The organism is Candidatus Pelagibacter sp. PS_06 (assembly GCF_059418045.1).
Map to the genome: position 1 here is coordinate 689728 of NZ_CM182078.1, position 56229 is coordinate 745956.

Annotated in this window: 66 protein-coding genes and 5 tRNA genes (2 of these 71 cut by a window edge); 15 read left to right on the forward strand and 56 right to left on the reverse strand. The window is 31.1% G+C overall.

What is annotated here, in order from left to right; all coding sequences use genetic code 11:
• The 34 genes from rpsE to AC5SLZ_RS03580 all read right to left on the reverse strand — a co-directional run.
• A protein-coding gene (rpsE, locus tag AC5SLZ_RS03415) for a 30S ribosomal protein S5 (protein ID WP_028036902.1) crosses the window boundary here: on the reverse strand, positions 1-243 show its 5' end (the start). The gene continues 273 nt to the left of window position 1, outside the view; the window shows 243 of its 516 coding nt (coding positions 1-243); the start codon lies at positions 241-243; its stop codon lies beyond the left edge, outside the window.
• A 2-nt stretch (positions 244-245) separates the two neighbouring features.
• On the reverse strand, positions 246-602 hold the full coding sequence (gene rplR, locus AC5SLZ_RS03420; RefSeq protein ID WP_028036901.1) for a 50S ribosomal protein L18: 357 nt from the start codon (positions 600-602) through the stop codon (positions 246-248).
• Positions 602-1141: a 50S ribosomal protein L6 gene (gene rplF / locus AC5SLZ_RS03425; RefSeq protein ID WP_028036900.1), complete on the reverse strand. Its 540-nt coding sequence runs from the start codon at positions 1139-1141 to the stop codon at positions 602-604. Before rplF ends, rplR begins: the two co-directional genes overlap by 1 nt.
• Positions 1141-1536 (reverse strand): 30S ribosomal protein S8, encoded by a 396-nt coding sequence (gene rpsH / locus AC5SLZ_RS03430; protein ID WP_028036899.1) that lies wholly within the window; start codon positions 1534-1536, stop codon positions 1141-1143. The genes rplF and rpsH overlap by 1 nt, the downstream gene beginning before the upstream one ends.
• 11 nt (positions 1537-1547) lie before the next feature.
• Positions 1548-1853 (reverse strand): 30S ribosomal protein S14, encoded by a 306-nt coding sequence (gene rpsN, locus AC5SLZ_RS03435; RefSeq protein WP_023648438.1) that lies wholly within the window; start codon positions 1851-1853, stop codon positions 1548-1550.
• Positions 1854-1855: 2 nt separating this feature from the next.
• On the reverse strand, positions 1856-2410 hold the full coding sequence (gene rplE, locus AC5SLZ_RS03440) for a 50S ribosomal protein L5 (RefSeq protein WP_028036898.1): 555 nt from the start codon (positions 2408-2410) through the stop codon (positions 1856-1858).
• Positions 2410-2655, reverse strand: coding sequence for a 50S ribosomal protein L24 (rplX, locus tag AC5SLZ_RS03445; protein ID WP_028036897.1), 246 nt, complete (start codon positions 2653-2655; stop codon positions 2410-2412). Before rplX ends, rplE begins: the two co-directional genes overlap by 1 nt.
• Position 2656: 1 nt before the next feature.
• Positions 2657-3025 (reverse strand): 50S ribosomal protein L14, encoded by a 369-nt coding sequence (rplN, locus tag AC5SLZ_RS03450; protein WP_008544079.1) that lies wholly within the window; start codon positions 3023-3025, stop codon positions 2657-2659.
• Positions 3025-3261, reverse strand: a complete 237-nt coding sequence (gene rpsQ / locus AC5SLZ_RS03455; protein WP_023648435.1) for a 30S ribosomal protein S17 — start codon at positions 3259-3261, stop codon at positions 3025-3027. Before rpsQ ends, rplN begins: the two co-directional genes overlap by 1 nt.
• Entirely contained in the window at positions 3254-3445 is a 192-nt protein-coding gene (gene rpmC / locus AC5SLZ_RS03460) for a 50S ribosomal protein L29 (protein WP_028036896.1), read from the reverse strand. Before rpmC ends, rpsQ begins: the two co-directional genes overlap by 8 nt.
• Position 3446: 1 nt before the next feature.
• The gene (gene rplP, locus AC5SLZ_RS03465; protein WP_023648433.1) at positions 3447-3857 is read right to left on the reverse strand and encodes a 50S ribosomal protein L16; all 411 of its coding nucleotides are present in this window, start codon (positions 3855-3857) and stop codon (positions 3447-3449) included.
• Entirely contained in the window at positions 3857-4537 is a 681-nt protein-coding gene (rpsC, locus tag AC5SLZ_RS03470) for a 30S ribosomal protein S3 (RefSeq protein ID WP_028036895.1), read from the reverse strand. Before rpsC ends, rplP begins: the two co-directional genes overlap by 1 nt.
• Positions 4521-4919: a 50S ribosomal protein L22 gene (gene rplV / locus AC5SLZ_RS03475; protein ID WP_028036894.1), complete on the reverse strand. Its 399-nt coding sequence runs from the start codon at positions 4917-4919 to the stop codon at positions 4521-4523. Before rplV ends, rpsC begins: the two co-directional genes overlap by 17 nt.
• Before the next feature lie 2 nt (positions 4920-4921).
• Positions 4922-5218 (reverse strand): 30S ribosomal protein S19, encoded by a 297-nt coding sequence (rpsS, locus tag AC5SLZ_RS03480; RefSeq protein ID WP_023648430.1) that lies wholly within the window; start codon positions 5216-5218, stop codon positions 4922-4924.
• Complete coding sequence (gene rplB / locus AC5SLZ_RS03485; protein WP_028036893.1) at positions 5218-6060, reverse strand: 50S ribosomal protein L2; 843 nt, start codon at positions 6058-6060, stop codon at positions 5218-5220. Before rplB ends, rpsS begins: the two co-directional genes overlap by 1 nt.
• 3 nt (positions 6061-6063) lie before the next feature.
• Entirely contained in the window at positions 6064-6357 is a 294-nt protein-coding gene (gene rplW, locus AC5SLZ_RS03490) for a 50S ribosomal protein L23 (protein WP_028036892.1), read from the reverse strand.
• Between the two features lies 1 nt (position 6358).
• Positions 6359-6982: a 50S ribosomal protein L4 gene (gene rplD / locus AC5SLZ_RS03495; RefSeq protein WP_028036891.1), complete on the reverse strand. Its 624-nt coding sequence runs from the start codon at positions 6980-6982 to the stop codon at positions 6359-6361.
• Complete coding sequence (rplC, locus tag AC5SLZ_RS03500; protein ID WP_494614949.1) at positions 6982-7692, reverse strand: 50S ribosomal protein L3; 711 nt, start codon at positions 7690-7692, stop codon at positions 6982-6984. Before rplC ends, rplD begins: the two co-directional genes overlap by 1 nt.
• Before the next feature lie 2 nt (positions 7693-7694).
• On the reverse strand, positions 7695-8003 hold the full coding sequence (rpsJ, locus tag AC5SLZ_RS03505) for a 30S ribosomal protein S10 (RefSeq protein WP_023648425.1): 309 nt from the start codon (positions 8001-8003) through the stop codon (positions 7695-7697).
• 2 nt (positions 8004-8005) lie between these two features.
• On the reverse strand, positions 8006-10084 hold the full coding sequence (gene fusA / locus AC5SLZ_RS03510) for an elongation factor G (RefSeq protein ID WP_494614950.1): 2079 nt from the start codon (positions 10082-10084) through the stop codon (positions 8006-8008).
• 6 nt (positions 10085-10090) lie between these two features.
• A complete protein-coding gene (gene rpsG / locus AC5SLZ_RS03515) occupies positions 10091-10561 on the reverse strand; it encodes a 30S ribosomal protein S7 (RefSeq protein WP_028036888.1) in 471 nt (156 codons plus the stop codon).
• Positions 10561-10932, reverse strand: coding sequence for a 30S ribosomal protein S12 (gene rpsL, locus AC5SLZ_RS03520; protein WP_023648422.1), 372 nt, complete (start codon positions 10930-10932; stop codon positions 10561-10563). Before rpsL ends, rpsG begins: the two co-directional genes overlap by 1 nt.
• Positions 10933-11103: 171 nt before the next feature.
• On the reverse strand, positions 11104-15273 hold the full coding sequence (rpoC, locus tag AC5SLZ_RS03525; RefSeq protein WP_494614952.1) for a DNA-directed RNA polymerase subunit beta': 4170 nt from the start codon (positions 15271-15273) through the stop codon (positions 11104-11106).
• A 2-nt stretch (positions 15274-15275) separates the two neighbouring features.
• Complete coding sequence (gene rpoB, locus AC5SLZ_RS03530) at positions 15276-19361, reverse strand: DNA-directed RNA polymerase subunit beta (RefSeq protein WP_494614953.1); 4086 nt, start codon at positions 19359-19361, stop codon at positions 15276-15278.
• A 55-nt stretch (positions 19362-19416) separates the two neighbouring features.
• On the reverse strand, positions 19417-19782 hold the full coding sequence (rplL, locus tag AC5SLZ_RS03535) for a 50S ribosomal protein L7/L12 (RefSeq protein ID WP_028036885.1): 366 nt from the start codon (positions 19780-19782) through the stop codon (positions 19417-19419).
• Between the two features lie 3 nt (positions 19783-19785).
• A complete protein-coding gene (gene rplJ, locus AC5SLZ_RS03540) occupies positions 19786-20307 on the reverse strand; it encodes a 50S ribosomal protein L10 (RefSeq protein ID WP_494614955.1) in 522 nt (173 codons plus the stop codon).
• 2 nt (positions 20308-20309) lie between these two features.
• Complete coding sequence (gene rplA, locus AC5SLZ_RS03545) at positions 20310-20999, reverse strand: 50S ribosomal protein L1 (RefSeq protein ID WP_028036883.1); 690 nt, start codon at positions 20997-20999, stop codon at positions 20310-20312.
• Complete coding sequence (gene rplK, locus AC5SLZ_RS03550) at positions 20999-21424, reverse strand: 50S ribosomal protein L11 (protein ID WP_028036882.1); 426 nt, start codon at positions 21422-21424, stop codon at positions 20999-21001. The genes rplA and rplK overlap by 1 nt, the downstream gene beginning before the upstream one ends.
• Positions 21424-21954 (reverse strand): transcription termination/antitermination protein NusG, encoded by a 531-nt coding sequence (nusG, locus tag AC5SLZ_RS03555; protein WP_028036881.1) that lies wholly within the window; start codon positions 21952-21954, stop codon positions 21424-21426. Before nusG ends, rplK begins: the two co-directional genes overlap by 1 nt.
• The gene (gene secE / locus AC5SLZ_RS03560; protein ID WP_028036880.1) at positions 21954-22145 is read right to left on the reverse strand and encodes a preprotein translocase subunit SecE; all 192 of its coding nucleotides are present in this window, start codon (positions 22143-22145) and stop codon (positions 21954-21956) included. The genes nusG and secE overlap by 1 nt, the downstream gene beginning before the upstream one ends.
• 17 nt (positions 22146-22162) lie before the next feature.
• Positions 22163-22238 (reverse strand) — tRNA-Trp (locus AC5SLZ_RS03565).
• A 10-nt stretch (positions 22239-22248) separates the two neighbouring features.
• On the reverse strand, positions 22249-23439 hold the full coding sequence (tuf, locus tag AC5SLZ_RS03570; RefSeq protein ID WP_028036879.1) for an elongation factor Tu: 1191 nt from the start codon (positions 23437-23439) through the stop codon (positions 22249-22251).
• A 45-nt stretch (positions 23440-23484) separates the two neighbouring features.
• Positions 23485-23558, reverse strand: a tRNA-Gly gene (locus AC5SLZ_RS03575).
• Positions 23559-23603: 45 nt separating this feature from the next.
• A tRNA-Tyr gene (locus AC5SLZ_RS03580) sits at positions 23604-23689 on the reverse strand.
• Positions 23690-23817: 128 nt separating this feature from the next.
• Between AC5SLZ_RS03580 and rlmB the strand changes: the two genes are divergently transcribed.
• Positions 23818-24561, forward strand: coding sequence for a 23S rRNA (guanosine(2251)-2'-O)-methyltransferase RlmB (gene rlmB / locus AC5SLZ_RS03585; RefSeq protein WP_494614957.1), 744 nt, complete (start codon positions 23818-23820; stop codon positions 24559-24561).
• Between the two features lie 411 nt (positions 24562-24972).
• On the opposite strand, the gene AC5SLZ_RS03590 is transcribed toward rlmB, so the two are convergent.
• The 4 genes from AC5SLZ_RS03590 to AC5SLZ_RS03605 all read right to left on the reverse strand — a co-directional run bounded on the left by AC5SLZ_RS03590 (position 24973) and on the right by AC5SLZ_RS03605 (position 27676).
• Positions 24973-25383 carry a GFA family protein gene (locus AC5SLZ_RS03590; protein WP_494614958.1) on the reverse strand — a complete coding sequence of 137 codons (411 nt, stop codon included), beginning with the start codon at positions 25381-25383 and terminating at the stop codon, positions 24973-24975.
• 30 nt (positions 25384-25413) lie between these two features.
• Positions 25414-26814, reverse strand: a complete 1401-nt coding sequence (locus AC5SLZ_RS03595) for a Glu/Leu/Phe/Val family dehydrogenase (RefSeq protein WP_494614960.1) — start codon at positions 26812-26814, stop codon at positions 25414-25416.
• Positions 26815-26939: 125 nt separating this feature from the next.
• The gene (locus AC5SLZ_RS03600; protein WP_494614962.1) at positions 26940-27368 is read right to left on the reverse strand and encodes a c-type cytochrome; all 429 of its coding nucleotides are present in this window, start codon (positions 27366-27368) and stop codon (positions 26940-26942) included.
• Between the two features lie 8 nt (positions 27369-27376).
• The gene (locus tag AC5SLZ_RS03605) at positions 27377-27676 is read right to left on the reverse strand and encodes a hypothetical protein (RefSeq protein ID WP_494614963.1); all 300 of its coding nucleotides are present in this window, start codon (positions 27674-27676) and stop codon (positions 27377-27379) included.
• Positions 27677-27809: 133 nt separating this feature from the next.
• On the opposite strand from AC5SLZ_RS03605, the gene AC5SLZ_RS03610 reads away from it, so the two are divergent.
• On the forward strand, positions 27810-28733 hold the full coding sequence (locus tag AC5SLZ_RS03610; RefSeq protein ID WP_494614964.1) for an NADP-dependent oxidoreductase: 924 nt from the start codon (positions 27810-27812) through the stop codon (positions 28731-28733).
• A 115-nt stretch (positions 28734-28848) separates the two neighbouring features.
• Here the strand turns inward: AC5SLZ_RS03610 and AC5SLZ_RS03615 are convergent, their stop codons facing one another.
• Positions 28849-29952: a serine hydrolase gene (locus tag AC5SLZ_RS03615; protein WP_494614965.1), complete on the reverse strand. Its 1104-nt coding sequence runs from the start codon at positions 29950-29952 to the stop codon at positions 28849-28851.
• Between the two features lie 348 nt (positions 29953-30300).
• On the opposite strand from AC5SLZ_RS03615, the gene AC5SLZ_RS03620 reads away from it, so the two are divergent.
• A complete protein-coding gene (locus AC5SLZ_RS03620) occupies positions 30301-30738 on the forward strand; it encodes a GNAT family N-acetyltransferase (protein ID WP_494614966.1) in 438 nt (145 codons plus the stop codon).
• Positions 30739-31159: 421 nt separating this feature from the next.
• Here the strand turns inward: AC5SLZ_RS03620 and AC5SLZ_RS03625 are convergent, their stop codons facing one another.
• Positions 31160-33589 carry an FAD-dependent oxidoreductase gene (locus AC5SLZ_RS03625; RefSeq protein WP_494614968.1) on the reverse strand — a complete coding sequence of 810 codons (2430 nt, stop codon included), beginning with the start codon at positions 33587-33589 and terminating at the stop codon, positions 31160-31162.
• A gap of 230 nt (positions 33590-33819) precedes the next feature.
• Positions 33820-34380 (reverse strand): hypothetical protein, encoded by a 561-nt coding sequence (locus tag AC5SLZ_RS03630; protein ID WP_494614970.1) that lies wholly within the window; start codon positions 34378-34380, stop codon positions 33820-33822.
• Between the two features lie 225 nt (positions 34381-34605).
• Here AC5SLZ_RS03630 and AC5SLZ_RS03635 point away from each other — a divergent pair.
• A tRNA-Thr gene (locus AC5SLZ_RS03635) sits at positions 34606-34681 on the forward strand.
• 101 nt (positions 34682-34782) lie between these two features.
• Here AC5SLZ_RS03635 and AC5SLZ_RS03640 read toward each other — a convergent pair.
• The 7 genes from AC5SLZ_RS03640 to AC5SLZ_RS03670 form a co-directional block, all read right to left on the reverse strand.
• Entirely contained in the window at positions 34783-35187 is a 405-nt protein-coding gene (locus AC5SLZ_RS03640; RefSeq protein WP_494614971.1) for a hypothetical protein, read from the reverse strand.
• Between the two features lie 253 nt (positions 35188-35440).
• The gene (locus tag AC5SLZ_RS03645; protein WP_494614972.1) at positions 35441-36211 is read right to left on the reverse strand and encodes an NAD kinase; all 771 of its coding nucleotides are present in this window, start codon (positions 36209-36211) and stop codon (positions 35441-35443) included.
• A gap of 4 nt (positions 36212-36215) precedes the next feature.
• Positions 36216-36301: transfer RNA gene (locus AC5SLZ_RS03650), tRNA-Leu, on the reverse strand.
• An 85-nt stretch (positions 36302-36386) separates the two neighbouring features.
• On the reverse strand, positions 36387-37025 hold the full coding sequence (locus AC5SLZ_RS03655) for a transglycosylase SLT domain-containing protein (protein ID WP_494614973.1): 639 nt from the start codon (positions 37023-37025) through the stop codon (positions 36387-36389).
• Between the two features lie 100 nt (positions 37026-37125).
• Positions 37126-37398: a hypothetical protein gene (locus AC5SLZ_RS03660; protein WP_028036876.1), complete on the reverse strand. Its 273-nt coding sequence runs from the start codon at positions 37396-37398 to the stop codon at positions 37126-37128.
• Positions 37399-37471: 73 nt separating this feature from the next.
• Positions 37472-37873, reverse strand: a complete 402-nt coding sequence (locus AC5SLZ_RS03665; RefSeq protein ID WP_494614975.1) for a gamma-glutamylcyclotransferase family protein — start codon at positions 37871-37873, stop codon at positions 37472-37474.
• The gene (locus AC5SLZ_RS03670) at positions 37874-38623 is read right to left on the reverse strand and encodes a competence/damage-inducible protein A (protein WP_494614976.1); all 750 of its coding nucleotides are present in this window, start codon (positions 38621-38623) and stop codon (positions 37874-37876) included.
• Between the two features lie 20 nt (positions 38624-38643).
• On the opposite strand from AC5SLZ_RS03670, the gene sfsA reads away from it, so the two are divergent.
• From sfsA to grxD, 9 genes are read left to right on the forward strand one after another with little or no spacing between them, the layout of a single operon-like run.
• Complete coding sequence (gene sfsA / locus AC5SLZ_RS03675) at positions 38644-39342, forward strand: DNA/RNA nuclease SfsA (RefSeq protein WP_494614978.1); 699 nt, start codon at positions 38644-38646, stop codon at positions 39340-39342.
• Positions 39335-40105, forward strand: a complete 771-nt coding sequence (gene map / locus AC5SLZ_RS03680; protein WP_494614979.1) for a type I methionyl aminopeptidase — start codon at positions 39335-39337, stop codon at positions 40103-40105. The genes sfsA and map overlap by 8 nt, the downstream gene beginning before the upstream one ends.
• Before the next feature lie 3 nt (positions 40106-40108).
• Complete coding sequence (gene purB / locus AC5SLZ_RS03685) at positions 40109-41401, forward strand: adenylosuccinate lyase (RefSeq protein WP_494614981.1); 1293 nt, start codon at positions 40109-40111, stop codon at positions 41399-41401.
• Positions 41401-42186, forward strand: coding sequence for a phosphoribosylaminoimidazolesuccinocarboxamide synthase (purC, locus tag AC5SLZ_RS03690; protein ID WP_028036871.1), 786 nt, complete (start codon positions 41401-41403; stop codon positions 42184-42186). The genes purB and purC overlap by 1 nt, the downstream gene beginning before the upstream one ends.
• Positions 42183-42425: a phosphoribosylformylglycinamidine synthase subunit PurS gene (purS, locus tag AC5SLZ_RS03695; protein WP_494614983.1), complete on the forward strand. Its 243-nt coding sequence runs from the start codon at positions 42183-42185 to the stop codon at positions 42423-42425. Before purC ends, purS begins: the two co-directional genes overlap by 4 nt.
• Positions 42426-42428: 3 nt before the next feature.
• On the forward strand, positions 42429-43112 hold the full coding sequence (purQ, locus tag AC5SLZ_RS03700) for a phosphoribosylformylglycinamidine synthase I (protein ID WP_028036869.1): 684 nt from the start codon (positions 42429-42431) through the stop codon (positions 43110-43112).
• Complete coding sequence (purL, locus tag AC5SLZ_RS03705; protein WP_494614984.1) at positions 43109-45301, forward strand: phosphoribosylformylglycinamidine synthase subunit PurL; 2193 nt, start codon at positions 43109-43111, stop codon at positions 45299-45301. Before purQ ends, purL begins: the two co-directional genes overlap by 4 nt.
• On the forward strand, positions 45301-45531 hold the full coding sequence (locus AC5SLZ_RS03710) for a BolA/IbaG family iron-sulfur metabolism protein (protein WP_494614986.1): 231 nt from the start codon (positions 45301-45303) through the stop codon (positions 45529-45531). Before purL ends, AC5SLZ_RS03710 begins: the two co-directional genes overlap by 1 nt.
• Positions 45531-45869: a Grx4 family monothiol glutaredoxin gene (gene grxD / locus AC5SLZ_RS03715; protein WP_494614988.1), complete on the forward strand. Its 339-nt coding sequence runs from the start codon at positions 45531-45533 to the stop codon at positions 45867-45869. The genes AC5SLZ_RS03710 and grxD overlap by 1 nt, the downstream gene beginning before the upstream one ends.
• A gap of 6 nt (positions 45870-45875) precedes the next feature.
• Here grxD and rpsD read toward each other — a convergent pair whose 3' ends face one another.
• Genes rpsD through AC5SLZ_RS03755 form a run of 8 tightly spaced genes read right to left on the reverse strand, consistent with a single transcriptional unit; the run spans position 45876 to position 54894 of the window.
• On the reverse strand, positions 45876-46493 hold the full coding sequence (rpsD, locus tag AC5SLZ_RS03720) for a 30S ribosomal protein S4 (RefSeq protein ID WP_028036865.1): 618 nt from the start codon (positions 46491-46493) through the stop codon (positions 45876-45878).
• 40 nt (positions 46494-46533) lie between these two features.
• On the reverse strand, positions 46534-47247 hold the full coding sequence (locus AC5SLZ_RS03725; RefSeq protein ID WP_494614990.1) for an RNA methyltransferase: 714 nt from the start codon (positions 47245-47247) through the stop codon (positions 46534-46536).
• A gap of 20 nt (positions 47248-47267) precedes the next feature.
• The gene (cimA, locus tag AC5SLZ_RS03730) at positions 47268-48869 is read right to left on the reverse strand and encodes a citramalate synthase (RefSeq protein WP_494614992.1); all 1602 of its coding nucleotides are present in this window, start codon (positions 48867-48869) and stop codon (positions 47268-47270) included.
• On the reverse strand, positions 48866-50215 hold the full coding sequence (gene cysS, locus AC5SLZ_RS03735) for a cysteine--tRNA ligase (protein ID WP_494614994.1): 1350 nt from the start codon (positions 50213-50215) through the stop codon (positions 48866-48868). Before cysS ends, cimA begins: the two co-directional genes overlap by 4 nt.
• 45 nt (positions 50216-50260) lie before the next feature.
• Positions 50261-50998 carry an NAD(+) synthase gene (nadE, locus tag AC5SLZ_RS03740; protein WP_494614996.1) on the reverse strand — a complete coding sequence of 246 codons (738 nt, stop codon included), beginning with the start codon at positions 50996-50998 and terminating at the stop codon, positions 50261-50263.
• Between the two features lie 39 nt (positions 50999-51037).
• On the reverse strand, positions 51038-52417 hold the full coding sequence (locus AC5SLZ_RS03745) for a class II 3-deoxy-7-phosphoheptulonate synthase (RefSeq protein WP_028036860.1): 1380 nt from the start codon (positions 52415-52417) through the stop codon (positions 51038-51040).
• A 35-nt stretch (positions 52418-52452) separates the two neighbouring features.
• Positions 52453-54273 (reverse strand): glutamine--fructose-6-phosphate transaminase (isomerizing), encoded by a 1821-nt coding sequence (glmS, locus tag AC5SLZ_RS03750; protein WP_494614998.1) that lies wholly within the window; start codon positions 54271-54273, stop codon positions 52453-52455.
• A gap of 3 nt (positions 54274-54276) precedes the next feature.
• Positions 54277-54894: a DapH/DapD/GlmU-related protein gene (locus AC5SLZ_RS03755; protein ID WP_494614999.1), complete on the reverse strand. Its 618-nt coding sequence runs from the start codon at positions 54892-54894 to the stop codon at positions 54277-54279.
• A gap of 69 nt (positions 54895-54963) precedes the next feature.
• Between AC5SLZ_RS03755 and AC5SLZ_RS03760 the strand changes: the two genes are divergently transcribed.
• Both AC5SLZ_RS03760 and AC5SLZ_RS03765 read left to right on the forward strand, forming a co-directional pair.
• Positions 54964-55647, forward strand: coding sequence for an HAD-IA family hydrolase (locus tag AC5SLZ_RS03760; RefSeq protein ID WP_494615000.1), 684 nt, complete (start codon positions 54964-54966; stop codon positions 55645-55647).
• A 53-nt stretch (positions 55648-55700) separates the two neighbouring features.
• Positions 55701-56229: the 5' portion of an MmgE/PrpD family protein gene (locus AC5SLZ_RS03765; protein ID WP_494615002.1), read on the forward strand. The gene runs 974 nt beyond the window's last position; only the first 529 of its 1503 coding nucleotides appear in the window; the start codon lies at positions 55701-55703; the stop codon falls past the right edge of the window.

Below are 56229 nucleotides of genomic sequence, written 5' to 3' on the forward strand. Positions count from 1 at the left end.
TCTACCCTCTCTTAAAGGTATATGAATTAATTTCCTTCTAGCGACTTCATTGGCTTTTTTAATTGCATCAGGAACTTGTTTTGCTTTCGCATGAGCAATACCGATTTTACCTGCTTGGTTACCAACTACTACTAATGCTGAAAAACCAAACCTACGACCACCTTTTACTACTTTAGTAATACGGTTAATATGAACCAGTTTTTCTAAAATATCGTCAGCTTTTTTATCTTTAAAATTATCCATGATTAAAATTCCATTCCATTTTCACGTAGGGTTTCAGCAAATACTTTAACTCTACCATGATATCTGTAAATACCTCTGTCAAAGTAGATCTTTGTAATTTTTTTCTCTTGAGCTTTTTTTGCAAGCTTCATTGCGACTATTTTAGAAAGCTCAGTTTTATTAACTTTATCTCCTGATTTGATATCTTTTTCAACTGATGAAGCGGATAATAATGTAACTTTTTTAATATCATCAATTATTTGTGCAGAAATATTTTTTGATGATCTAGAAATACATAGTCTGAATCTATCTTTAGATGCAACTTTTTTAACTTTATTGCTAACTCTAAATCTTTTTCTAATGTTTGTATTTAGTTTCATTATTTTTTCTTTCCTTCTTTTTTAAGAACATATTGTCCTTTTTCACGTATTCCTTTGCCTTTATAAGGTTCAATCTTTCTATAAGTTTTAATTTTAGAAGCAACTGACCCAACTTGTTGCTTATCTGATCCTGAGATCTTTAAAGTTGTTTGTTTTTCGACTTCAATTTTAACACCTTCAGGAATATCGTAATTAATGTCATGACTGTAACCAAGTTGAAGATTTAGCTGTTTTCCTTTTAAGGCAGCTCTATAACCAACCCCAACTAACTCTAGCGTTTTTTCATAACCAGTGCTCGAGCCAATTACTGCATTATTAATCAAACTTCTATTCATTCCCCAAAGTCTTTTTGAATTCTGATCTATCTTTTTAGGTTTAATAGATATTTCTTTTCCCTCTTTAATATCTAAATTGAACATCTCTAAATCAATACCTATAGATTTTTTTCCTAAAGGTCCCTCAATATTTATAATGTTTCCAGCTAAAACTACTTTAACTTTTTCAGGTATTGAAATACTTATTTTACCAATTTTAGACATTAAAATACCTTACAAATTATTTCGCCACCAACACGTTGTTTTCTTGCATCTATATCAGTCATCACACCTTTGGGTGTTGAGATAATAGCTATTCCAAGCCCATTGTTTACTTTAGGTAAACTTTCAGCGCTAGAAAAAATTCTTCTTCCAGGTTTTGACACACGTTCAAAGGCACTTATAACGGGATTTCCTGAATGATACTTTAACTCTAAAGATAATGTTGGCTTATTATCTTCAGCAGCAATTTTAAAGTCTTTAATAAATCCTTCATTCTTAAGAATATCAGCAATTTTTGTTTTAAAATTTGATGAAGGTAAAGCTACTTTTTTATGATTTCTTGCTTGAGCATTTTTTACCCTTGCTATCATATCTCCAATTGGATCACTTAAACTCATAATATTCCTTTCTACCAGCTTGACTTAGTCATTCCTGGAATTAATCCAGCCAAACCTAAGTCCCTTAAAGCTATTCTTGATATTTTTAATTTTCTATAAACCCCATGAGGTCTTCCAGTAATTTTACATCTATTCATCACTCTTGTTTTTGCTGAATTTCTTGGCATTTGAGATAATTTTTGCTGAGCTTTAAATCTTTCTTCTAAAGGTAATTTTTTATCCATAATTATCTTTTTTAAACTTTGTCTTTTTTTATAAAGTCTGTCAGAAAGTTTAATTCTTTTATCGTTTTTGTTTACAGCGCTTACTTTAGCCATATCTAATTGTCTCCTTTTTTAATAAATGGGAAATTCATTTTTTCCAATAAAGCAAATGCATGATCTTTATTTATCGCTTTAATTACAACGACTATATCAAGACCACGTACCTTATCTGCTCTATCAAAACTAACCTCAGGAAAAATAATGTGCTCTTTTACACCAAATGTATAATTACCAAATTTATCAAATCCTTTTGGGGATAGTCCTCTAAAATCCTTAATTCTAGGTAAAGCTATATTTACTAATCTATCAATAAATTCATACATTTTATTTTTTCTAAGTGTTACTTTTAATCCAGCATTTGAACCTTTTCTGGTTTTAAAATTTGCAACTGATTTTTTAAATTTAGTAATTACAGGTTTTTGTCCAGTAATCTTTCCCATATCTTCTTCTGCAGCTTTAAGAATTTTTGCATCAGCTCCATCAAGTCCTAGACCCATATTTAAAACAATTTTTTCAATCTTAGGTGCCATAAAAATGTTTTTTAAACCTAAACTATCTTTTAAAGCTGGCTTAATTTCTTTACTGTAAATTTCTTTTAATCTTGGTGTCATTATTTTTTAGCCTCAGTTTTTTTTACAGCTTTTTCATCAATTAGCTTAAGGTTTGATATATGAATAAAACTTTCTTTTGATACGATTCCACCCTTTTTCTCTTTGGTCGTTTTTACGTGTTTTTTAACCATATTAATTTCTTTAACTTTCGCTCTATTATTAGGTCTATCAATTTCAATGACTTCACCTTCTTTTTTTTTATCTTTACCTGTTAAAACTCTAACTTTTAAACCTTTTTTAATCATATTATAAAACCTCTGGTGCTAATGAAATTATTTTCATTTGCCCTCTACTTCTTAATTCCCTAGTTACAGGTCCAAAAATTCTTGTTCCGACTGGTTCACCTTTATCATCAACTAAAACAGCAGCATTATTATCAAATTTAACTTTTGAACCGTCATTTCTATGGATTCCTTTTTTAACTCTTACCACGACTGCTTTATGGACTGTACCTTTTTTTACTTTACCTTTAGGTATTGCCTCCTTTACAGCAATCACAATAGTGTCACCTATGCTAGCATATCTTCTTTTAGACCCACCAAGCACTTTTATACATTCTATTCGTTTAGCGCCTGTATTGTCTGCTACCTGCAACTCTGTTTGTACACCAATCATTATTTTGTATTCTCCATTACTTGGAATTTTTTATTTTTTGAAAACGGCTTACTTTCTATTATTGAAACCTTATCACCTGTTTTAAATGTATTATTTTCATCATGAGCATTGTAATTTTTTCTTACTTTAATTACTTTTTTTAGCACAGGGTGAGAATATTTTCTTTCAACCATAACAGTTATAGTTTTATTTGGTTTGTCACTTATAACAACTCCAGTTAATATTTTTTTAGGCATTAATTTTTCCTTTTAATATAGTTTTTAATCTTGCAATTGTTTTTCTTGTTTCACCAATTTTTGCAGGGTTTGTTACTTGTGAATTCATTTTTTGAAATCTAAAATTAAAAAGGTCTTTTTTTAATTTATCAATATTTTTAATCATTTCGTCTTTAGATAATTTTTTGATTTCTTGTTTTTTCATATTAAGCAAACCTCTTAATAGTTTTAGTTTTAATTGGTAATTTAGCTGATGCTTTATAAAGAGCTTCTTTAGCTATTTGTTCTGACACACCATCAACTTCAAATAAGATTCTTCCTGGTTTAACTCTACAAGCGAAAAATTCTGGATTTCCTTTACCTTTACCCATTCTAACTTCAATAGGTTTTTTTGAGACAGGTATGTTTGGAAACACTCTGGTCCATACTCTTCCTTGTCTTTTCATATGTCTAGTTAATGCTACTCGAGCAGCTTCAATTTGTTTACCAGTAATTCTTTCTGGTTGTAAAGCTTTTAAAGCAAAGGCACCATAATTAATAGAACTTGCTCTTGTGGCAGTTCCATGGATTCTTCCCTTGTGAGCCTTTCTCCATCTAGTTCTGACTGGTTGAAGCATTATTCTTTACCGTCTTTCGCTATTACTTTGTTAGTTTCTTGACTAAATTCTCTTGCAAATACTTCGCCTTTATAGATCCAAACTTTGATACCAATAATTCCATATGTAGTTAAGGCTTCAGCTTCAGCATAGTCAATGTCTGCTCTTAAAGTATGAGATGGTATACTTCCTTCTCTTAACCATTCAGTTCTTGCTATTTCGTTTCCACCGAGTCTTCCACTAATAGAAACTTTAATTCCCCTTGCACCTAATCTAATACATGATTGCATAGATCTCTTCATGGCTCTTCTGTATGAAATTCTTTTTACTAACTGTTGGGCAATATTTTCTGCAACTAAATATGCATTGGTTTCTGGCTTTTTTACTTCTTTTATATTTAAAGCAACTTCATTAGTTGTAAACTTTGATAAATTATTCTTAATTTTATCAATATCACTTCCTTTTTTTCCAATAACAAATCCTGGTCTAGAAGTGTAGATAGTTACATAGCATTTATTAGATGTTCTCTCTATCATCACTTTTGATACACCAGAATTGACTACATTTTTTTTGATATAATCTCGTATTTTAAAATCCTCAATTAAATAATTTCCAAAATCTTTTTTCTTAGCATACCAAACAGAGTCCCAGCCTCTATTGATACCTAGTCTAAAACCTACAGGATTAACTTTTTGTCCCATGACTCTCCATTTGTTTAACTTCTGATAAAATTATAGTTACTGTTGACCAAGGTTTTAAAATTGGTGCAGCTCTACCTTTCGCTCTTGGTCTAAATCTTTTCATTACAATTTTTTTTCCACAATAAGCTTCTTTAACAACTAAATTATCAATATCATATTGAAAGTTATTTTCAGCATTTGCAACTGCAGAACTTATTGTTTTTCTTATATCTTTACTTATTCTTTTAGCTGAGAATTGTAAGTCTCTAATTGCTACATCAACCTTTTTGCCAACAATACTTTTTAAAATAGGATTAAGTTTTCTAACACTAGTTCTTATACTATTGTTAACAGATTTGACTGTATCTACTTTTTTTCTATTTTTTTTCTTTGTCTTATTCATATTTATTTTTTAGCTGCTGTTGCAGGTTTAGCTTTTTTATCTGCAGGTGTATGACCATAAAAGGTTCTTGTAGGTGAAAATTCACCCAATTTATGTCCAACCATGTCTTCAGAAATAGTAATTGGTATAAATTTTTTACCATTATAAATCTGAAAACTAACACCAACAAAGTCAGGTAATATTGTTGATTTTCTTGACCATGTTTTAATAGGAATTTTTTTAGGATCTTCTTTGTATTTATCAACTTTTTTCATTAAGCTTTCTTCAACAAAAGGTCCTTTCCATACTGATCTAGCCATTATTTTTTAGTATCCTTCCTTTTGTTTCTTCTTTTAACAATAAATTTATCTGTTCTCTTATTGTCTCTTGTTTTTAAACCTTTTGCAGATTGACCTGTTGGTGAAACTGGATGTCTTCCTCCAGCTGATTTACCTTCACCTCCGCCATGTGGGTGATCTACAGGATTTTTCACAACTCCTCTTGTATGTGGTTTTCTTCCAAGCCATCTTGATCTTCCTGCTTTTCCAATTTTAATATTTTTTTGATCTGGGTTTGTTAATGTCCCAATAGTAGCTAACGATCTTGAATCTATTTTTCTTACTTCGCCTGATGCCAGTTTGATTAAACTGTAATTTCCGTCTAATCCACTAATAGTCACTGAAGAACCTGCAGATCTAGCAATTTTACCTCCGGCGCCTGGTTGAATTTCAACGTTATGAATATTTATACCGACCGGAATATCCTGAAGTGGCATGCAATTTCCTACTTTAATCTCTTTTTTAGATCCATTTTCAATTTTATCACCAGCTTTTATTTTTTGTGGTGCTAAATAGTAAGCATGAGAACCATCATCAAATTTTACTAGCATGATGTAACATGATCTATTAGGATCATATTCAATTCTTTCAACAGTAGCTTCCATGTCAAATTTTTTACGATAAAAATCAACATGTCTGTACATCTTTTTATGTCCACCAGATCTATTAATATTAGTTATATGTCCATTGTTATTTCTTCCTTTCATTGCATTCTTCGGAGATACAAGTGCCTTGAAAGGTTTACCTTTCCATAGACCAGTTCTATCAACTAAGATAGTTCCTCTAGTAGATTTTGTATAAGGTTTGAAAGTTTTAAGTGCCATTTATTAAATACCTGTTGTTAGATCAATACTTTGACCTTTTTTAAGTGTTATTATTGCCTTTTTAAATCCAGAAACTCTCACTTTTTTGCCTCTAGTTATTTTAACTCTGTTCTGCTTGTTAATAATATTAATTTTAGTCACGTTTACTTTAAAAATTTTTTCAATATTTTTTTTCAAGTTAATTTTGTTTGCACCTGCAGGAACTTTAAAAACAATTTTGTTTTGTTCTGATAAATTTGTTGATTTTTCAGTAACCATTGGAGAGACAATTTTGTCGTATAAATGTATTTTATCCATTTTAAGAGTATCTCTTTTCTAGTTCTTTTACTGAACTTTCAGTAAAAACAACTTTTTTAAATTTAATAATATCATAAGAGCTAAAATGATTAACGTCAGTTACTTTAACATTCGGAATATTTCTAGCTGATTTCTCAACTTTTTCTTTAGAAGCTTTATCTAGAATAATTAAAGAATGAGTTATTTCAAGTTTCTGAATAATTGCGCTCATTTCTTTTGTTTTTTTAATCTCTGTATCAAAGTCATTTAAAATTAATAAATTTTTATTATTATTTTTTTCAGTAATTAACGAAGCTACACTTAATTTTTTTTCGTTTTTATTTAGTTTTCTTTTTTTATAAGCAAGTTCACCTTTAGGGCCATGTGCTATACCACCACCAACAAATATAGGCGCTTTTCTACTTGCGTGTCTAGCTCCTCCAGTTCCCTTTTGCGCATATATTTTTGAAGTAGGACCACTTACTTCATTTTGCTGTTTTGTTTTAGCGTGTCTACCTTTGTAGTTAGCATTCGTTTTATATAAAACGCTGCTTACTAATTTACTATTAATTTTTGCTGAAAAAATTTTGTCTAACACTTCAATAGTGTCTTTTTTTCCATCAAGGCTAATTTTTTCTATTTTCATTATTTTTTCTTTTTGTCAGGTGTTTTTTTAGCTTCTTCTGCTGCTGCAATTTTTTCTGAAATTGTCATTTTGTTAATATTTTTAACTGATTTTCTTACTACAACTTCTGTATTTTTTGATCCTGGAATTGATCCTTTTAAATATAAAAGCTCATTTTCTAAATCTGTTTTAATTATTTCAATGTTAAGCATTGTTCTCAATCGATCACCCATATGACCAGCCATTTTTTTTCCTTTAAATACTTTACCGGGATCTTGACTATGTCCTGTTGAGCCATGGGCTCTATGTGAAACTGAAACACCATGACTTGCTCTTAAACCACCAAAATTCCATCTCTTCATAGCACCAGCAAAACCTTTTCCAATAGTTTTTGATCTTGTGTCTACAAATTTAATATCTTTAAATATCTCTAAACCAAACTCATTACCCTCTTTATAAGTCTCAGTGTCTTTAACTCTATATTCTTTAAGTGTTTTTTTGGCTTCTGTGTTCTTTTTTGCAAAAAAACCTTTCATTGCTTTTGTAAGTTTTGAATTCTTTATCTTTCCATACCCAAGCTGAACCGCTTTATAACCTCTTTTTTCTTCATCAATTACTTGAATAACTCTAGCTTTTTCAACTTTAAGTACAGTCACAGGAACTAGCTGACCAGTTTTATAAAATTCTCTAGTCATTCCTATTTTTTTTCCAATTAAAGCTATCTCAGACATAATTAAATTTTTATCTCCACATCTACACCTGAGGCAAGATCAAGCTTCATTAAAGCTTCAACAGTCTGTGGTGTTGGCTCAATAATATCAATTAATCTTTTATGAGTTCTTGACTCAAATTGTTCTCTACTTTTTTTGTCGATATGCGGGCCTTTTAAAACTGTATATCTTTCTATTCTAGTTGGTAATGGAATAGGTCCTTTTATAGTAGCACCTGTTCTTTTTACAGTGTTCACTATTTCTTCAGTAGATGCATCTAAAATCTTATTGTCGTATGCTCTGAGTTTAATTCTAATATTTTGTTTTTCCATAATTACCCTGCAATCTTTTTGGTTACTTCATCTTGTACATTCTGTGGTACTTTAGAGTAATGATCAAAGAACATAGAATATTGGGCTCTTCCTTGAGACATTGATCTTAAATTGTTTATGTATCCAAACATATTTGCTAAAGGAACCATTGCTGTAATTACAGTTGCATTACCTCTTTGCTCTTGGGTGCTAATTTGGCCTCTTCTACTATTTAGATCGCCTATTACATCACCCATATAATCTTCTGGAGTGACGACTTCAACTCTCATTACTGGTTCTAGTAGTTTTAATGTTCCTTTAGTGCAAGCTTCTTTGAAGCAAGCTCTGCCAGCAAGTTCAAAAGCAAGGACGCTTGAGTCAACATCGTGGTGTAAACCATCTAAAATTGTCACTTTATAATCTATCATTGGAAATCCACAAAGAATTCCGTTGTCTGAAACAGTCTCTATTCCTTTTTCTACACCTGGAATAAATTCTTTTGGTATAGCTCCACCTTTAATTTTACTTTCAACGGATCTTCCAGCACCTGGTTCTTGAGGTTCAACAAGAAGTTTGACTTTTGCAAATTGACCAGCACCACCACTTTGTTTTTTGTGTGTGTATTCCACTTCTGATGCATTTTCTAACGTTTCTCTATAAGCTACTTGTGGAGCTCCAACATTAGCCTCAACTTTAAATTCTCTTTTCATTCTATCTACAATTATATCTAAGTGTAATTCCCCCATACCTTTAATAATTGTTTGACCAGATTCCTCGTCTGAAGTCACCCTGAATGACGGATCTTCTTTAGCAAGTCTTCCCAAAGCTTCACCCATTTTCTCTTGGTCAGCTTTAGTTTTTGGTTCAACAGCAATTTCAATTACAGGATCTGGAAACTCCATAGGTTCGAGTAAAACTGGACTTTCTTCATCGCATAAAGTGTGACCTGTGATAGTATATTTAAGTCCAGCTAATGCTACTATGTCACCAGCATTTGCTTCTTTTATATCTTCTCTAGAGTTAGCGTGCATCAACAACATTCTACCAACTCTTTCTTCTTTTTCTTTTGATGAATTAAAAATTCCTGTACCAGTTTTAATCGTTCCTGAATAAATTCTTATAAATGTCAGTGAACCAACAAAAGGGTCATTTGCAACTTTAAAAGCTAAAGCAGAAAATGGTTGGCTATCTTCAAATTTCATTTCCATCTCATCCTCAGAACCAGGTTTAGTTCCTTTAATTGAACCAATGTCAATTGGGCTAGGTAAGTAATTAATTGTTGCGTCCAGTAATGGTTGAACACCTTTATTTTTAAAGGCAGATCCCGTAGTAATTGGAACAAAACTAAAATTTAGAGTTCCTTTTCTTATACATCTAACTAAGTCTTCTTCTTTAATCTCATCACCATTTAAATAAGCTTCCATTAATTTTTCGTCTTGCTCAACAGCTGTTTCAACTAATTCAGTTCTATATTTTTGAGATATTTCTTTTAAATCATCTGGTATATCTTTGTATTCCCATTCAGCTCCTAGAGCTTCGTTTTTCCAAACTTGTGCTTTCATTTTAACAAGATCAACCACGCCTGAAAGAGATGCTTCAATTCCAATTGGTATTTGAATTGGTAATGGTTTACATCCTAGTCTGTCTCTAATCATATCTACGCATCTAAAAAAATCTGCACCAGTTCTATCTAATTTATTGACGAAGCATATTCTTGGAACTTTGTATTTATCAGCTTGTCTCCAAACAGTTTCAGATTGAGGCTCAACACCTGCAACACCATCAAAAACACACACCGCACCATCTAAAACCTTAAGAGATCTTTCAACTTCAATTGTAAAATCAACGTGACCTGGTGTATCAATAATATTAATTCTATGATCATTCCAAAAACATGTAGTTGCGGCAGAAGTAATTGTAATTCCTCTTTCCTGTTCCTGTTCCATCCAATCCATAGTTGCAGCACCGTCATGTACTTCACCTATTTTATGGCTTTTACCTGTGTAGTATAAAATTCTTTCTGTAGTAGTAGTCTTTCCTGCATCAATGTGGGCCATGATCCCAATATTTCTGTATTTATCTAATGTATGAGTTCTAGCCATATTTTATTACCATCTAAAATGTGCAAAGGCTTTATTTGACTCAGCCATTTTATGCACATCCTCTCTCTTTTTAACTGCAGCACCTTTTTTTTCATAAGCATCAAACAATTCATTAAAAATTTTATCAGACATATGTTTGTCTTTTCTTTTTCTTGCAGAATCTACTAACCATCTAATTGCTAAAGCCTGAGCTCTTTTGCTTTTTACTTCAACAGGAACTTGGTAAGTGGCGCCACCAACTCTTCTTGATCTTACTTCAACAGTTGGCTTAATATTGTTAATTGCTTCATTAAAAATATTTATTGGCTCATCTTTTGATTTAGTTTTAATTTTATCTATTGCGTCATAAACAATCTTGGCCGCAACACCTCTTTTACCATCATACATTATATTGTTAATTAATTTTGGAATGATAGTTGAATTAAACTTTGGATCTGGAACTACATTCTTTTTTGGTTGGGTTTTTTTTCTAGACATTATTTACCTTTTTTAGTTCCATATAAAGATCTTCTTTTTTTTCTATTAGCAACACCTTGAGTATCAAGATTACCTCTCAAAATATGATAACGTACACCTGGCAAATCTTTAACCCTACCACCTCTAATTAATACCACTGAGTGTTCTTGAAGATTGTGTCCTTCACCTGGAATGTAAGCAGTAACTTCAAAGCCATTTGATAATCTTACTCTTGCAACTTTTCTTAAAGCAGAGTTTGGTTTTTTAGGAGTTGTTGTATAAACTTTAACGCACACACCTCTTTTTAGTGGTTGCTTTTGCAAAGCAGGAACCTTGTTCCTTGTTAATTGTTTAACTCTTTTTTTTCTTAACAACTGATTAATAGTTGGCATAAATTTTTTTAAAATAATTAATTTATTTTTAGAAGAAAATAACTGACAGGTTATTTTGTGGCAGCGTTTAGTACTATTAGTAGGTACTACATTCCAACCAAAAACACCGCCAAAATACTTATTAATCCAACTTTGTCAAACTAAAACTTCAAGTATTAAGTGATATTTTTGCTAATTTGCAGGAGTTTCTGAAGCTTCTGATGTTTCTATTTTATCTTGTTCTGCAATAAAATTATTATCATCTTCAAGGGCTTTTTTGTTCCATTTATTTTTGATATGACCTGTTCCAGCAGGAACTAATCTACCAACAATAACGTTCTCTTTTAGACCATTTAGTGGGTCTACTTTACCTTTAATAGCAGCATCAGTTAAAACTCTTGTAGTTTCTTGGAATGAAGCTGCAGAGATAAACGACTCTGTTTGTAAAGAAGCTTTTGTAATACCCATCAGTACACGTTCACCTACAGCAGGTGTTTTGCCTTCTGCTACAAGTTTTTCATTAGAATTGTCAAATTTTATTCTATCTATAACTTCACCTGGTAAATAACTAGAATCACCAGTAACTTTTACTTCAACTTTTTTAAGCATTTGTCTTAAAATTGTTTCAATGTGTTTGTCATTAATAATTACACCTTGCAATCTGTAAACTTCTTGAACTTGATTTACAAAATACTCTGTTAATTCTTTTATTCCCAATACTCTTAAAATATCATGTGGTAATGGCTGACCATCGAGTAAATACTCACCTTTTTGTATTCTCTCACCTGGATTAAAGTTTATGTGTTTCCCTTTTGGTATTAGGTAGTTTGAAGGTTCGGCGCCATCTTCGGGAACAATTGATACTTTTTGTTTTCCTCTAACTTCTTTGCCAAATACAACTTGACCATCATTTTCTGCAATAATTGCACTATCTTTTGCTTTTCTTGCTTCAAATAATTCAGCTACTCTTGGTAGACCACCCGTAATATCTTTTGTCTTAGTTGTTTCTTTAGGAAGTCTTGCTATTACATCGCCTGCAAAAACTTTTTGACCATCTTTAATTGAAAGAATTGAGTCAGGCACAAGATAGTATCTTGCCTCATTATCATCAGCTTTTTTAATAACATTTCCTTTTTCATCTCTAAGAGTTATTCTTGGTTTTAAATCAGTACTTTTTGATTGAGCTCTCCAATCAATTACGGACTTAGAAGATATACCAGTTGCGTCATCTGTAGTTTCTTGAATTGAAACACCATCAATTAAATCAACAAAACTTGCCGTACCACTTTTTTCTGCAATTACAGGGGTTGTGTATGGGTCCCATTCACAAATTTTTGTATTAGCTTTAATTTTGTCACCATTGTTAAAAAATAATTTTGATCCATAAGCAACTTTATAAACTGCAACTTGAACTCCATTATCATCTTCTATAGATAATTGAGTATTTCTACCCATAACAATTAGATTTTTCTTAGAGTCTTCTAATATGTTAGAATTTAAAATTTTAAGCGTTCCTTCATTTTTACTTACAATTTGAGAATCTTGTTTAACAGAAGCTGTTCCACCAACGTGGAATGTTCTCATAGTTAACTGAGTTCCAGGTTCACCAATTGACTGAGCTGAAATCATACCAATTGCTTCTCCAACGTGTACCATTTTTCCTCTAGACAAATCTCTACCATAACAAGTAGCACAAACGCCTTCTTTTGAACTGCATGTCATTACCGAATAAACTTTGATTGATTTCACACCAGCTGCATCTATTAGATCACACCCAGCTTCATCAATCATTTTAGATTTTTTGATTACAACATCACCTGTAAGTGGGTTTTTTACATCAGCTGCAGCAACTCTTCCTAGTGCTCTCTCTGATAAACTAACTACAACATTTCCACCTTCTAAAATTTCTGAAAGTTCAATAAATCCGGGATCATCACACTGAACTTTTGTAATTGTTAAATCCTGAGCTACATCACAAAGTCTTCTAGTTAAATAACCCGAACTTGCTGTTTTAAGAGCTGTATCAGCTAGACCTTTTCTTGCACCGTGAGTTGAATTGAAATACTCTAGTGCAGTTAAACCTTCCTTAAAGTTTGAGATAATTGGGCTCTCAATAATTTCACCCGAAGGTTTTGCTATTAGACCCCTCATACCTGCAAGCTGCTTCATTTGGGCCGCAGATCCTCTAGCTCCACTATCCGCCATCATATAAACTGAATTAATTTTTAATCCTTCTGGTGTTTTTTCTGTAGCTGAAATTCCTTTCATCATTTCACCAGCAACTTTATCAGTACATTTAGACCAAGCATCTACAACTTTGTTGTATTTTTCACCTCTTGTAATTAATCCTTCAGAATATTGAGTTTCGTAATCAGCTATTAAAGTTTTTGTATCTTCAATTAATTGAGTTTTGCTTTCTGGGATTACAAGGTCATCTTTACCAAATGAAATACCTGCTTTAAACGCATGTTTAAAACCTAAATCTTTTAATTTATCACAAAATATAACAGTTGTTTTTTGCCCACAAAATCTAAAAACTATATCGATAATTTCAGATACTGTTTTCTTAGGTAGTAATCTGTCTACTAAAGAGAATTTAATATTACTATTTTTAGGAAGTAAATTTGCTAATAAAAATCTTCCAGCTGTTGATGTGTATTTTTCATACTTCTTATTTCCATTTTCATCAACTGTTTCAATTCTTGATATGATTGTAGTATGAACTTTAATTTGGTCTGAAGCTAAGGCAAATTCAATTGCATCTACATCGACAAAATACCCAGAAGGTTTATCTGTCATTGGTTCTTGGGATAGGTAATAAATACCTAGAATCATATCCTGACTCGGTACTATGATCGGTTTTCCATTAGATGGAGATAAAATATTGTTTGTAGAAAGCATTAGTATTCTTGCTTCTAACTGAGCTTCCAAACTTAACGGAACGTGAACAGCCATTTGGTCACCATCAAAATCAGCGTTAAAAGCTGCACAAGTTAAAGGATGTAATTCAATTGCATCACCTTCTATAAGTTTCGGCTCAAATGCTTGAACGCCTAATCTGTGAAGTGTTGGTGCTCTATTTAAGATTACAGGATGTTCTCTAACTATTAATTCTAACGCATCCCAAACAGCATTTGTTTCTTTTTCAACTAATTTTTTAGCTTGCTTGATTGTCGATGCTAATCCAAGTTTATTCAATCTTGCATATAAAAATGGTTTGAATAGTTCTAAAGCCATTTTTTTTGGCAGGCCACATTCATGAAGTTTTAAATCTGGACCAACAACAATTACTGATCTTCCAGAGTAATCTACCCTTTTACCAAGTAAGTTTTGTCTAAATCTACCTTGTTTACCTTTTAGCATTTCTGCTAAAGATTTAAGTGGTCTCTTTCCAGTTCCAGTTATTACCCTTCCTCTTCGACCATTATCAAATAATGCATCCACAGACTCTTGGAGCATTCTTTTTTCGTTTCTAACAATAATGTCTGGAGCCTTAAGATCCATTAATCTTTTTAACCTGTTATTTCTATTAATAACTCTTCTATAAAGATCATTTAAATCTGAAGTGGCAAATCTACCACCATCTAAAGGTACCAACGGTCTTAACTCAGGTGGTATTACTGGCACCACTGTTAAAATCATCCATTCAGGTTTTTGTCCAGTTTCTATAAATGACTCAACTAACTTTAATCTTTTAATTGCTCTCTCTTCATTAACTTTAGATTTTGTTTCTTTAATAAAGTTAATAAGTTTTTTTCTTTCTAATTCTAAATCTAGATTTTTAAGCATTTGTAGTACAGCTTCAGCACCTATTCCTGCTTCAAATGATTCTTCACCAAACTCATCTTGATATTTGGCTAATTCTTCTTCATTTAGAAGTTGATTTTTTTGCAATCCTGTTAAACCAGGTTCAATTACTATAAAGTTTTCAAAATATAAAACCCTTTCAATTTCTTTTAGCTTCATATCAACAGCTAAGGCTATTCTGCTAGGTAAAGACTTTAAAAACCAAATATGAGCAACTGGTGTAGCTAAATTAATATGACCCATTCGTTCTCTACGAACATTAGATTTAGTTACTTCAACACCACATTTTTCACAAATGATACCCCTGAATTTCATTCGTTTGTATTTTCCACACAAACACTCATAATCTTTAATTGGCCCAAAAATTCTAGCACAAAACAGACCATCTTTTTCAGGTCTAAAAGTTCTATAGTTTATTGTTTCTGGCTTTTTAATCTCGCCAAAAGTCCATGATTTAATTTTTTCAGGACTAGCTAAAGTTATCTTTATACTATTAAAATTTTGAGCTTCAGAAATTTCAGTATTTTTAAATAGATCTGTTAATTCTTTTTTCATTTTTAGTTAAGCTCCACGTTTAATGCTAATGATTTAATTTCTTTAACTAAAACGTTAAATGATTCTGGAATACCTGATTCAAAATTTTCCTCACCTTTAACTATAGTTTCGTAAACTTTAACCCTACCTGCTACATCATCTGATTTAACAGTTAATATTTCTTGTAATGTGTATGATGCACCGTAAGCTTCTAAAGCCCACACTTCCATCTCACCAAATCTTTGGCCACCTAGTTGAGCCTTACCACCTAGCGGTTGCTGTGTAACTAAACTATAAGGTCCTGTAGATCTTGCGTGTATCTTATCTTCAACTAAATGATGAAGTTTAAGCATATAAATAATTCCAACAGTAACAGGTCTATCAAATTTTTCACCTGTTCTACCATCCCACAAATACGTTTGTCCTGAGCCAGGTAATTTAGCTAGTTCAAGCATCTCTGTAACATTTTTTTCTTTTGCACCGTCAAAAACTGGTGTTGAAATAGCTATTCCATCTTGCAATGTTTCAACTAAATCTTTGAATTCAGGTTTGCTTAATTTTTCAACCTTATCATCAAATATTTCCTCACCATAAACAGATTTCAAAAATTTTGATATCTTTTCAGTTTTTTCAATTTTTTTATTATTCTCATTAACTAATCTTTTAACCTCTTCACCAAATTCTTTACAAGCCCAACCTAAGTGAGTTTCAAGTATTTGACCCACATTCATACGACTTGGAACACCAAGTGGATTTAAAACTATATCAACAGGCCTTCCATCTTCTCTGTATGGCATATCTTCAACAGGAACGATTTTACTGACAACACCTTTATTACCATGTCTTCCTGACATTTTGTCCCCTGGTCTTAATCTTCTTTTAATTGCAACAAAAACTTTTACCATTTTCATAACACTAGGAAGTAAATCGTCACCACTTCTAATTTTCAAAACTTTATCTTCAAATCTCTCAGTAATATCTTGTTTAGCTTTGTTGTACTGGTCTTTAAGTTGAGCTAATGTTGCTTCATCATTTACATTACCAACTGTGATTTTAAAAACATCATTGATAGATAAACTATCTATTGATTCAGAATCCAATTTAGTACCTTCAGATAAATCTTTAACCTTTTTAGTTAAAGAAGATCCCGATAAAAATTGTGATGCTCTTTGTTTAATGCTTCTCTCTAAAATCTCTTCTTCTACAATCTTATCTTGTTGAACTTCTTCAATTTCTGCTCTTTCAATAGTTATCGATCTTTCATCTTTTTCTATACCGTGTCTATTGAAAACTCTAACATCAACAACAGTACCACTGCTGCCTCTAGACATTCTTAAAGATGTATCTGTAACATCAATTGCTTTTTCACCAAAAATTGATCTTAATAATTTTTCTTCCGGACCTGATGCTGAGTCACCCTTAGGAGTTACTTTACCAACTAGAATATCACCTGCATTAACTTCCGCTCCAATATAAACAACACCAGATTCATCTAAATTTTTTAAAGCTTCTTCGTTAACATTTGGAATATCTCTAGTTATATCTTCTTCGCCTAATTTTGTATCTCTTGCCATAATTTCATATTCGACAATATGAACAGATGTAAATACATCATCAGTTACACATCTTTCAGAAATCAAAATTGAATCTTCAAAGTTGTAACCTTGCCAAGGCATAAACGCTACAGTTACATTTTTACCTAAAGCTAATTCACCTAATTTAGTAGATGGACCATCTGCTATAATATCTCCTGATCTAACCTTATCACCAACTCTTACTAATGGTTTTTGGTTAATACATGTGTTCTGATTTGATCTTTTAAATTTTTGTAAATTATAGATATCAACACCTGATTTAGAAAAATCAGTTTCTTCGGTTGCTTTAATTACAATTCTTTTACCATCAATTTTATCTACTGAACCGTCTCTTTTAGCAACAATAGTTACACCTGAGTCTAAGGCAACGTCACTTTCAATACCTGTTCCAACTAATGGAGATTCAGGTTTTAATAATGGAACTGCTTGTCTCATCATGTTTGATCCCATTAGCGCTCTGTTAGCATCGTCATTTTCTAAAAATGGTATCAATGATGCTGCAACTGAAACAAGTTGCTTAGGTGATACATCGATATAATCAATAGTTTCAGGCTTAGCTAGAAGGAAATTTAAATTTTGTCTGCAAGAAACTAGTTCTTCAATTATTTTTCCATTTTTATCTAATTTTGTATTAGCTTGAGCAATGGTAAACTTAGTTTCTTCCATTGCAGATAAATACTCAACATTATTTTGAACTACACCATCTTTAACTTTTTTATATGGACTTTCAATAAAACCATATTTATTAATTTTTGCATAAGTGGATAAACTGTTAATCAATCCAATGTTTGGTCCTTCTGGAGTTTCGATCGGACAAATTCTTCCATAGTGAGTTGGGTGAACATCACGAACTTCAAAACCAGCTCTTTCTCTAGTTAGACCACCAGGTCCTAAAGCTGATACTCTTCTTTTGTGTGTAATTTCAGATAATGGATTTGTTTGATCCATAAATTGTGATAGTTGAGAACTTGCAAAAAAGTCTTTTAATGAAACTGTTAATGGTTTTGCGTTAATTAGGTCTTGAGGCATAGCTGACTCTACGTCTAGAGTTGTCATTTTCTCTTTGATAGCTCTTTCCATTCTGTAAACTCCAATACGAGCTTGATTTTCGACTAATTCACCAACAGAACGGACTCTTCTATTTCCTAAATGATCAATGTCATCTACTTCATCTTTTCCATCTCTTAAATCTAACATTTTATGGACAATAGCTACTATGTCGTCATTTCTTAAAATTGTGATCTTGTCAGAACAATCTTGTTCTAATCTAGAATTCATCTTCACTCTTCCTACGTCAGATAGGTCGTATCTATCTGAACTAAAAAATAGATTGTTGAAAATTTGAGTAGCGATTTCAATTGTTGGTGGCTCACCAGGTCTAAGCATTTTGTAGATTTCTGTTATAGCCTCATCTTTTGAATTGTTTTTATCGTTTAAAATAGTTGTTAATAAGTATGGACCTTTGTTAATAGAGTTTGTTACAGAAATTTGTAAAGAATGTATGTTTGCATCTAATATTTGTTGTATTACCGTATCATTGATTTCCGTTCCTATTGAAAAGGTTCCCTCTTCTTCATCATTAACTTTCACATCCCTGTGTAAAAATTTCCCAAATAATGAGTCTCTTGTTACCAAAATATCTTTTAAGCCATCATTGGCTAGTTTTTTAGCATTTAAAAAATTAATTTTATCACCTAACTTAATTACTATTTCTCCAGTTTTAGCATCCATAACTTCCTCTGAGAAATTTTTTGCTTTATAATTTTCTGGATTAAATTTTGTTTTCCATTTTTCAGTTTTAGGGTCAAATGTATATTGTTCACTCTCATAAAATTCATCTACAATTTCTGCTTTAGTAAAACCTAATGCCATCAATAATGTTGATGAAAAAATTTTTTTCTTTCTATCTATCTTGAAATATAAAAAATCTTTAACATCATATTCAAAGTCTAACCAAGAACCTCTGTTTGGAATTACTCTTGCATTAAATAAAAGTTTTCCACTTGCATGAGTTTTTCCTTTATCATGGTCAAAAAATACACCTGGGCTTCTGTGCATTTGATTAACTACTACTCTTTGAACACCGTTAGTAATAAAAGTACCACTGTTTGTCATCATAGGTACTTCACCCATATAAACTTCTTGTTCTTTTGCAGATAAAATATCTTTGGTATTATTTTCTTGATCTATTTCATAAACAACTAATCTTAAAGTACATTTTAGAGCAGATGAGTAAGTTAAACCTCTAGTAATACATTCTTCAACATCAAATTTTGGTTTGTCTAATCTATAAGAAACATATTCTAAAGTTGCTTTATCATTTAAATCTTCAATTGGAAAAATACTTTTAAAAACTCTATCAAAACCTTTGGTCAACTCTGCCTCAGAATGAAATTCTGTCAGTTCTTTGTATGAATTTTTTTGTACTTCTATTAGATTTGGTATGGATAAACTTTCTTTTAGTTTACCAAAACTTTTTCTTATGTTTTTCTTTTCAGTAAAAGATAATTGCATCTATATTTAATAATACTGATTATAAAAATCAGTATCTGAATTCTTTCTTATTAATTTATTTAAGTTCTACTTTTGCGCCTGCAGCTTCCAGCTTAGCTTTGATCTCTTCTGCATCTTTTTTGTTTACACCAGATTTAACTTCTTTTGGTGCACCCTCTACAAGATCTTTAGCTTCTTTTAAACCCAATGAAGTTGCTGCTCTAACTTCTTTAATAACATTAATTTTTTTCTCACCAGCTGATAAAAGCATGATTGTAAAATCATCTTTATCTTCTGCTGGAGCTGCGCCGCCTGCTGCTGCTGGTGCTGCTGCGGCCATTGGAGTTACACCCCACTTTTCTTCTAATTGTTTTGATAACTCTGCTGCCTCAGCAACAGTCAAACTTGAAAGGTCTTCTATAATTTTATTTAGGTCAGGCATAATTTACTCTTTGGGTTGTGTTTCAGAATTTTCTGCCGACAAATTACTCATTTTTTCTGAGTATGCAAGCAAAATACTCACTAATTTTGATGCTGGAGCATTTAAAATACCAACAATATTTGCTCTAGCTTCATCTAAAGTTGGTAAACTAGCTACATTTTGGACACCAGCCTGATCTAAGACTTCGTTATCCATTATTCCACCAATTAATTTAAGATTTTCGTTATCTTTTGCGAATTTTGAAAGAATCCTTGCTGACATTATGGCGTCTTCACCAAAAGCAACAGCAGTTGGACCTGCAAATAAATCTGACAAATCTTTACATTTAGTTTTTTCCAAAGCTAATTTTGTTATTCTATTTTTTGTTATTCTGAAAATTATTCCATGCTCTCTCATTTTAGCCCTTAACTCATCTAATTGAGTCATTGTTAAACCTTGATAATGAGTGACCATTACAGCTTTGCTATTCTCAAACTGAGTGGTCATTTCTGAAATATAATTCTTTTTTTGTTCTTTAGTTAGCATGATTATATCGTCTTCCCTAATTTAACTTTGTATGAAACACCCATTGATGAAGTAACAAAAGTGTTTTTAATCAAATCACCTTTTAAAGTATTGTTGGATTTTTCTTTCTCTAAAGCATCTAGTATAGCATGAAAATTTTTTAATAATTGGTCATCATGAAATGATTTTTTTCCTATGCTCACACCTATATTTCCATCTTTATCATTTCTAATTTCAACCTGACCAGATTTAGCATTTGTTACAGCCTCCTTAATATTTTCAGATACAGAACCAAGTTTTGGATTTGGCATTAATCCTTTTGGACCTAACACTTTACCTAATTTAGAAAGCTTAATCATCATACCGGGTGTACAAATTAATTTTTCAAAGTTTAATTCACCACCTTTAATTTTTTCAATAAACTCATCACTACCAACAATATCTGCTCCAGCATCTTTAGCCTCTTGAGCTTTGCTATCTTCACAAACTACTGCAACTTTAACATTTTTACCTGTACCACCTGGTAAGTTGACTACAGTTCTAATATTAACTTCGCTTTTTTTTTGCTTATGGTTTATTTGAAAACTTAGATCTAACGACTCATCAAATTTAGTAGTACAATTTTTTTTAACTTCCGGTAATAATTTTTCAATAACATCAGCATTTAAGTCTTTTGTTTTTTCAGGTAATTTTTTATATCTTTTTGACGGCATTATTCTTTAACCTCTATACCCATTGATCTAGCTGATCCTGCTATTATTTTTACTGCTTCTTCTAAATCATGAGCGTTTAAATCTTTCATCTTTTGATTAGCAATATCCTCTAATTGCTTTTTGGATATTGATGCAACAATATTTCTTCCTGGTTCTTTAGATCCACCTTTTAGTTTGACTGCCTCTTTAATAAAGAAAGAAGCTGGTGGAGATTTAATTTTAAAATCAAATTTTTTATCTTTATAAACTGTAATTTCCACTGGAACAGGTTTGCCAGCCATTGATTTAGTTTTGTCATTAAAAGCTTTACAAAACTCCATAATGTTTACACCACGTTGACCTAGCGCGGGTCCAACAGGAGGTGCAGGATTAGCTTGACCGCCTTTAATTTGTAACTTTATAAATCCACTAATTTCTTTTGCCATTAACTTACTTTCTCAACTTGGTTATATTCTAAATCTACTGGTGTTGGACGTCCAAATATAGAAACTGACACCTTAAGTCTAGACTTTTCTTCATCTATATCTTCAACCATTCCACTAAATGAAGCAAAAGGACCGTCAACAACCTGAACTTTTTCACCAATGTTGTATTCTATACCAGATTTTGGCTGTGCCACACCATCTTTTATTTGACCTAATATTTTTTCAATTTCTTTATCAGAAACTGGAACAGGTATTCCCTTAGAACCCAAAAATCCACTTACTCTCTTTAAATTCTTAATCATATGATAGATATCATTATTCATTTCACACTTCACAAGTACATAACCAGGAAAATATTTCTTTTTTCTCTGAATTCTTTTTCCTCTTTTAACTTCTGTTACATCGTGCGTAGGAACAATAATTTCCTCAAATTTATCAGATATCTTAGCTTTTTCTGCTTCTTCTTTTATTAAACCAGATACTTTATTCTCAAAGTTTGAGTGTGATTGCACTATGAACCAATTTTTCATTAAATACTCACCTTAAGTAGCAATTCTAGAAAAAACTTTAAAACCTGGTCTAGAAGTAAAAAAAACAAAGACATTACAACTGCCATTGCAAAAACCATCAAAGCACCTTGCAACGTCTCTTTCCATGTTGGCCATGAAACTTTAAAAGCTTCTTGTTTTACTTCCTGAATAAATTTCATTGGGTTTTTCATAATTTTTAAGCTCTAATTGGCAGGAGCGGAGGGACTCGAACCCTCAGCCTCCGGTTTTGGAGACCGGCGCTCTACCAATTGAGCTACACTCCTATTTATAGAGTTACTCTATAATTTTAGTTACTACTCCTGCTCCAACAGTTCTTCCACCTTCTCTAATAGCAAAGTTTAATTGTTCTGACATTGCAATCGGTGTGATTAACTTAACAGTAAATTTAGCGTCATCACCTGGCATAACCATTTCAGTACCTGCTGGTAATTCAACTTCACCTGTTACGTCTGTTGTTCTAAAATAAAATTGAGGTCTGTATTTAGTAAAGAAAGGAGTATGTCTTCCACCCTCGTCTTTCTTAAGTACATACGCTTGTGCTTCAAATTTAGTATGTGGAGTAATTGATCCAGACTTACAAAGAACTTGACCTCTTTCAATGTCAGTTCTTTCAACGCCTCTCAATAAAATCCCTACGTTGTCACCAGCTTCACCTGAGTCTAAAAGTTTTCTAAACATTTCTACTCCAGTACAAACTGATTTTTTAGTTTCTTTAATTCCAACGATTTCAACTTCTTCACCAGTTTTAATTACACCTGATTCAATTCTACCAGTTGCAACTGTTCCTCTTCCTGAAATTGAAAATACATCCTCGACAGGCATCAAGAAAGGTTTGTCAACTTCTCTAGCAGGTTGTGGAATGTGTTCATCAACAGCTTTCATTAATTCTAAAATTGAATTTTTTCCAATTTCTTCATCTCTTTTTTCTACTGCTGCTAATGCTGAACCTTTAACAATTGGAGTTGTTTCTCCAGGATATTTATATGAAGTTAGAAGTTCTCTAATTTCTTCCTCTACAAGTTCGATCATATCTTTATCATCAACTTGGTCTACTTTATTTAGGTAAACAACAATTGCAGGAATTCCAACTTGTCTTCCTAAAAGAATGTGCTCTCTAGTTTGTGGCATAGGACCATCTGCAGCGTTAACCACTAAGATAGCTCCATCCATTTGCGCAGCACCTGTGATCATGTTTTTAACATAGTCAGCGTGACCTGGACAATCTACGTGAGCGTAATGTCTTTTTTCAGTTTCATACTCAACGTGAGCAGTTGAAATTGTAATTCCTCTTTCTTTTTCTTCAGGAGCTTTATCGATTTGATCGTAAGCTACTGCTGTTCCACCGCCAGCTTCAGCTAATGTAATTGTGATAGCTGCAGTAAGAGTTGTTTTACCATGGTCGACATGACCAATAGTCCCAATGTTACAGTGGGGTTTATTTCTAACAAACTTTTCTTTTGACATTACTTTTTTACCTCAGTTTTTGTTTTCATTAATAATTTTTTTTCTTGGAGCGGGTAAAGGGAATCGAACCCTTACATCCAGCTTGGAAGGCTAGCGTTCTACCATTGAACTACACCCGCACAACCCCAAGAGTAACACTCCATGTTACTTAAAAATTTATTGAATGGTGGAGGGGGAAAGATTCGAACTTTCGAAGACCGAAGTCAACGGGTTTACAGCCCGCCCCATTTGACCGCTCTGGAACCCCTCCTCTGGGGAAGCGTCCCCTGTTCAATAAAGCTTCAAACAACATGCGTTTTATATATTTTATTTATGCAATTGCAACACGAGATTTAGTAGATAAATATCGAAAAAAACGTGTAAAACTGGTTAAAATTTATGAATAAATCATCTTTTTTTATTGCTGGTCAACATGCTGTTATCGAAGCTCTTAGAAATCCTGATCGAAAGGTTTTAAGAGTATTTTTAACAGAAGATGCTAAAAAAAATATACATAGAAAAAACCCAAGAAAAAATGTTTTAGAGGACGTTAAGGTTTATTTTAAATCTAAAAAAGAATTAGACAAATACACATCCAAAGAACAATTGATGCACGGAGGTTATGTTGCAGAAATTGAACATTTAGATCAACCTGATCTAAAAGAATACATTAAAGAGAAAAAAAATTGCACTTTTGTTTGCTTGGATGAAGTAACAGATCCAAGAAATATTGGTTCATTAATCAGAAGCGCTTCATCTTTTAAAATAGATGGATTAATTATTAAAGAAAGACAGTTCCCAAAAGATAGTAAGCTTATGTACAAATCAGCAAGTGGCTGTATGGAGCATTTAAATATTTTTCAAGTATCAAACATAAATTCTACTCTTAAAAATTTACGGGAAAGAAACTTTTGGGTTTATGGGTTTGATGCTAGAGGTGAAAAAGATTTTACTGATGTTAAATGGGAGGGAAAAAATGTTCTTCTTTTTGGATCAGAGGGGTTTGGTATGAGAGAGCATACAGGTAAATATGCTGATTTCTTTGTTAAAATAGATATGAATAAAGATATAGAAAGTTTGAATATATCAAATAGTGCAGCTATAGTTTTTCACCATCTAAGTTTTTTAAAAAAAAAGAGTTGATTATTTAACAAATAATTAATAGTTATTGCGCATGCCCTTGTAGCTCAGCTGGTAGAGCAATTGATTTGTAATCATAACCCACCCAATTATCTAACACACACATGTTATTCATCTAGTAAATACTAACATCATTTAAGTAAAAAAGATTCAGTTATTTTTATTATAGATATACCGACAGTATGCCGACAGATTGCTATTTATGAATCGAAAACACTAATGTTTTCGCTAGTCGCAGATGCTGCGCATCTGTTCCTGCTTCGCTTCTAGTTGTATTGTTTTATTTAAGATTAATTTAGAGGTCGTTGAAAAATATGGATTATAGAAGCACGGTCTTTAATCCCGGTTGCCTGTTGCTTTGTGGGGGTAGCCTGGTTCATGGCATTGGGTAACAGAACGCTCCTTACAACTCTCTTACTTTGCTTTGTTTGGATAAAAATTAAATCTCTTTACGTCTTTATTAAGTTTATAATAATCAAGTTTATCTTTAGTAAATATATTCATTATTGTTTTAAGTTTAGTGGGCCCATCAAGCATTCCAGCTGCAATAGAGATGTTTTTTGTTCCAATCACTTTAAAAAATATACTAGCACCACATTTGCTACAAAAACCTCTTTTAGCTCTTTTAGAAGATCTAAACCATTTTAAAGTACTCTTTTTTATAAATTTAATGTTTTGTTCTTCTACATTTGTATAAGCCGCATGATGACCATGGGTTTTCATGCATTGACTACAATGACAATTTTGTACATCACGATGACTACCTTCTGTTTTAAATTTTATTCCACCACACAAACAACTGGCTTTAAGAGATAAACTTTTCATATGATTTTAAATATAATTTATAAAATATCATTATCTTTTAGGAAACCCTTCTACGGTATAGAAGTTTCTTATCTTTTTTAGAGATACGTAATAAGCGCTTTCTCTAAAGGATTTTTTTATTTGTTTTTTAGCATTATAAATTTCAATAAATGCATTTCTCATACTGTCTTCAAGACCTGAAAAAGCTAAGTCCTCTTCATCAGCACCATGAATAATTTTTTTAATGGTGTCAAAATCTGTTTTAGTATTAGTTTTTTTATCTATCAAATCAATAATGTCTAATATCTTTTGTTCTTGAAATCTTTTTTCAACTCTACCAAAACGTATATGAGAAATATCTTTTACCCACTCAAAATAAGAAACTACAACACCCCCTGCATTGACATAGATATCAGGAATAATCATAACGCCTTTTTCAAATAATTTTTGATCCGCCTCAAATGAAATGGGTCCATTTGCAGCCTCAATTATTAATTTTGTTTTAATTTTATCTACATTATCAATGGTGATTGCATTTTCTAATGCAGCTGGAATTAAAATATCACAATCTAATTCTAAAAGTTCACTTGGATTGTTTTTAAATTTTCCAAGTTTAGGATTATTGATAGTTTTATTTGTCTTATAAAATTCAATTAGTGCATTTATATCAATGCCTTTTTTATTATATAAATAACCATCAAACTCACCTATAGCTATAATCTTTGCATTATCTCTATTATATAAATGTTTGGCTAAATTACTTCCAACATTACCAAAACCTTGAACTATAATTTCATTATCCTTTAATTCATTTTTCAATCCTGCTTCTTTAACAACATCTTCATGCCTAAATATTTCTCTAACTACTTCTTCAATACCTCTACCGGTAGCCTCAGTTCTGCCAGCAATACCACCTCTGTGTAAGGGTTTACCCGTTACACAACCTCTGTAATTTATATCATCTGGTTTAAGTGTTTTATAAGTCTCTAAAATCCATTCCATTTCTCTCTCAGATGTTCCAACATCTGGAGCTGGTACATTTAATGCTGGAGAAATAAAACCTTTATTAATTAGTTTACTAGCAAACGCTTTAGTAATTTCTCTTAGTTGAGGCATGGTGTAATTCTTAGGATTAATTTTTAAACCCCCTTTTGCACCTCCAAAAGGAATATTAACTATCGCACATTTGTAAGTCATTAAAGATGCTAGAGCTTCTGTGTCATCTTGATCAACGGTTTCTGAATATCTTAGCCCACCTTTAGTTGGAAGAATGTGCTCTGAATGAACGGCTCTCCATCCAGTAAAATTATTTATTTTACCATCTAAGACAACACCTACATTAACTTTAATTAATGAGTGAGTAGATTTTAGATGTTCAAGTAAATCATCACTAAAATTTAGTAATTTAGCTGATTTGTCTACATGTAAGTTGACGTTATCTTTAAAGCTCATTTAAAAAAATTATATATTAATTAAATGTATTAACCACTAAATATTAAAACTAGAAATATAATAAAGATTTTTTCATTACAAACCCAGAACCACGATACCTAAAATCTTTTTCATAACTACTAAATTTATTTACTTAAATTTATTTGATGTTTGTAATAATCATCTGGCCAAAAACTTTTAATGTAGGCTAAAACTGCATCTATATCTTTGTCACTAAGGTTGTCACCAAAACCACCCATCTTACCTTCGTAATCACTGACTATTCCAACTAAACCATATTTGATAATTGTATGTAACGTTGCGTCATCATGATGCCAAGTGTGACCAGTGCCATTTAAAGGTGGTGCTTTTCTATGACCATCTTCATCAAGACCTTTCCAGTTTTCTGCTCCAGCTAGATTAACTTGATGGCAGCTTACACAATTATTTTGGTATGCAATTTTACCACTAACAATCATTAATTCAGAATCTCGTGTGATTGGATAATGATTATCTGAATAAGCATTCCCACTTAACAACAAACCTAGAACTATAATCCCTAAAAGTTTTTTCATATTTTTTGTTAATTCATTTTTGTAGCTGTAATTTTTTCACCATCATCAATATTTATAATTTTATATAATTTATATATTTTTCCATCATGTTCGAATTCATTTGGCCCACAAATATAAAGATCTGAAAATGACATCCAGAACATTGAGTCAAAATTATCACCTGCCAAAACATCATACATAACACCAGATGTTGTTAATAGATATCTACCTCTCTCAATATTTTTTTTTAATGTATCGTTAAAACAATCAGCATAAGCATTCCCACTTAACAAAAAACCCAGAACCACGATCCCTAAAAGTTTTTTCATTAATGAAGCCTACCAAAACTTAAATCGGGTGTCTAGGTGATGGAATGATTGTTATTTAATAAAATATACACTACATAACGTTCTTTACGTTTTAATAAATTTTAAAAAGTTATTTAATTAAAAAGGATTCACAATGAAAGCTGTCGTTTATAAAGATTATACTGCCAATATTGAAATTATTGATATTGAAAAGCCAAAACTTCAAGATAAGTCTGTCCTAGTAGAAGTGCATGCTGCTAGCATTAATCCGATCGATAATATTCTACATGCAGGTTATCTAAAAGAAATGCTAGAGCTTAGCTTTCCCCACGTTATGGGCTACGATGTTTCAGGCAAAGTTGTCGAGGTTGGTAAAGATGTGCTTAATGTCAAAGTTGGTGATGAAGTGTTTGCTCGTCCCAATCAAGAAGACGCTGGCTCTATTGCTGAATTTGCTCGTATCCAAGAAAATGAACTTGCTATTAAACCAGAAAATCTAAGCCATATAGAAGCGGCATCTGTCCCACTAGCGGGTTTGACAGCATGGCAGGCATTAGTTACGAAAGGTAATATTAAGCAAGGTGACAAAGTGTTGATTCACGCAGGTTCAGGTGGTGTTGGAACGCTTGCCATCCAAATTGCAAAACATTTTGGGGCAACAGTTGCAACGACTACAAGTTTTAAAAATACTGAACTAGTTAAAAGTTTGGGCGCTGATCTAATAATTGATTATACCGCTCAGTCATTTGAAGATGAATTATCTGAGTATGATTTAGTCTTTGATATGATCGGGGGTGATGTACTTGCTAAGTCTTTCAAGGTTTTAAAAAAGGGAGGTACTCTGATTTCTATTAAGGGTCAAGATACTGAAAACCTTGCTAAAAAATATGGTGTAAACTTTGAATGGTTTTTCATGTCACCTGATGGAGCAATGCTAACTGAGCTTGTTACATTAATTAGTCAGGGTACCATTAAAACTGTTATTGATAATACATATCCAATGGAACAGGCTTCAGAAGCTTTTGGAAAACTAGCAGAAGGTCGAACCAAAGGTAAAATTGTTCTTACAATTAAATAGGATTTTAATAATCAAGCTATTTAAGTTTAAATCTTGAACAAAGAAACTTAAAGATAAGATAGTTAAATTTACCAAACCTCTAATCAGGTATCTATTTGCTTTGAACTAAATATTATTACTTTATTAAACGCCAAATAGATTTATTAGCATCATAATCTCGAGTAATAGAATGATATACAAGGACAGAGCCTTTTTCTAAATCAATATATATTCCTTGACCTCCATGACCAAGCATTAAAACATGTCTTGATTTACTTATTTCTTTATCAAACCAAAAAAATCCTGAGTACTTTTCATTTTTACTGTGAGCCTTAATTTTTGTATTCTCAATTTCATTCAAATAATCTCCAATACAAGTTTTTGAATTCCAATCTTTAGAAATCTGTATTCCAAGTCTTAAAAAATCATCACGGTTAGCATAGAAATACGCATGCAACAAAGGCCATCCGTTATCATCTGTAAGATAAAATATTTCAGAGCTAGTTCCAGATTTATTTGCAAAATCCTGATATAAATTCTTTAAACCACCAGGCACCGAAACATCTATCGCTCTTGCAACTAAATCAGCTATAAAGTTATTATAGTTGAATGTTTTTTTTGATATCTTAATTCCAGATGATGACAAAAGGTAATCTTTAGCTGTGGTTTTTCTTCCCATCACATCTACAGCATAAAAAAGTTTAGCACTACCAGGCTCTCTGCTTGCAAAATTTTTATCTCCAGCCGCCATATCAATTAATTCTTTAAAAGTAGAATTTTCATATAAAGTTCCTTTTGCTTCTGGAACATATTTTGAAATTTTATCATCTAAACTTTTAATATATCCATCACATATGGCATTTCCTAAAATATAACTTAGAAAACTTTTAGAGATAGAAAAACTATATAACTTTGTATCGTTCTTTATCTTTTCTGATTTTTTATCGACTACAACATTTTCACCATCAAAATATAGAACACTTAACAAGCTTTTTTTCTTTATAATCTTATCAATCTTTTTGGTATTTTTATTTTCAATTAATTTTTTAGTTAAGCTTTTAATATCATTTGCAGGTTGAATCTTTATATTATCAAATTGAGAAGGCAAACCAACAATTCTGATTTCAAGATATTCATCATGTACTTTTTTACTTTTACCTTTTAGATGTTTTGAAAATGAGGTTGTGTTAAAAATAAGAGTAAATAATAAACTAATGATACTTATGTGTAATAATTTCATAATAAAGTTTCTGTATCAATGTGGTCTCAGTATGTCAAAATTTTTGTGCCCAAAACGAGCATTCAAATCAAGTGTCTAGGTGATGGAATGGCGGTTGATTATCTTCAATTCCCGTTGCCTGATTACTGTTGCCCGTTGCTTTGTGGGGGTAGCAAAGTTCATGGCATTGGGTAACAGAACGCTCCTCTTTCAACTTATAATCTTTATATATCAACAAACCTTACCTAAAATCCTCTACGAAGTTTACTACGAAGTTTACTACGAAGTTTACTACGAAGTTTCTACGAAGTCTTTATGTTAAGAAACTCTTAAGTTATAGTCGTAAAAATTAAAAATTTTATTTAAAAAATGATTTTTAGAAAAGCAAACTCAAAAGATGAAGAAACAATTAAACTAATAGCATCAAGAGCATATGAAAAATATATAAAAAGAATGGGTCAGGAACCTGCCCCAATGAAACCTAATATTCAAAAAAATGACATCGTTTTTGTTTGTGAAAAAGATAATAAAATTATAGCATTTGCCATCCTCGTTATAAAAGATGGAAACATACTTTTAGAAAATTTAGCAGTTGAACCTTTATTCCAAAAAAAAAATGTGGGAACTACTTTTATCTCTTTTATTGAGAATTATTTAATTAGTGAAAAATTTAATTTTTATCAACTTTATACTAATGAAAAAATGATTGAAAATATTTTATGGTATCAAAAAATAGGTTTCAAAAAAATTAAAGAAGTGACTGAAAAAGGTTTCAATAGAGTTTATTTTCAAAAAAAACTCTTTTAAAATAAAATATCAAAAACCTCTACGAAGAACCAAAACAAGAAATTAAACAAATAATGAAATCTTACTACGAAGTTTCTACGAAGAGGTTGTGGTTCTTGGCTTGTTATTAAAACTATCTTTTTTGTTTGTAGCTTGTTTATAGTTTCTTCCTACATAATCTTAGAATATTGAGATAAGATTCTATTATGAAAAAACTAGAGGATTTTTAGATAAAACAAGAATTAGGCAGGCATGAACAAAGAAAACGCAAGTAAACTCTGGAAAATGATTCAGGAAGCTGGCGATTATTTACTAGGATAAGATTTCAACAAACCCAGAACCACGATCCCTAAAAGTTTTTTCATTAAAATATACCTGGATCTTTTTTCTTTTTTTCATAGTCACCCGTTTCAAGAAAAATAACTGACAAATTAACTAAATCTTAACTTTTTAATCTTAGATTTTTAGGATCAAATGCTGGTTCTTCAATAATTTTTGCTTTTATTTTTTTTCCCTGAATATCAATTAAAAATTCAGACCCAATTTTTATTAAGTTAGCATTTACATATGCAAAAGCTAAGCTTTTATTTACTCTAAATCCATAAGCTCCAGAAGTAGTTAAGCCAACTCTTTCATTGTTATAATACACAGGCTCGTTTCCCAAAACATCTGCTGTATTTGCATCTACTTCTAGATAAGCTAATTTTATTTTAATTCCTTCTTTTGATTTTTTATCAATAATTTTTGATCCAATGAATTCACTTTTTTTATTTAAATTAAAAAATCGATCTAAGCCTGCTTCAACTATACTAATTTCTGGGGTTAATTCAGTTCCCCAACCACGATATCCTTTCTCTATTCTCATTGAGTTCATAGCATGAGATCCAAAATTTTTAATTTTTAAATCTTGGCCTGCATCCATCAATAAATCATAAAGCTCTTCCATTTTATTCATTGAAACATGAAGCTCCCAACCTAATTCTCCCATGTAATTCACTCTTAAAGCTAAAACTTTTATATTATTAATTTCGATTTCTTTTGCCTTTAACCAAAGGAAATTTTCATTTTCAATATTTTCCTTTGTGATTTTTGCTAGTACTTCTCTCGATTTTGGTCCAATTAATCCAAGGACACCATATTCATTAGTAATATTTTTAATATCAACTTTTTCATCTTTAAACTTATTTTGATTAAACCAATCTAAGTCTCTTATCTCGGATAAAGCTGCGGATAAACCATAGTAATGATTGTCTTTTACTTTAGTGATGGTTAACTCACTTTGAATTCGGCCAATTTTATTATGTATATGCGTTAAAGCTATACTGCCATTTTTTTTTGGAATAATGTTTGAACAAAGTCTATCAAGAAAAGTAAAGCTATCCTCTCCTGTTATTTCATACTTAGAAAAAGTGCTCAAATCAATAATTCCAACATACTTTGAAACATGTTCGCACTCTTTCTGAATTATAGAATGTATGTTGTTTCTACTATAGCTTAGCTCTTCAGCTATATTTTCTTTATTAAACCAAGCAGGTTTTTCCCAACCATATAAATCATAGTATTCAGCACCTTGATCTTTTAATTTTTTATAGATAGCTGAAGTTTTCATTGGCCTGCCAGCTTCAACTGTATCGTGAGGCATAGGTGTTACATACATTCTTCTGTATTGTTCTTTTGATTTTTCAATTGAATAATTTTTATCAACCCAGCTCATGAATCTACGTGGTTCAAACTCAAGCATGTTAATTTCAGAGTCTCCATGAACAATTTGTTGAGCCATATATTTTCCAGCTCCTCCACCATGAGCAATTCCAATACTAGCGGCGCAAAACATCCAAAAGTTTTTAAGACCAGGAGAGGGTCCAGCTAAAAAATTGTCATCTGGGGTGTGAGTGATTGGTCCACAAATTATTTTTTTAATACCTACATCTTTAAATTCAGGAATTCTATCCATCCCTTTTTCAAGATGTTTTTCAATTCTGTCTAAATCTGGCTCAAGTAATTCCATGTCAAATTTCCAATCCATCCCATCTAAAGCCCAAGCTTCTACGTCTTGTTCGTAAGGACCAATTAAAAGTCCCTTTCCTTCTTGCCTTAGGTAAGATGAAGAATCAGGATCTCTTATCACAGGTAATTCTTTTTCTAATTTTTCAATTGCTGGATGAGATTCAGTTACTAAATATTGATGAACCATATTAATACTTGGAACATTTTTTAATCCAACCATTTCAGCGACCTCTGGACAAAAACTTCCCGCAGCATTTACAACATGTTCACAAATAATTTCTCCTTTTTCAGTAATCACCTTCCACTCTCCTGATGGCAATTGTTTTATATCTATTACTCTATTGTTGCGATAAATTTTAGCACCAGCATCTCTTGCACCTTTTGCCATTGCATTAGTTGTGCTAGTTGGATCGGTGTAACCGTCTTCTGACGTATAAAATGCGCCAATGATTCCATCTAATTTAATAAACGGATGATATTTTTGAATTTCATTTGTCGTTATTATTTCACAAGGAGAGCCTACAATGTCCAGTATACCTTTAGTGTGATGAAACCATTCAATATCTTCTTTTTTATAAGCAAGTCTTAAACTTCCTGTTTCGTGAAAACCTGTTGCCTGGCCAGTTTCTTTTTCTAAAGATTTGTAAAGATTAGTCGAGTGTAAGTGAATTTTTGCTAGATTTAAGCTGCTTAACATATGAGGACATTGTCCTGCAGCATGCCATGTGGATCCAGATGTAAGTTCACTTTTTTCAATTAAAACAATATCTGTCCAACCTTCTTTAGCCAAGTGATATAAAAGACTAACGCCCATTATTCCACCACCTATGATAACTAATTTTGCATGTGACTGAATTTTATTCATTACTAATAAAAAACTATGATACCTAAAAGTTTTTTCAAAAACCAAGATCCTACCAAACCCCTAATCAGGTGTCTAGGTGATGGAATGAGGGTTAATCAATATATTTTTTAGCTGCTGCAATTGCTTCATCTATTTTAGGAAATTTACCAGTAGATTTATACACAGGTTCTCTTGATTTAGGTTCATAAGGTAAAATATATGTAACTGGTTCTGGTGGTGGAGCTGGATCACTAGAGTAATGGAAGCTCTGCGAGCTGCTTTTTGTAGTAGATATTATTTCCTAAATTAAATGGAGCTGTAAGCAGCTGCTTAGTAGACTCTTTCTTAGTTTTTACTAGAACATATGCATCTAGTAGATCAATATAACCTTTACCAGTTACTGGTTTATATTTTAATTTAGTGCCTTTAGTCTTAATCCTATTACCAGTTGAAGCTCCTGATTTCATATATTCAACAACAAGTGATGTTACTGTTTTTCCGGACTGAGTTGTTATGTTGTGAGCTTTCCAGACAGGAAGATTATTAACTATCTCTTGTTTGATAGCTTCAAGATTTTTAGATCCTCCGACTCTACCTAAATATTTGTATCTACCAGATCTTTTTTGTTTACCATCAGCACCATAAGTTACAACACTCCAAGATGCATAATAAGAAATTTTAAGTGATGGTTGAGGCATTACAAATACTGCAAGGCCATCACATCCTAAATCATACCACTTTTCAGGTTGCTTACTTATAGGATGTTTTAAGCTAGCTAATTTAGCTGGTGTAAATTTTATTGTTTTCTTCATTTTTCCACTCCATTATTTTTGTTATTTTTAATGGATGAAAACATGCTTTTGAAATCCCATGAGATGCAGGATTCCCATACCGACTCCATGCCGACAGATCAGTCACATTCAGTAACTTTCCATCACAATTCGAGTGAGCTGCTAACAAGCAGCGAACACCCATATTGTTTTTTATGCATTGATTTAATTGATGTTTCGCAGTAAAAACTTCACACGAAACAAAATGCCCTTGTAGCTCAGCTGGTAGAGCAATTGATTTGTAATCAATAGGTCCGCGGTTCGACTCCGTGCGGGGGCACCATCACTAAAAAAATTGTTAGTATTTTTACAAAGTAAATTTGTATTAAATTTCTTAAAATCTGTTGTTTTGAGAATGTGTTGAAAAATTTTTATATTATTAATTTATTGTGTGGCTTTCTTCATTGGGTAAAAAATATTTTGCTGTGGATATTGACATCCCGCACCAGTAGTCCTGTCAACAGCAAGTCCAATTATTCCACCAAATACAAGATTGCCCCACGCCATATTTTTGGCTTTGTCTTGAACCGTTCCAGCAGCAGGGTTAGCAGGAACATATCCCTCTTTAGTGCAAGAGATAGATAACTGGTCACAAGCATTTCTTACCATTACTGATCCAGGTGTATTTACATAATAACTTCCTTTTGAGTTTGATAATGTACACATTGCACCTGTAACTTCTCCAGTAGTAACTGACATTGATTGATTTTTTGACTCTGTTATGGACGCACAACCACCTAAGATTATGAAAATAAATAAAATTGATATTTTGTTTATTAAATTTTTCATATTATTGTTGAATATTATCATAACTTAAAAGATGAGTCGATATTGAATATTTTAAGATTAATATCGATTAATTGTATTTAAAAGTACAGCACCACTGCTTCTTTAATTTCTTACAGGATAAATCTTATTGATCTTAAATGATGGCTTGCTATCAAAAATAAAATTGTGATCAAATTTACTTGTTAGAGGCATGACCCTCATGGTCATTGCACGTCTTAAATTTGGTGATTTGTTCTTTTGTTGGCACTTTATTTTAAGTAGTTTCTCTTCTTAATTGTTCAATTTTAATTTTTTTTTGTAAACTTCTGCTTTTGTCATAGAGAAGATTGAATTTAATCTTATTATTGGTCTTTACTATAATTGATTTAGCATTTCTAACCTCTAGATTATCTGCAACAGCACTAATTGGTCTTTTGGATGGATTTAAGTTCGTGATTACAATCTTTAATTTATCATTAACTATTTTACCCTTCCATCTTCTAGGTCTAAATGGACTTATTGGAGCAATTGATAACTTTTTAGAATTTAAACTAAGTATAGGTCCATGCACTGATAAATTGTAAGCTGTACTACCTGCGGGTGTTGAAACAAGTACACCATCAGAAACAAGTTTTTTTATTATTTGTTTAGATCCATGTTTGATTGATAAAGACGCAGCTTGTCTACTTTGTCTTAAAATAGATACTTCATTAATAGCTAATGATTTTCTAACATGATTATTATTATTTTTTACAATCATTTCTAGTGGTGAGATAGAAATCATATTTGATTTTATTAAATTTTTAATAATATTTTCAGTTGAAAATTTATTCATTAAGAAACCATAATTTCCTGAATTAATTCCATAAAATTGTTTGTTTGAATTTTTATTCTTCTTTAAAGTTTGAAGCATAAAACCATCACCACCAATGACAATCACGAGGTTATTTTGTTTAAATTGATGACTTTTAATTTTATTGATTAATAACTTTTTTATATCTAGGGATTTTTTATTTTTATCAGAAATTATCTGAAGCTTACTCATTTAGTGGTGCCCTCGGCCAGACTCGAACTGGCACTCCGCAAGCGGCAAGGATTTTAAGTCCTTTGTGTCTACCAATTTCACCACGAGGGCATTAATGAATTTCATGAGTGTTTATGCTAATATTTATAATTGAACAAGAGGAATAAGTAAAATTTTTTTATTTTATCTTTAGTGTTTAAGTCTTTTTTTCATTATTATTTTTTATCTTTTTAACTTTTTCCTCTAAATTAGATCCACAGTCATTTAATTGACTCTTATACTTTGTAGCTTGTTTAGAAACTCTTTGAGCATAATTTTTAATTGCTTGTTTTTTTACACCCTTTTTATAACCACCCCATCCTTGATGGTACGCTAAATACTGATTGTAAACATCTTTTTGTGAAATCTTTAATATTGAATTTGATTTTGAAGTATACCAACCAATAAAATCAGTGCTGTCTTTAAAACTATTTCTTATGGCAATTTTTTTTCCTGTTTCTTTTTTATACATTTTCCATGTTCCATCTAAAACTTGAGCATATCCAAATGCAGAAGATAATCTTTTATATGGCTTGTTATTATTTAATAATGTTTTTCTTCCTGGTCGTGCAATAAAATTAAATCCTGACTCACCATGAATGATTGCCATTTGAACATGAATTGGAGTTCCCCACTTTTCTTCTGATTTTTTTGAGTGAAAATACCAGTGAGTTTTTTGACTAAAAATATCACATACATCATTAGGATTGACAGGTATTGAGCTATATTTTGGCATCCCTGCACAAGAATTTAAAAAAAATAATAGTAAAATAAATTTAATTGAAATTTTATTCATAAGCTTTTTAATACAAAAGTTAATTTGAGAAAAAAAGATTTAAAATTAAAAAAAACCCAATTTGATTATACAAATTAAAAATAAAATATATTTTTAGTGGCTAATATTTATGTTGAAATTCTAAATTACCTCTAGAATTAACTCTTTTTTTAACATGCTTATAATAACTAACATCATTTATAAGCTTAATGATATCTATTCCTTTGTCTTCATATCTTCTTTTAATTGTATTTCTTGAAACCATTATAAAATTTAAATTTTCAACAAAATTTTCAGTCCATTCTTTTTCAATTTTATCATTAATCATTTTTTTTAAGAATGACCTGAAATCAGAACAAGATATCATTTTTAATTTTTCATTTAATAAAGGCATAGTAATTATTTAATATATAAATTTTTTAATTTTCATCAACTTTTAAAAAGTTAAGAAATAAGATGATTTAGGTTTATGATTTTAATGCTTTGGTAAGGATTTTTTCTTCTAATTTGCAATCTTGATAGCCTTTTTTAACAATATTCAAATATCTTTCAGTTGGAAATTTAAATACTGATTTTTTAACCATAGTATAAGTCATTACTTTTTTGCCATAATAATAAAAATAATGTTTCTTATATAAATTTGGATAATCCTCATAAACATCAAGTTTTTTTTCATCACTTTTTGAAATTTCAAATAATCCACCTGGAACATTTGAGTGTTTTTTAGGCTCAATATCTGCTGCTCTATATTTGCTTCTAAAAGTTAGTTTAAAGTCTTTTAAATTTATTTTTTTTAAATAAATGCTATCTTTGCATCTACGCTTCATTTGAAAGTGATGAAGGTTACTTCCATAAGCAAAATAAAGCATTTACCGATCCACTACTTCTATTTTTTTATCATTCACAAATTTTAAAATTTGAGAATTACAATTATCAATTTTAGATTGATCTTCAGATCTAATTACAATTGAAACACCTAACTTTCCTGCTTGAAAAAATGGATAGCTTCCAATTTCAACATCTTTGTTTTGATCTTGAACTTTAGTTAAAGAGTTAGCAATTTCACTTTCAACAGTTCTTAGGCTAATCGTTAAACTTAAAATAGGTTTTCCTCCAACAATACTATTAGTTAACCCACCTAACATTGATTTTAATATTGATGGAACACCCGGTAAACAAAACACGTTTTCAACACTAAACCCTGGCGCGCCACTAGTAGGGTTTAGAATTAAATTAGCATTTTCTGGCATACAAACCATTTTTTGCCTACCCTCATTAAATTCACCTGGCTTATAATAGGCCTCTAATATTTTAAATGCCTCTTTATGTATCTCATATTTTAACCCAAATGCTTTTGAAACAGATTCAGCAGTAATATCATCGTGAGTGGGACCAATACCTCCTGTAGTAAAAACATAATCATAAGTTGTCTTTAATAAATTAAGTGTATCAATTATTGTCTTTTCAATATCAGGTATAACCCTAACCTCTCCCACTTTAACTCCAATAGAATTTAGCCAAGTTGCCAAAGTTGAAGTATTAGTGTCTTGAGTTCTGCCTGATAAAATTTCATTACCAATAATTAATATTGCGGCATTAACTTTTGTGTTTTTAGTCATTTTAAATGTATAATTTAGAAATGAAATTTACCAAGTCTTTAATAAAAGGCAAATTAATCAAACGATATAAAAGATTCTTTACTGACATTCAGTTAAACAAAGAAGTCGTTACAGCACATTGTCCAAATACTGGGTCGATGAAAGGCCTGCTAGATGAAGGAAATGATGTTTATTTACTTCCAAATAATGATCCTAAAAGAAAACTTAAATATGGTTTAGAAATAATAAAGACTAGAAAAAATCTTGTTGGAGTGAACACTCATATGGCTAATAGAATAGCTCAACATGGTTTAGAAAATAACCTTATTAAAGAATTAAAAAATAGTGACCTAATTAAACCAGAGGTATTTTTTAACAAAGAGACTAGATTTGATTTTCTAATAGAGAAAAATAAACAAAAAAGCTTTGTAGAAGTTAAAAATGTTACTCTTTTTAGAAATAAAGACACAGCTGAATTTCCAGATGCAGTGACAGCACGTGGGACTAAACACCTGCTTACTCTTATTGATGCCATAAAAAAAGGCTATAAAAGTTACTTATTATTTTTAGTACAGATCCATAATATGGAAAAATTTAAAATAGCTAAAGATATTGATAGTGAATATTATAACAATTATTTAATAGCTAAAAAAGCAGGAGTTAAGTTTTTGGCTTATAGATGTGATATAAGTTCTAAAAGAATTTTTATAGATAAAAAACTAAAAATTATTGATGACTGATTATAAAGAAAAATTTGAAAAAATGAGAGTTGCTGGAAAGTTAGCATCTCAAACTCTAGATATGTTAACTGACAATATTAAAGAAGGTGTCTCAACTGACTATATAGATAAATTAGGTTATGAATTTATCAGAGATAATGGAGGGTACTCTGCTCCACTCTATTATAGAGGGTTTACAAAATCATTGTGCACATCTTTAAATCATGTTGTCTGCCACGGTATTCCTTCAGATAGAGTTTTAAGGGATGGTGATGCAATCAATGTTGATGTTACAGCTGTAGTTGATGAACATTATGGGGACACCAGTAGAATGTTCTCAATTGGAAATACATCAGTTAAGTTAAATAATCTTATAGATACAACACATGAATCTATGATGAGAGCTATCAAAATTTTAAAGCCTGGAATTAGATTGGGTGATATAGGGCATGAAATTCAATCATTCGTTGAAGAAAAAGGTTTTTCAGTTGTTCGAGATTTTTGTGGGCATGGCATCAGTACAACTTTTCATGAACCGCCTAATATTTTACATTATGGAAGTAAAAACTCTGGAATGGATTTAAGACCTGGTATGACTTTTACAATTGAGCCTATGATTAATACAGGAAAATACGATGTTAAAATGTTAAATGATGGTTGGACTGCTGTAACAAAAGATAAATCTTTATCAGCACAATTTGAGCATACATTAGGAATTACTGAAAATGGTTATGAAATTTTTACAGAATCTGCTAAAGGTTACTCAAAGCCTCCATACTTATAATTAATGATTAAAAGATACTCGCGAAAAGAATTAACTGACATTTGGTCAGAAGAAAACAAATACAAAATTTGGCTAGATGTAGAGGTTGCAGCAGCCGAAGCTATGGAAAAACTTGGCCAAATTCCAAAGGGAGTTGCATCTGTTGTAAGAAAAAAAGCTAAAATAAATGTAAGTAGAATTCATAAAATAGAGTCTGAAGTTAAACATGATGTTATAGCCTTTCTAACCTCTGTTACTGAAAAGGCAGGAATTAAAGCTAGATATCTACACCAAGGAATGACTTCATCAGATGTATTGGACACAAGTTTTAATATTCAAATGGTCCAATCGGGTAAAATCATCTTAAAAGACTTAGATCAAATTTTAAAAGTTCTTAAAAAGCAAGCTAAGAAATATAAATTCACTCCATGTATGGGAAGAAGTCACGGTATTCATGCTGAACCTGTTACCTTTGGTTTAAAATTGGCTTCGTTTTACGAGGAATTTAAACGAAATAGAAAAAGATTAGTTGATGCTATTGATGAAGTATCAACTTGTGCAATATCTGGTGCTGTTGGAACTTTTGCTAATATCAACCCTAACGTAGAAAAACATGTTGCAAAAAAACTAGGTTTAAAGGTTGAGCCAATTTCAACACAAGTGATACCAAGAGACAGACATGCTTTTTATTTTTCAGTATTAGGTATCATTGCTGGATCAATTGAAAGAGTTTCTGTTGAGATTAGACATTTGCAAAGAACTGAAGTTTATGAATTACAAGAATTCTTTTCAAAAAAACAAAAAGGTTCTTCAGCAATGCCTCATAAAAAAAATCCAATATTAAGTGAAAACTTAACAGGACTTGCAAGAATGGTTAGAAGTGCAGTAATTCCTGCTTTAGAAAATATTGCACTGTGGCATGAAAGAGATATTTCTCATTCTAGTGTGGAAAGAAACATTGGGCCTGATGCAAATATCACAACTGATTTTGCATTAGTTAGATTGACTAATATTTTAGATAACATGATTGTTTACCCTAAAAAGATGTTAGAAAACTTAAATATCACCAAAGGATTAATTTTTTCACAAGAAGTTATGTTGGAGTTGACTAAGTCTGGATTGAGTAGAGAGCAATCTTACCGAATGGTTCAAAACTATGCTAAAAAATGTTTTGCAGAAAATCTAGATTTGTTTGATGTGATTAGTTCAGATAACTTGATTATGAGTAAAATAACTCCTAAAAAACTAAAATCGATATTTAGTTACGCAAAACACTTTAAAAATGTAAATTTCATCTTTAGAAGAGTTTTTAAATAATGAAAAAAGGAAAAAAACTATACGAAGGGAAAGCTAAAATCATTTACACAACAAATGATAAGAATTTAGTCATTCAGTATTTTAAAGATGATGCTACTGCATTTAATAACCAAAAAAAATCTACTATTGAAGGTAAGGGAGTTTTAAATAATAGAATTTCAGAACATATTCTCTCAAACCTTTCTCAAATAGGAATTAAAAATCATTTAGTAAAAAGACTTAACATGAGAGAGCAAGTTATTAAGTTAGTTGAAATCATTCCAATTGAATTCATAGTAAGAAATGTTGCAACAGGATCTATTACTAAAAGATTAGGAATTGAAGATGGAACAGTTTTAAAAGAACCATTAATTGAGTATTGCTTAAAAGATGACAAATTAGGTGATCCATTAATAGCAGAAGAGCATATCCTAGCATTTGATTGGGCCACAAAAAAAGAAATTGAAAAAGTTAAAAAGATGATTTTAAGAATTAATGATTTTATGATCGGTATGTTTAGAGGGGTTGGAATTAAGTTAATAGATTTTAAATTAGAATTTGGAAGACTTAAGGTTAATGGTAAAGATGAAGTTATATTAGCAGATGAAATTAGCCCTGATACTTGTAGACTTTGGGACAGCATTACTGATAAAAAATTAGATAAAGATAGATTTAGAAAAAATTTAGGTGATCTAATTCCTGCTTATACAGAAGTTGCTAAAAGACTTGGAATACTTCATGAACAATCTAACCTTTCTGCGGTAAATGTAACAAAATTATCTTCTGTTAAAAGAAAACGTAAATGAAAATCTCTGTAATTATTACTCTTAAAAAAGATGTACTTGATCCTCAAGGAAAAGTTATTCATCAAACATTAGATGGTATAGGTTTTGATGATATCAATGAAGTAAGGCAAGGTAAGTACTTTGAAATAGATACAAAAGAAAGTGATCCTAAAAAAGCTAAAGATAAAGTTGAAGAAATGTGCAAAAAACTTTTAGCCAATCTTGTTATTGAAAATTATAAAATTATTGATGCACAATAATTAATGAAATCATCTGTTATTACATTTCCTGGTTCTAATTGTGACAGAGATATGGATGTAGCTCTTAAAAAATTTGGTTTTAAAAATAAAATGGTTTGGCATGACGATGTTGAATTACCTAAGAGTGATTTAGTTGTTTTGCCTGGTGGTTTTTCATATGGTGATTATTTAAGATGTGGAAGTATGGCATCAAAATCAAAAATAATGAAATCTGTCATTAATTTTGCAAACTCAGGTGGAATGGTGATGGGGATTTGTAATGGTTTTCAAATTTTAGTTGAAACAGGTTTAGTTCCAGGCGTTTTATTAAGAAACAAATACTTAGAATTTATTTGTAAAAATGTATTTGTTAAAATTAATAATAAACAAAATACTTACTTTAAAAATATTGATAATGATGTTTTAGAGTTTCACATTGCACATAATGAAGGGAACTTTTTCTGTACAAAAGACCAATTAAAAGAAATTGAAGATAATGAACAAGTTGCAATTAATTACTGCGATAAAAAAGGTAAAACCGAAGAACAGTTTAATCCTAATGGATCCATTAAAAATATTGCAGGTATCTTTAATAAAGAAAAAAATGTTTTAGGGATGATGCCCCACCCTGAAAGAATGATTGACCCTTCTCTATCAGGTGAAGATGGGTCTCTTTTTTTTAATAATTTAATTAATAATTTAAAATGATCGTAAACGAACAAGTAGCTATAGATCATGGTCTTAAAAAAGATGAGTATGCTAAAATTTGTGAGCTACTTAAGCGTACACCTAATATTACTGAACTAGGTATCTTTTCAGCAATGTGGAATGAACATTGTTCTTATAAATCTTCAAGGCTTCATTTAAAAACACTACCAACTAAAGGAAAACAAGTCATTCAAGGACCAGGAGAAAATGCTGGTGTAGTTGATATTGGTGACAATGATGCAATCGTATTTAAAATTGAAAGCCACAATCACCCCTCCTTTATTGAGCCCTATCAAGGAGCTGCTACTGGTGTTGGTGGTATTATGAGAGATGTGTTTACGATGGGAGCACGTCCTATTGCAAATTTAAATTCAATTCATTTTGGCTCACCTCAACATAAAAAAACTAAAAATTTACTTAGAGGAGTTGTTCACGGTATTGGTGGTTATGGGAACTGCATGGGTGTTCCAACTATTGCAGGTCAGACAAACTTTGATAGCTCATATAATGGAAATATTTTGGTAAATGCCATGACTTTAGGGCTAGTTAAAAAAGACAAGATTTTCTACTCAAAAGCAGCAGGATTAAACAAGCCTGTTATTTATGTAGGATCTAAAACAGGACGAGATGGAATTCATGGTGCAAGTATGGCGTCAGCTAGTTTTGATGAAAAAATAGAAGAAAAAAAACCAACCGTTCAAGTCGGTGATCCATTTACTGAAAAACTTTTACTTGAAGCTTGCTTGGAGTTAATGGCTGGGGACTCAATTATAGCAATTCAAGACATGGGTGCAGCGGGACTTACATCATCAAGCATTGAAATGGCTTCAAAAGGAAATCTTGGAATAGAAATTAATTTAAATAAAGTTCCGTGCAGAGAAGCAAAGATGACCCCTTATGAAATTATGCTTTCAGAAAGCCAAGAAAGAATGTTAATCGTTCTAGAAAATGGCAAAGAAGATCAAGCTAAAAAGATATTTGATAAATGGAATTTGGATTTTGCAGTAATTGGTAAAACAACTAAATCTAAAAAAATTGAACTCTTCTTTGATAACGAGCAAGTTGCAGATATTCCAGTAAATACATTAGTTGAAAATTCACCCATGTATGACCGTAAATGGAAAAAAGCAAAACTTCCTAAAAAAAATAAAATTAAAAAAGAAGATCTTAAGAATTTAAAAATTATAGATGTGTTAAAAAAAATTTTATCTAATCCAAATGTTTGTAGTAAAGAATGGATCTGGCAACAGTACGATCACACAGTTATGGGTGATACTATTCAAAAACCTGGGGGAGACTCTGGGGTTGTTAGAATTCATGGAACAAATAAAGCAGTTGCTGCATCAGTAGATTCATCTGCTGTATATTGTTGGGCACATCCTTTAACAGGTGGAAAACAAGTTGTTTGTGAAAGTTTTAGAAATCTAATTTCTGTGGGTGCAAAACCTGTAGCTATTACAAATTGCCTAAACTTCGGTAGTCCTGAGAATGAAGAAAACATGGGTGAGTTTGTTGAATGTGTTCAAGGTATTGGGGAAGCAGCTGAATATTTAAAATTTCCAGTCGTTTCTGGAAATGTATCTTTTTACAATCAAACAAAAGAAGAAGGAATAAAACCTACTCCATCTATTGGTGGTGTTGGGTTAATCAAAGATTATAATAAAATGATTACAATGGACTTCAAAGAAGTTGGTAATATTATTTTGGTTATTGGGAAAACCGAAGGGCACATTGATCAAAGTCTTTTCGCGAGAAATATTTTAGATGAAAAAAATGGTCCTCCACCAGAAATCAATCTATTTAATGAAAAAAATAATGGAGAAACATTATTAAAGTTAATTGAAGCTGGTCATATTAAAAGTGCTCACGATATATCTATTGGGGGAATAATTACTGCAGTTGCAAAAATGTGTATTAAAGGAAACAAGGGAATTAATCTTAAAAAACCAAAATATCTAATTAATGAAATTGAATATTTTTTTGCTGAAGATCAAGGTAGATATGTGATCGAAGTATACACGGATAGTCTTAAAAAAGTGACTGATATTTTAAACAAAAATGCAGTTCATTATGATGAACTTGGAACAATAAACGAAGATCAATTGTTTATTAATGAAAAGACAAAAGTAACAATTGACGAATTGAGAACATCGAATACAAGTTGGTTAACGAACTATATGAGTAAATAATGGCAATGGATTTAAAAGAAATTGAGAGTTTAATCAAAGAAGCTTTAGCTGATGCAACAGTTGAAATTCAAGATTTAGCTGGTGATGGAAATCATTATTCAGCAACTATAACTTCTGCTCAATTTTCAGGTAAAAGTAAAATTGAACAACACAAAATGGTATATAATTCTCTAAAGGGTAAAATGGGAAATGAATTACATGCCCTAGCAATTAAAACAAAGGAACAATAATGGATGATAATACAAAAAATTTAATTCAAAATCATATTGATAACAATGAAGTATGTTTGTTTATGAAAGGTACGCCTGATGCTCCTCAATGTGGTTTTTCAATGGCTGTAACTAATATGTTAAAACTTCTTGAGGTAAATTTTCAAAGTGTAAATGTATTAGAAGATCAAAATATTAGAGAAGGAATAAAAGTTTTCAGTGATTGGCCTACAATCCCACAGCTATATGTTAAGAAAGAATTCATCGGTGGCTGTGATATTATAAAAGAAATGTACGAAAGTGGAGAGCTATCAAAACTTTTTGAAGCTAAAGGTATAAATTTTAAAGCTAAAAATTAATTATTACTATCTAGAGTAATATTCAATTACAAGATTTGGTTCCATTACTATTGGATAAGGAACTTCTTCAAACTTAGGTGTTCTAACAAATTTAACTTTTTTGTTTTTCTCATCCATTTGAATATATTCTGGAGTTTCTCTTTCTTTGCTTGCAAGAGCAATATCAATAATTGCTAGTTGCTTAGATTTATCTCTAATCTCAATTGAATCTTCTTCATTAACTATGTAGCTTCCAATATTAACTTTTTTACCATTCACTCTAACGTGACCATGGTTAATTAATTGTCTTGATGAAAATACTGTTGTTGCAAACTTTGCTCTGTAAATAACTGCATCTAATCTTCTTTCAAGTAAACCGATTAAATTTTCACCAGTGTCACCTTTAAGCATAACAGCTTTTTTATAAATATTTCTAAATTGTCTCTCATTAATGTTACCGTAGTAAGCTTTTAACTTTTGCTTAGCTTGTAATTGAGTACCATAATCAGATAACTTTCCTTTTCTTCCCTGTCCGTGTTGTCCAGGTCCGTAATCTCTTTTATTAAAAGGACTTTTTGGTCTTCCCCAAAGATTGGCTTTTAATCTTCTATCTACTTTATGTTTAGAGTTTAATCTTTTTGTCATTTGATAATGGGGTTTATAAGCTTACAGGATATTTTGTCAATCAACGTTTTTTACCCAAACTAGCAAATACACTAGCCAATATACGTGTTTCCTTAGATGATAAGTCCATTCTATAGAAAATATTTCTCAAGTTTTCCAACATAATAGGTTTCTTCTCCTTTGGTTTGAAGAAATTGATGTCATCTAAGTTTTGAATGCATAGATTGGTCATTGAATGTACCTCTTTTTTAGAGGCAGATTTAACTTTTTTAGATTTTTTAAAATCAGAAGTCCTAGATTTTATAATATTTGAAACATACTGAGCAATGATAATTAGACTATGAGATAAATTTAAAGATTTAAATTCAGGATTAGTTGGGATTTGTAAGGTGTAATTTGCATAACTCACTTCTTTATTCGACAAACCTGATGCTTCAGATCCAAAAAGAAATGCTACTTTTTTAGTGAAATCAATCTTTTTTAAGTCTTCTAATTGAATATGTTTAATGTTTTTGTTTCTAAATCTAGCAGATGTTGCAATGACATAATCTATATTTTTTAGTGCAGGCTCTAAGGCATCAAACACTTTACTCTTATTAATTATATTTTTAGCACCAACAGAAGTTGCTAAAATTTTATCATTAGGAAAAATAGGTTTTGGATCAATAATTGACATTTTTTGGAAATTAAAGTTCTTCATCCCTCTAGCACATGCACCAATATTTTCTGATAACTGGGGCTTATGTAAGATAAAAGTAATATTATTTGATGACATTAATTATGATAAATCAAAACTTATAGGCTAGCTGGAGCCTTATCCTTAAATAATTTATAATCCAAACTATCAACCAAAGCTTTAAATGATGCATCAATTATATTTGGTGAAACACCTATCGTAAACCAGTTAACACCTTTAGAGTCTGTGCTTTCAATTGAAACTCTAGTTACCGCTTCAGTACCTGTATTTAAAATTCTTACTTTATAATCAACTAATTTTAAGTCTTTTAAATACTCAGAATATTTAGCAAGTTTATTTACATTTTTTCTAATCGCATTATCAAGTGCATTAACAGGGCCGTTCCCCTGTCCTTCACATAATATTTTTTGACCATCAACTTCTAATTGAGCTTTAGCGTGAGAAATAATTTCACCAGTGCTATCTTTTTTAACTGATACATCATACTCATTAATTAATATATATCGTGGTATATCACCCATTAACCTTCTAGCTAATAATTCAAATGAAGCATCTGCTCCATCATAACTATAACCAATAAATTCTCTGTCTTTAACTTCACTTAAAAGTTTTTTAATTTTTGGATCATTTTTTTTGATTTGGATGCCAATAGATTTTAACCTAGACATTATATTTGATTGACCAGCTTGATCTGAAACCACAATATTTCTTGAGTTTCCAACTTCCTCAGGCTCAATATGTTCGTATGTTTTTGGATTTTTTTGAACTGCAGAAACATGCATCCCACCTTTGTGTGAAAAGGCAGAAGCTCCCACATAAGGTAGATGTTTATTGGGCTTTCTATTTAACAATTCATCTAATAATCTTGAACATTGTGTTAAATTCTTAAGGTTTTCTCTTTTAATATTAAGTTCAAATTTCTCACTAAAATCTTTTTTTAAAAATAATGAGGGAATTAAAGACATTAAATTTGCATTACCACATCTCTCCCCTAATCCATTGATAGTTCCTTGGATTTGTCTAACCCCCGCTTGAACTGCAGCTAAACTGTTTGCTACAGCATTTTCTGTGTCATTGTGAGCATGAATACCTAAATTTTCACCTGGAATATTTTTTGTAACCTCAGATACAATTTTAGTTACCTCATGTGGAAGTGTTCCACCATTTGTATCACATAAAACAATCCATCTAGCACCTTGATCAAATGCTGCTTTCAAACAATTTAAGGCATAACCAGGATTTGATTTAAATCCATCAAAGAAATGTTCTGCATCAAACATAAATTCTTTACCTGAACCAACAATATGTTTTGCACTTTCTTTAATATTTTCTAAATTTTCATCATTAGTAATCCCAAGTGCTACATCAACTTGAAAATCCCAAGACTTACCAAATAAGCACACAGAAGTGCTTTTTGAGTTAATTAAGGATGCTAACATAGGATCATTTTCCGCACTATGTTCTGACTTTTTAGTCATTCCAAAGGCTGTAAGTTTAGCTGACTTAAAACCATGATCTTTATTGAAAAATTCTGTATCTGTTGGGTTAGCACCTGGCCAACCACCTTCGATATAATCTACGCCTAGACTATCCAGTGAATTTGATATTTTCTCTTTATCATCAATTGAAAAATCAACACCTTGAGTTTGGGCACCATCTCTTAATGTGGTGTCAAATATATATAGCTTTTCCTTACTCATTTAAATTTCCAAATTGTTTTACCATCTTTATCTTCTATTAAAACACCTTTGTCTAAAAGTTGGTCTCTGATATTATCAGCTTCTTTATAGTTTTTATCAGCTCTAGCTTTATTTCTAAGATCTATCTTATTTTTAATTTCAGTCTCTGAAATATCTGCATTTCCTTTTTTATAATTTAACCACTCTTCTTTAGTCTCTTGAAGTAATCCTATAAAATTACATGCTGAGTTAAATACATGTTTGTCTTCATCATTACCTTTGTTAGCTTTATCATAAAGTTTATGTAAGTTAGCAATATAACCTGGGGTATTTATATCGTCATATAAAGGTTGAATGATTTCATCCACCAAACCTTTGTTTGAAGGTAAATAAACATTGTACCACTTATCAATGGTGTTTTGACAATCTTCTAATAATTTATCATTCCAATCCAGAGGTTGTTTATAGTGAGCACTTATCAGGGCTAGTCTTAAAACTTGTCCACTAATCTTTCCTCTAAAATCTTTTATCTTTAAAATATTACCCTGAGATTTTGCCATCTTTTCATTCGACATAGTAATAAAAGCATTGTGCAACCAATAATTAGCAAAAACATTGGTGTCATTTGCACATCGTGATTGAGCAATTTCATTTTCATGATGTGGAAAAATCAAATCTATACCCCCACCGTGTATATCAAATTCATTTCCTAAAAACTTCTTAGACATTGCAGAACATTCTAAATGCCAACCAGGTCTTCCCTTGCCCCATGGTGACTCCCAAGATGGTTCATTTTCTGAAGAAGGTTTCCACAATACAAAATCTTCTGAGCGCTTTTTGTTATCACTTACTTCAATTCTAGATCCAGCAATTAAATCCTCTAATTTTTTATTGGATAATTGACCATATTCATCAAATTTTTTTACTTCAAAATAAACATGTTTGTTATTTTCATAAGCAAAGCCTTTTTTAATTAATTTAGAAATCATCTCAATCATTAAGCCAATGTGCTCTGTCGCCTTAGGCTGTTCTGATGGGTTTTCACAATTTAAATACTTACAATCTTCAGTAAAACTTTTAATAATAGTTTTTGTTAAATCTGAAATAGATATTTTTTTTTCATTCGATGATTTAATTATTTTATCATCAACATCTGTAATATTTCTAACATAAGTGACAGATGAATATTTATTTTTAAGTATTTTAAAAAGAATATCAAAAATAACTATTGGTCTTGCATTTCCAATATGAGGATCGTCATAAACTGTTGGTCCACAAACATACATCCCTATATTTTTTTCATTGATCGGTACAAATTTTTCTTTTTTGTTACTTAGATTGTTTGTTAAAAAAATATCTTTATTCATCATTTTAGAAATATACTTAATTTATAGATTTGTGAATCTATTTGATTAATTTGGAATTTTGCATACTGGAATAGGCTCCATTTTATGCAAATTTTCTTTTCTTATACTTTCGTACTTTACTCTATTCTGTGAGTTAGGATTATCCATAGCTTCTTCTAGTTCGTGGTAATGTAAACCCAGTTGGCCTTCATCTGTTCGACCATCATCCCATAAACCATCGGTTGGTGCTGCTTCAATTATTTCTTTTAAAATTCCAAGCTCTTTTCCAATTCCCCAAACTTCTGTTTTATTACAATCAGCTATTGGAGATATATCAACTCCACCATCACCATATTTTGTGTAAAATCCAACACCAAAATCTTCTACTTTATTTCCTGTACCAACCACTATACCTTTGTTAGCAGCAGCTACTTGATAAAGAGTGGTCATTCGTAATCTTGCTCTAGAATTTGCCATCCCATGTTCGTTGTTAAATTTAGACAAGGTAGAAGTAAAAGCTGAAAACAATTCATCTAAGTTAATTGTGTGGGCCTCAACGTTTTTAAATTTGTTAACTAGCCACTCTTGATGTTTTAAACTTAAATCGTGTTGTTGAGATTTTTGTTTAATTGGCATTGATAATACAATTGTTTTTAATCCAGTCATTGCGCTTAAAGTGCTTGAGACAGAAGAGTCTATCCCTCCAGAAATTCCAATAACTAATGATTGAGCCTTACTTGGCATATTATTGGCATAATCTTTTATCCAATTAGATATAAAATTTACTTTTTCTGAAGCGTTCATAATTTATAATTATTAGTTGTTGGTATCTTTTACAATGTTTTAAGATGCCGCTCTGTCTGCATTTTTAGAATATGAGCTATTCTTTTTAATCTCATCAGAAATTAAAAAGGCTAATTCTAATGCTTGATTTGCGTTAAGTCTTGGATCACAATGAGTATGATATCTAGATGATAAATCTTTTTCTGATATTTTTTGGGCTCCACCAATACATTCAGTAACATTTTGGCCAGTCATTTCTATATGTAAACCTCCTGCATAACTTCCTTCGCTTTGGTGACATGCAAATACATTTTTAACTTCATTTAAAACACTATTAAATGGTCTCGTCTTAAATCCAGTAGCTGCTTTGACCGTATTCCCATGACAAGGATCACATGACCAAATTACATTTAAACCCTCTTTTTTAATTGATCTAATTAATTTGGGTAAATGTTTTGAAACATTATCAGCTCCAAATCTAGAAATTAAAGTTATCTTACCTTTGTCATTAGTTGGATTAATTTTATTACAAAGATTTATTAAATCTTCTGGTTTTAAAGTTGGTCCACATTTAATTCCTACTGGATTTTCAATACCTCTGCAAAACTCAACATGTCCCCCATCAAGTTGTCTGGTTCTATCTCCAATCCAAACAAAGTGAGCTGAAGTATCATGATTTTCTCCAGTTGTAGAGTCTGTTCTTGTCATTGTTTCTTCAAAGGGTAACAGTAATGCTTCATGTGAAGTCCAAAAATTAACTGTCTTTAATCTTCTGTTAAAATCTGAATTAATTCCACAAGCATCCATAAAAGCTAGTGCATCAGCTATTCTATCTTCTAAATCTTTAAATCTCTTTAGTGTTGGACTATTTTTAATAAATCCTAAGTTCCAATTATGAACATTTTGAAGATCAGCAAAACCACCATGACAAAAAGCTCTAATAAGATTTAACGTTGCAGCTGATTGAGAGTAAGCTTTAAATAATCTTTTTGGATCAGGAACTCTTGATTTTTCATTAAATTCCATACCATTAATATTGTCCCCTAAATAACTTGGAAGTTCCAAACCATCTTTAGATTCAACTGGTGAACTTCTGGGTTTTGAAAATTGACCAGCTATTCTTCCAACTTTTACAACTGGTAAAGATGCTGAGTAAGTTAAAACTAATGACATTTGTAACATTAGTTTAAATGTGTCTCTAATATTATCTGGATTAAATTCTGCAAAACTTTCAGCGCAGTCTCCTCCTTGAAGTAAAAATGCTTTTCCATCCACCACATCAGCAAGTTGATCTTTCAAATGCCTTGTCTCACCAGCAAATACTAAAGGTGGGAATGTTCCAATCTTATCCAACACCGTATCTAATTCCTTTTTATCAGGATACTCAGGGATGTGTTTTACAGGATATTTCCTCCAGCTATTTTTTTTCCAATTTTTCATATTCAACTGGTGATTGTTTTAACAGAGTTTAGATTTTATTCAACAGTTACTGATTTGGCCAAGTTTCTTGGCTTGTCTATATCATAACCTTTTTTAAGGGCTGAATAATATGCAAGTTTTTGAAGTGGGATAGTTAAAAGAAATGGAAGTAAATCATCATTTGTAGTTTCTACCTCAATTTTTTCCCAGATATTTTCAGATACAACTTCATCTTTACTTTTATTAGTAATTAATAAAACTTTAGCTCCTCTAGCAACTACTTCCTGCATATTTGAAATAGTTTTTTTGTAATAGTTATCTCTTGGAGCCAAAACTACAACGGGCATACCCTCCTCAATTAAAGCTAACGGTCCATGTTTCATTTCTCCAGCAGGATAACCTTCAGCGTGAACATATGACAACTCTTTAAGTTTTAACGCACCTTCTAATGCAATTGGATAAGAGAAACCTCTGCCTAAAAACATTGATCCTTTAGCTTCATTAAATGTTGAAGCAATAGCCTGGACATCGTTATCAATTAGTAATGTTTCTTCAATTAATTTTGGTAAATTTTTTAGATCTTTTATTTTTTCTTGATAATCTATATTTTCAATTTCTTTTCTTAATGATGATAATTTTAATGACAAAATATACAAAACGAGTATTTGACCTAAGAAAGCTTTAGTGGATGCAACACCTATTTCTGGACCACAATGAATTGGTAATACAAAATTTGAGTCTCGAGCAATTGAACTTTCAATTACATTTACAACAGCACAAGTTTTCATATTATTCTTGTTACATAAATCTAAAGCAGCATAAGTGTCAGCAGTTTCACCCGATTGAGATACAAAAATATATAAAGTATCATTTTTAAACCTATTTTTTCGGTATCTAAACTCTGATGCAATATCGATGTTGACGTCTAAAGTTGTTAATTCTTCAAACCAATACTTAGCCATTAAACAAGAGTGAAACGCTGTACCACAACCAATCAACATGATTGATTTAATTTCATCTATTTTCCAGGGGAAATTATAAATATTGATGTCTTTATTTATACTATCTACATATTCTTTAATTCCAGTTTTCAAAGTTTCAGGCTGTTCTTCAATCTCTTTAGCCATAAAATGTTTGAAATCACCTTTGTCATATTTTTGCTGGTCAGAAGAAAGCTCTAAAACTTTTTTATTAATCTTTATTCCATCTTCGTTAAAAAAATTAACCTCATCTTTCTTAATAAAACAAAATTCACCATCTTCTAAATAAGTTATCTTATTGGTCATCGATTTTAGAGCATAAGAATCTGATCCAAGGTAATTTTCATTAGGACCATATCCAACTGCCAAAGGAGAGCCTCGTCTTGCACCTATAATTAAATCTGGCATATCTTTAAAAATAATTCCTAATGCAAAACTCCCATGAAGCTGTTTTAAAGTTTTTGTAATAGCCTCTTGTAACTCAGATGTTTTAAGGTTTTCTGTAATAAGATGAACAATTACTTCAGTATCTGTTTGCGATTTAAATTTATGTCCTTTACCTAATAAATATTTTTTCAATAATGTTGAATTTTCAATTATACCATTATGAACTATCGAAACATTTTCTGATGAATGCGGGTGTGCATTAACACTATTTGGCACTCCATGTGTTGCCCATCTGACATGACCGATACCAATATTTCCTGAAAGATTTTTTAAATCAAAATTATTTTCTAAATTTTCTACTCTGCCCTCAGATTTAACTTCATTGATAAAACCATCGGACAAGGTAGCAATGCCTGCTGAGTCATAACCTCTGTACTCTAATTTTTTTAAAGAATTAATAATGCTACTTGATACAGACTTGTTGCTAGATATCCCTATTATACCACACATATATTATTTTCTTTTATAATTTTTTACTTCAGTTTGTTTAGATCTTGTAAGAGCTAAAGATTTCTTTTTTACATTTTTTGTTATTACAGAGCCAGCGCCGACTATGCTTTCTTGATCTATAGTAACTGGTGCTACTAGTGATGAATTTGATCCAATAAAAACTTTATCTTTTATTCTTGTCTTGCTTTTTTTAACACCATCATAATTACAGGTAATTGTTCCAGCACCTATATTAACAGATTTACCAAGGTTACTATCTCCAATATAAGATAAATGGTTTACTTTGGATTTTTTTCCAACAACACTTTTTTTTATTTCAACAAAATTTCCAATTTTAGATCCTTCTTTTAAAATAGTATCTGGTCTTATTCGTGCGTAAGGTCCAACTTGAACTTTATTTTCAATTTTACAAGACTCTAAATGTGAAAATGATCTTATTGTGACATTGTTTCCAATTTTTACATTCTTCCCAATAACAACATAAGGTTCAATAGTTACATTTTTTCCAATTTTAGTATCATTTGAAAAAAAAATTGTTTCAGGTCCAAGCATTTTAACGCCACTTATTAAAAACTTATTTCGAAGTCTATCTTGAATTTTTTGTAAATTTAATTCTTTCATTTTAAAATGCTTTATATTAAGTATGTGCCTTAATTAATTCACATAATATTTCTTTAAAAAACTTTTGATATGAAGCAAAAATTCACAATTTTATTTGATTTAGACGGCACTCTTGTAGATACAGCCCCAGATTTAATGTTAGCTCACAACCATGTAATGAGAAAATTTGGTTATCCTACTAAATCAACTGAAGATATTAGAAATTTAGTAGGCAAAGGTGCTGGAGCTTTAATTGGAAGATCTATATGGGGACAAGCCAAAAAAGAATTTAGTAAAGTTTTAGATGAAAAGATTAAAGATGAAATGGTTAAAGAGTTTGTAAATTTCTATGGAAAAAATATTGTTAACGAAAGCACTCTAGTAACTGGAGTTAAAGATTTTTTAATATGGTGCAAGGAAGAAAATATTTCTATGGCCGTTTGTACTAATAAACAAGAGCATCTATCTAATGATCTTTTAAAAAAGATCGGAATTTATGATTTTTTTGAATATGTAGCTGGTTCAGATACTTTTGATTATTGCAAACCAGACCCAAGACATCTAACAAATGTAGTAGAGATATTAGATGGTGATATAAAAAAAACTATAATGATTGGTGATAGCGAAACTGATGCAAATGCTGCTAAGGCTGCTGAGATACCAGTAATTTTATTGGAAAATGGATATACTGAAAAAAATACAACTGAAATATATCATAATCACCTTATAAAAGACTTCATTGGCATTGAAAAAATAATATCAAAATATCTTTAAGATTGATTAATTTTTTTTAACTATTAAAACAAAATCACTATTAAGGAGTTATTTTGTTATTACATACAGTTAAAGTTTACCCATCTAAAATCAAGCTTCCTAAAAAAAAACAACTAGCTTGGAAAATAGCTGAAATAGCAAGCGATAATGTGGCTTTGAATAAAGATGCAACAGAAATGGTGATCAATAGAATTATTGATAATGCATCTGTTGCAATAGCATCTCTCAACAGAAAGCCTGTTATTTCTTCAAGAGAAATGGCTTTAAAACATTCTAGAAAAAATGGTGCTACTTTATTTGGTGTAAATTCAAAACTTAAATTTGATTGCGAATGGGCTGCATGGTCAAATGGAACTGCTGTTAGAGAACTTGATTTTCATGATACTTTTTTAGCAGCTGACTACAGTCACCCAGGAGACAATATCCCTCCTCTTTTGGCAGTTGCTCAACAAAATAATATTAATGGGTTAGATTTACTGCGTGGAATTATTACTGCCTATGAAGTTCAGGTAAATCTAGTTAAAGGAATTTGTTTACATAAACATAAAGTAGATCATATAGCTCATTTAGGACCAAGTGTTG

Coding starts and splice junctions, on each gene's coding strand:
- rpsQ (WP_023648435.1), bottom strand. CDS start 3,261: ATGCCTAAAAAAATATTAACTGGAGTTGTTATAAGTGACAAACCAAAT.
- fusA (WP_494614950.1), bottom strand. CDS start 10,084: ATGGCTAGAACTCATACATTAGATAAATACAGAAATATTGGGATCATG.
- rplF (WP_028036900.1), bottom strand. CDS start 1,141: ATGTCTAAAATTGGTAAAATAAGTATTTCAATACCTGAAAAAGTTAAA.
- AC5SLZ_RS03595 (WP_494614960.1), bottom strand. CDS start 26,814: ATGAGCTTTAAAGATAACGTCAACTTACATGTAGACAAATCAGCTAAA.
- rpoC (WP_494614952.1), bottom strand. CDS start 15,273: ATGAAAAAAGAATTAACAGATCTATTTAAAAATACTGAAATTTCTGAA.
- rplV (WP_028036894.1), bottom strand. CDS start 4,919: ATGAATAAGACAAAGAAAAAAAATAGAAAAAAAGTAGATACAGTCAAA.
- AC5SLZ_RS03665 (WP_494614975.1), bottom strand. CDS start 37,873: ATGCTTTATTTTGCTTATGGAAGTAACCTTCATCACTTTCAAATGAAG.
- tuf (WP_028036879.1), bottom strand. CDS start 23,439: ATGTCAAAAGAAAAGTTTGTTAGAAATAAACCCCACTGTAACATTGGG.
- AC5SLZ_RS03610 (WP_494614964.1), top strand. CDS start 27,810: ATGAAAGCTGTCGTTTATAAAGATTATACTGCCAATATTGAAATTATT.
- rpsN (WP_023648438.1), bottom strand. CDS start 1,853: ATGGCTAAAGTAAGCGCTGTAAACAAAAACGATAAAAGAATTAAACTT.
- purC (WP_028036871.1), top strand. CDS start 41,401: ATGAAAAAAGGAAAAAAACTATACGAAGGGAAAGCTAAAATCATTTAC.
- rplW (WP_028036892.1), bottom strand. CDS start 6,357: ATGGATAAAATACATTTATACGACAAAATTGTCTCTCCAATGGTTACT.
- AC5SLZ_RS03710 (WP_494614986.1), top strand. CDS start 45,301: ATGGCAATGGATTTAAAAGAAATTGAGAGTTTAATCAAAGAAGCTTTA.
- AC5SLZ_RS03755 (WP_494614999.1), bottom strand. CDS start 54,894: ATGAAAGAATTAAATTTACAAAAAATTCAAGATAGACTTCGAAATAAG.
- rplB (WP_028036893.1), bottom strand. CDS start 6,060: ATGGCACTTAAAACTTTCAAACCTTATACAAAATCTACTAGAGGAACT.
- purB (WP_494614981.1), top strand. CDS start 40,109: ATGATTAAAAGATACTCGCGAAAAGAATTAACTGACATTTGGTCAGAA.
- rplX (WP_028036897.1), bottom strand. CDS start 2,655: ATGATTAAAAAAGGTTTAAAAGTTAGAGTTTTAACAGGTAAAGATAAA.
- AC5SLZ_RS03640 (WP_494614971.1), bottom strand. CDS start 35,187: ATGAAAAATTTAATAAACAAAATATCAATTTTATTTATTTTCATAATC.
- rpsG (WP_028036888.1), bottom strand. CDS start 10,561: ATGTCTAGAAAAAAAACCCAACCAAAAAAGAATGTAGTTCCAGATCCA.
- AC5SLZ_RS03590 (WP_494614958.1), bottom strand. CDS start 25,383: ATGAAAAGTTTATCTCTTAAAGCCAGTTGTTTGTGTGGTGGAATAAAA.
- rpsJ (WP_023648425.1), bottom strand. CDS start 8,003: ATGGAAAAACAAAATATTAGAATTAAACTCAGAGCATACGACAATAAG.
- rplP (WP_023648433.1), bottom strand. CDS start 3,857: ATGCTTCAACCAGTCAGAACTAGATGGAGAAAGGCTCACAAGGGAAGA.
- nadE (WP_494614996.1), bottom strand. CDS start 50,998: ATGAACGCTTCAGAAAAAGTAAATTTTATATCTAATTGGATAAAAGAT.
- purQ (WP_028036869.1), top strand. CDS start 42,429: ATGAAATCATCTGTTATTACATTTCCTGGTTCTAATTGTGACAGAGAT.
- purL (WP_494614984.1), top strand. CDS start 43,109: ATGATCGTAAACGAACAAGTAGCTATAGATCATGGTCTTAAAAAAGAT.
- rpsC (WP_028036895.1), bottom strand. CDS start 4,537: ATGGGACAAAAAGTTAATCCTGTAGGTTTTAGACTAGGTATCAATAGA.
- nusG (WP_028036881.1), bottom strand. CDS start 21,954: ATGAAAAATTGGTTCATAGTGCAATCACACTCAAACTTTGAGAATAAA.
- AC5SLZ_RS03620 (WP_494614966.1), top strand. CDS start 30,301: ATGATTTTTAGAAAAGCAAACTCAAAAGATGAAGAAACAATTAAACTA.
- rplJ (WP_494614955.1), bottom strand. CDS start 20,307: ATGCTAACTAAAGAACAAAAAAAGAATTATATTTCAGAAATGACCACT.
- rplL (WP_028036885.1), bottom strand. CDS start 19,782: ATGCCTGACCTAAATAAAATTATAGAAGACCTTTCAAGTTTGACTGTT.
- AC5SLZ_RS03670 (WP_494614976.1), bottom strand. CDS start 38,623: ATGACTAAAAACACAAAAGTTAATGCCGCAATATTAATTATTGGTAAT.
- rplC (WP_494614949.1), bottom strand. CDS start 7,692: ATGTCTGAGATAGCTTTAATTGGAAAAAAAATAGGAATGACTAGAGAA.
- AC5SLZ_RS03600 (WP_494614962.1), bottom strand. CDS start 27,368: ATGAAAAAACTTTTAGGGATTATAGTTCTAGGTTTGTTGTTAAGTGGG.
- AC5SLZ_RS03745 (WP_028036860.1), bottom strand. CDS start 52,417: ATGAAAAATTGGAAAAAAAATAGCTGGAGGAAATATCCTGTAAAACAC.
- map (WP_494614979.1), top strand. CDS start 39,335: ATGACTGATTATAAAGAAAAATTTGAAAAAATGAGAGTTGCTGGAAAG.
- secE (WP_028036880.1), bottom strand. CDS start 22,145: ATGAAAAACCCAATGAAATTTATTCAGGAAGTAAAACAAGAAGCTTTT.
- AC5SLZ_RS03725 (WP_494614990.1), bottom strand. CDS start 47,247: ATGTCATCAAATAATATTACTTTTATCTTACATAAGCCCCAGTTATCA.
- AC5SLZ_RS03655 (WP_494614973.1), bottom strand. CDS start 37,025: ATGAATAAAATTTCAATTAAATTTATTTTACTATTATTTTTTTTAAAT.
- AC5SLZ_RS03630 (WP_494614970.1), bottom strand. CDS start 34,380: ATGAAGAAAACAATAAAATTTACACCAGCTAAATTAGCTAGCTTAAAA.
- grxD (WP_494614988.1), top strand. CDS start 45,531: ATGGATGATAATACAAAAAATTTAATTCAAAATCATATTGATAACAAT.
- rpsD (WP_028036865.1), bottom strand. CDS start 46,493: ATGACAAAAAGATTAAACTCTAAACATAAAGTAGATAGAAGATTAAAA.
- rplA (WP_028036883.1), bottom strand. CDS start 20,999: ATGCCGTCAAAAAGATATAAAAAATTACCTGAAAAAACAAAAGACTTA.
- rplD (WP_028036891.1), bottom strand. CDS start 6,982: ATGAAAATAGAAAAAATTAGCCTTGATGGAAAAAAAGACACTATTGAA.
- rpsL (WP_023648422.1), bottom strand. CDS start 10,932: ATGCCAACTATTAATCAGTTGTTAAGAAAAAAAAGAGTTAAACAATTA.
- rplK (WP_028036882.1), bottom strand. CDS start 21,424: ATGGCAAAAGAAATTAGTGGATTTATAAAGTTACAAATTAAAGGCGGT.
- rpmC (WP_028036896.1), bottom strand. CDS start 3,445: ATGAAAAAACAAGAAATCAAAAAATTATCTAAAGACGAAATGATTAAA.
- rplR (WP_028036901.1), bottom strand. CDS start 602: ATGAAACTAAATACAAACATTAGAAAAAGATTTAGAGTTAGCAATAAA.
- rpoB (WP_494614953.1), bottom strand. CDS start 19,361: ATGCAATTATCTTTTACTGAAAAGAAAAACATAAGAAAAAGTTTTGGT.
- purS (WP_494614983.1), top strand. CDS start 42,183: ATGAAAATCTCTGTAATTATTACTCTTAAAAAAGATGTACTTGATCCT.
- AC5SLZ_RS03625 (WP_494614968.1), bottom strand. CDS start 33,589: ATGAATAAAATTCAGTCACATGCAAAATTAGTTATCATAGGTGGTGGA.
- AC5SLZ_RS03645 (WP_494614972.1), bottom strand. CDS start 36,211: ATGAGTAAGCTTCAGATAATTTCTGATAAAAATAAAAAATCCCTAGAT.
- rplN (WP_008544079.1), bottom strand. CDS start 3,025: ATGATTGGTGTACAAACAGAGTTGCAGGTAGCAGACAATACAGGCGCT.
- rplE (WP_028036898.1), bottom strand. CDS start 2,410: ATGACACCAAGATTAAAAGAAATTTACAGTAAAGAAATTAAGCCAGCT.
- rlmB (WP_494614957.1), top strand. CDS start 23,818: ATGAATAAATCATCTTTTTTTATTGCTGGTCAACATGCTGTTATCGAA.
- AC5SLZ_RS03615 (WP_494614965.1), bottom strand. CDS start 29,952: ATGAAATTATTACACATAAGTATCATTAGTTTATTATTTACTCTTATT.
- cysS (WP_494614994.1), bottom strand. CDS start 50,215: ATGAATAAAGATATTTTTTTAACAAACAATCTAAGTAACAAAAAAGAA.
- rpsH (WP_028036899.1), bottom strand. CDS start 1,536: ATGAGTTTAAGTGATCCAATTGGAGATATGATAGCAAGGGTAAAAAAT.
- glmS (WP_494614998.1), bottom strand. CDS start 54,273: ATGTGTGGTATAATAGGGATATCTAGCAACAAGTCTGTATCAAGTAGC.
- AC5SLZ_RS03605 (WP_494614963.1), bottom strand. CDS start 27,676: ATGAAAAAACTTTTAGGGATCGTGGTTCTGGGTTTTTTGTTAAGTGGG.
- rpsS (WP_023648430.1), bottom strand. CDS start 5,218: ATGGCTAGATCAGTATGGAAAGGACCTTTTGTTGAAGAAAGCTTAATG.
- AC5SLZ_RS03760 (WP_494615000.1), top strand. CDS start 54,964: ATGAAGCAAAAATTCACAATTTTATTTGATTTAGACGGCACTCTTGTA.
- cimA (WP_494614992.1), bottom strand. CDS start 48,869: ATGAGTAAGGAAAAGCTATATATATTTGACACCACATTAAGAGATGGT.
- sfsA (WP_494614978.1), top strand. CDS start 38,644: ATGAAATTTACCAAGTCTTTAATAAAAGGCAAATTAATCAAACGATAT.
- AC5SLZ_RS03660 (WP_028036876.1), bottom strand. CDS start 37,398: ATGCCTTTATTAAATGAAAAATTAAAAATGATATCTTGTTCTGATTTC.